Genomic DNA, 43,032 nt, shown 5'->3' on the forward strand with positions numbered 1-43,032 from the left:
CTCAGTATCGCCATCATCTACTTTGTATACTTCCACTCAGACACAACTCAACCCACTGTTCCACAGGAATCGGCTTTAGTACTTAACCTGTCTGGCCCTATCGTGGAGCAAAGTCGCTATATCAATCCGATGGATTCGGTCACGGGTTCACTGCTTGGCAAAGACCTTCCAAAAGAAAATGTCCTGTTTGATATTGTTGAAACGATTCGCTACGCCAAAGACGATGACAAGGTAACTGGTATCGTTTTAGCACTCAAAGAACTGCCAGAAACCAATCTGACCAAGCTTCGCTACATTGCTAAAGCGCTCAACGAGTTCAAAGCAACTGGCAAACCAATTTATGCGGTGGGTGACTTTTACAACCAAAGCCAATACTACCTAGCCAGCTACGCAACTAAAGTCTTCCTATCACCAGATGGTGGGGTTCTTCTTAAAGGCTACAGTGCTTACTCGCTATTCTACAAAACGTTATTAGAGAAGCTTGACGTAAATACACATGTATTCCGCGTCGGTACTTATAAGTCTGCAATCGAACCTTTCATTCGCGACGATATGTCAGACGCAGCGAAAGAGTCAGCTTCTCGTTGGTTAGGTCAACTGTGGGGAGCATACGTTGATGACGTAAGCAACAACCGCCAGATCGATGCTAAAACCTTGAACCCAAGCATGGACTCTTTCTTAAAAGACCTTGAGTCGGTTGATGGCGATATCGCAAAACTGGCAGAGAAGCTTGGTTTAGTTGACGAACTGGCAACTCGCCAACAAGTTCGTCTAGAGCTCGCAGACGTCTTCGGCAGTGACGGTCAAGACAGCTATAACGCGTTGGGGTACTACGAGTACCGTACAACCATGCTTCCTGACCTAACAAGTGAATCGCACGATGTCGCTGTAATTGTCGCTAGCGGCGCAATTATGGATGGCAAGCAGCCACGTGGCACCGTTGGTGGTGATACCACGGCCGCCCTACTTCGCCAAGCGCGCAACGACGACAAAGTAAAAGCGGTTGTACTTCGTGTAGACAGCCCAGGTGGTAGCGCATTTGCTTCAGAAGTTATCCGCAATGAAATAGAAGCGATCAAGCAAGCAGGTAAACCTGTTGTGGTTTCTATGTCTAGCCTGGCTGCTTCTGGTGGTTATTGGATCTCGATGGGCGCAGACAAGATTTTGGCTCAACCAACCACACTGACAGGCTCGATCGGTATCTTCAGTGTTATCACGACCTTTGAGAAAGGCTTGAACGATATCGGCGTTTACACCGATGGCGTTGGTACGTCGCCTTTCTCTGGTCTTGGTATTACAACTGGACTAAGCGAAGGTGCGAAAGACGCTTTCCAAATGGGCATTGAAAACGGTTACCGCCGATTCATCAGCCTAGTTGGAGAAAACCGTGGCATGGAAGTCGATGCTGTCGACAAGATTGCTCAAGGCCGAGTATGGACAGGGCAAGATGCAATCGAGAAAGGTCTAGTCGATGAAATTGGTGATTTTGATGATGCGATTACAGCTGCAGCTTCACTTGCAGAGCTTGAAACCTACAATATCTACTGGGTAGAAGAGCCTCTTTCAGCCACTGAGCTATTTATTCAAGAATTTATGAACCAAGTTCAGATGTCGATAGGCCTTGATATTCAGTCAATGATTCCAAGCAGTTTACAGCCTGTTACTCAACAGTTAGCTCAAGATAGCCAACTGTTAGGTAACTTTAACGACCCACAAGGCCGATATGCTTTTTGCTTAAACTGCCAAGTTCAATAAGATAAGCTCAACGCTTTGTTATCAAGAGGCGCCTCTGTGTGAGGCGCCTCTTTTTATTGCATGATAATTCGCTATAATCGCCCCCCCTGTTCCCTATATCACACTAAGTATTAATCGCCATGGAAAGAAAACACATCTATATCGCGTATACCGGCGGCACAATTGGCATGCAGAAGTCTTTGGACCACGGCTATGTCCCAGTCGCAGGTTTTATGGATAAGCAGCTAGCTGGCATGCCTGAATTCCATCGCCCAGAAATGCCTGAGTACACCATTCATGAATACTCTCCATTGATGGACTCTTCAGATATGACACCACTTGATTGGCAGACTATCGCTGATGATATTCGCGCGAACTACGATAAGTACGATGGTTTCGTTATCCTACACGGTACAGACACAATGGCTTACACCGCCTCTGCTCTGTCTTTCATGCTGGAAAACCTCGGCAAACCTGTGATTGTTACGGGCTCTCAGATCCCATTGGCAGAGTTACGTTCAGACGGACAAGCAAACCTGCTAAATGCTCTGCACATTGCAGCGAACTACCCGATCAACGAAGTGACACTGTTCTTCAACAACAAGTTGATGCGCGGTAACCGCAGTACAAAATCACACGCTGATGGCTTCAATGCGTTTACCTCTCCAAACCTAACTCCATTGCTAGAAGCGGGTATCAATATCCAGATCAGCAATAACGTTAAGGTAAACGAACAACCCGAAGGTGCTTTCAAGGTTCATAACATTACTCCGCAACCCATCGGTGTAATTACAATGTACCCAGGAATCTCGCATGAGGTGATTCGCAACACGCTACTACAGCCTGTAAATGCAATGATTCTGCTTACTTTTGGTGTTGGTAACGCACCGCAAAATCAAGAACTACTTCAACACTTAAAAGATGCCTCAGAACGAGGTGTGATTGTGGTGAACCTAACTCAGTGTTTGGCAGGTAAAGTCAACATGGGTGGTTACGCGACGGGTTGTGCACTAGCAGAATCGGGCGTTATCAGTGGTTACGATATGACACCAGAAGCGGCACTGGCGAAATTACATTATCTATTGAGCCAAGATTTAAGCTACGAAGAAGTGAAAGCTCAAATGCAACAAGTGTTACGCGGTGAGATGAGCTTATAAGCCTATCCTGCGATTCGTTTAGCCGAGGGCTTACCTTTAATCAAGCCCCTCACGTAAACCTGAACTAAATCGTATTATTGTTTATAAATAAACAGCTTAACTGTAAAAAAGGGGTGGCACTGTGTCACCCCTTTGTTGTAATTTAAGCCTAATGATTAGGATTAACTCTAACAATATCTTCTTGGTCGGACTTAAACTGCTTCTTTAGTTCAGACTTTGATTTAAAGCTAATTTCTCCGCCGGCTGCAATTGTCATATGTTGAGCTTCAGAGTTATGTTTCGATTGATACAACATAACCGCCTGCATACACGAGTCGCGCTGTTCTTTAGAGAGCGCCGTTCCTTCTGGCCATTTCCCCGTTTCAACTGCATAGTTTAAACGTTCGTAGACCTCGGGGGTCATTGCGCTAAGAAGTTGTTCTGCATCCATGGTAAGGCCTTAGTTTTAACAATTTTCACCAGAAAATAACCCGTATCAGAATTGAGTCAAGAACCTGACTGAAAATAAGTGTATTTGATCACAAGTGAAGGAATATGAAAATTATGAAATGGTTGGTACTAAGCCTATTGCCTTTCACTCTGGTTGGGTGTTTTGACGGGAACAAAAATACCGCTCAATTGTGCGAAAGCAACCCGTGGCTTCAGTGTGAAAAGTTAAATATGAACGACGGACAGTGCCGTGTCGCACGTACCGACCTCGTCTGGCATCGATTTGAAGCAAAAGAAAACCCCAGCGATACCAATAAGATTAAAGAATTCGAATTAGTCACTACTTACAAAAAGTGTCTAGAGCTTGCTGCACAGATCGAAACGATTGATCAATCCAAACTTCAAGAACGTCGCTTCATCTCCTTAATGAATAGTATCGAAGAGTCTGAACGTATTGTTGACGAACTCTCGCGATCAAATACCCCGGAAACGCTTTATTTTATGTGGTCACAAACTGGGGATACCAACGCAAGACGCAGTTTCCTGCAATTAGAAGGGACAGAAGCATTAAACACAGCAGAGATGCAATATGCGCTAGCCACTTTTTATACTACCCGTGACCATGAAAAGACGCTTAAGCTACTCAACAATGCGTTAACGCTTTCTAATGGTTCGAAGGTCAACACCGAGATCTTCAAATCGATGGCGAGTATCAACCACAGCCTTGGGCATATGGAAAAGGCGTACGTGTGGGCCATGGTAGCGAAAGAGTTTGATGTACCTATTGCTTCGGAAGCAGAACTTACCGTGTTGTACCGTTTCGATGAGTCAACATACGAACAACTAAATGAAGACGCGGACAATATAGTCGACGCTATTGAAGATGAGGTTTACAGCCCTTCGATTGTCCCTCGTTACTGATCGCACTGTTCTCGTTTTCTAGTCCAAACGTTCTATTCACGAGCTTTCAAAAAAACAGCTACCATCATGGTAGCTGTTTTTATTTGTACTAGAGATAACTCTGAAATACTTAACTCTTGGGTCGTTCAGTGTTAGTCGATCGGCAAATGCGACCTGTAAGGATTAAACAATAGTGACAAGTTATTTCGTACTTTTGTCATTTTTGTTGAAAATTAACGACACAGAATTAACACAGAACCGTTCACCGGTTGTCTTCGGACCATCAGGAAAAACGTGACCTAAATGGCTATCACAAGCGGTACAACGGATCTCTACACGCTTCATTCCGTGACTTAGATCTTCTATATAGCGTACTGCTTCATCATTCACTGGGGCATCAAAGCTTGGCCAACCGCACCCTGAATCATATTTGTTATCCGACAGAAACAAAGGGCTTTCACAGCATGTGCAGCTATAGACACCCGTCTTATGGTTGTGCAGTAACTTACCGCTATATGGGGCTTCGGTACCACGTTGACGACACACAGAAAATTCATCGTCCGTTAGGCGCTCACGCCAGTATTCATCAGGCTTTATCATATTTCCTCCCTTTTGAATCACGTTAATATCTCTCCACATTATCAGTTATTATATTTACTTTTTTCTATAAAGGCTTGCATATGAGTCGTTTTGTAGCACATACTTTCTCACCAGGAAACATTGTACATATACACTCATAAGTGAATCATCATTTAGAGGTATTTTACCCAACTGGAAGGGTACAGAGCCACTCGCAATGGTCAATTTTCAACCACTTACACCCAATTGTTAAGAAAAGCGTCGCTTTTTTTTGACATTAAACAAGTTAAGTCGGATTATCTATTGCAGATGTATACTGGATTCTGTAATTTTACTACCAGTTATCTTTAATCAGAAATTAAGTTGTGGAGCAACTACAATGACTATCAAAGTAGGTATTAACGGTTTTGGCCGTATCGGCCGTTTCGTATTCCGCGCAGCTCAAGAGCGTGCAGACATCGAAGTAGTAGGTATTAACGATCTAATCGACGTAGAGTACATGGCATACATGCTTAAGTACGACTCAACTCACGGCCGTTTCAACGGTACTGTTGAAGTTGAAGGCGGTAACCTAATCGTTAACGGTAAAACTGTACGTGTTACAGCTGAGCGTAACCCAGAAGACCTTAAGTGGGATGCTATCGAAGTAGACGTAGTTGCTGAAGCAACTGGTCTTTTCCTAACTGACGAGACTGCACGTAAGCACATCACTGCTGGCGCTAAGAAAGTAGTTCTTACTGGTCCTTCTAAAGATGCAACTCCAATGTTCGTAATGGGCGTTAACCAAGCATCTTACGCTGGTCAAGACATCGTTTCTAACGCTTCTTGTACTACTAACTGTCTTGCACCTATCGCTAAAGTACTTAACGATAAGTGGGGCATTGAGTCTGGTCTTATGACTACAGTTCACGCTACTACAGCAACTCAAAAAACTGTAGATGGCCCTTCTGCTAAAGACTGGCGCGGTGGCCGTGGTGCTTCTCAAAACATCATCCCATCTTCAACTGGTGCTGCTAAAGCTGTAGGCGTTGTTCTTCCAGAACTAAACGGCCTTCTAACAGGTATGGCTTTCCGTGTACCAACTGCTAACGTATCAGTAGTTGACCTAACTGTTAACCTAAAAGAAGCTGCATCTTACGAAGAAATTTGTGCTGCAATGAAAGAAGCTTCTGAAGGCGAAATGGCTGGCGTTCTTGGTTACACTGAAGACCAAGTAGTATCACAAGATTTCATCGGTGAAGTTCAAACTTCAGTATTCGATGCTAAAGCTGGTGTTGCTCTAACTGACAAATTCGTTAAAGTTGTATCTTGGTACGACAACGAAATCGGTTACTCAAACAAAGTTCTAGACCTAATCGCTCACATCTCTAAGTAATTTCTTTTTAGAAATAGCTTTAGATAAGCATTAGCGAAGACTGTTTTGAGCAGACTTTGAAAAAGGCGACCTTAGTGTCGCCTTTTTAATACCTGCTATCTTTTAAACAACTTCCGACTTCAATCCCGATCACCAAAACACTGAAATTCAATTCCAATACTGACTCTGCTTGTCACTCATAAAATCACAAGCACCCTAGCTCTAGTCAGCATTTGAATTCAATTTCCTTAGAAGGATCATGTAATGGATTTATCTACTCTACCTGCACTGGCGGTACTTTCTAACAACGTCACTATCGTTGAGCACGAAGGTGTAAAACTAGTTCGTGTTATCCACGATAAAGCAAACGCAGCGATTTCGTTGTTTGGCGGTCATGTGGTGTCATTTCAACCACAAGGTCAAGAAGACCTAATTTGGATGAGCCAACAAGCTAAATTCGACGGCAAAACGGCTCTGCGTGGTGGTATTCCAGTATGTTGGCCTTGGTTTGGTCGCATTGCAGCCCCAGCGCATGGTTTTGCACGTTCAAGCGAATGGCAATTAGTTGAGCACCGTGAAAGCGAAGCTGGCGTGATTGTTAGCTTAGGTCTGAAGCCAAGCGAAGAGACGCTAGCAGTATGGCCTCATCAGTTTGATGCACGTTTGAATGTTGAGATCGGCGAGCAGCTAAAAGTAACGCTGGACGTGAAGAACACGGATTCTCAGCCATGGACTTTCTCTGGTGCACTGCACACTTACCTAAACGTTGGCGATATTCACAACACAACCACAACGGGTATGGGTGCTGAGTACATTGATAGCCTACAAGGTGGCAAGATCTGCCAAGGTGGTGCTGAACTGGTACTGACTGACACGATTGACCGCGTTTACACGCAACCAGAAGCGCAAATCTTTGTTGCTGACAAAAAGCTGGATCGCACGCTAACGGTTGAAAACCACGGTCATAACTCCGCAGTACTGTGGAACCCGTGGGCGGAAGGGGCTGCAGGTATGGGCGACATGCAAGACGACGGTTACCTAACCATGATGTGTGTCGAGTCAACACTGCACGCACCAAGCCTAGAAGCAGGCAAAACGTTACAGCCTGGTGAAAGCCACCAGCTGATTACGATGATTGCTTCGAAATAAGCTTAAAGCTAGGCCAATTAGATTCGAAAATGCAGCCCATGAGCTGCATTTTTATTGCCCTAACCATCTCTATCTCTATCTCTATTCCCATGACCAGTTTGTAAGTTAACGCAGACAAAGCTTACCTACTCAGATTTAATACATTCCAAATTTCATTTCATATCTCATACGCCATAATTTATAAATATAACTATCAATTCATTAATTCTTATCAATTACTGCCTATGAATAAGTTCTTATGATAGGAGGCTCAATAACAAACTTATCTAAAACCACTTAACAACACCTCAATGAAGACAGGATAATGAATTCATGTTCGAGAAATACAAAAATCAAAGTGTTGGCTTCCAACTTAAGTTGGTCATTTTGCTGTGCTTACTTATCGCCTTTGGCTCTATCGCAACGCTCGTGTATCGCAATGCCTCACAAGTATTATTAGACAACACGTTAAGGGAACACCAATCCAAAGTAGAAGCGATGGCCAAAACCATATCTGGCCAATTCGATGCCTACCTGCATACCGCCAAAGTTTTAGAATCCACCTTTCGTAACGGTTACCTAGCAGGTGTTTATGTTGAGAATTACGACGTTGAGTTCAACGGTCATTCCATTCCTAACCTGACTCAATATGGTGAGAGCCTAATCAACGACACTAAACTCGTTGATAGCTTTACTCGCGACACCGGCGCTGTAGCAACCCTATTTGCCCCATTTGGCGATGACTTTATTCGCGTGTCTACTTCTCTTAAAAAACCGTCAGGGGAACGTGTTGTTGCCACAACGTTAGGCAAGGATCATCCTGGCTATAACAAACTCAAAAATGGCGAAGCTTATTACGCGCAAGTGAAGCTCTTCGGCCAACGCTACATTACCTACTACGCGCCTTTAACGAATGCACAAGGCAAAGTTAACGGTGTCTCTTTCATTGGTCTACCCGTAGAAGAGGCGACACAAAACCTGTTCGAGTCATTGCGTTCTGTCTCATGGGGCGATACTGGCTATACCATCATCGTTGACAATGAAGAAGAGCATCAAGGCCAGTACTTACTGCACCCTACTAATGCTGGAGGTGATAAATCTATTGTGGATGTTGCCGACTACGACGGTAACAAACCTTTCTATCAGCTCTTTGAGCAGCCATCCGGCTTGATTCTCTACCCTTTTGAGTATCAAGGAACAGTGGGCGAAAAATACCTCGTCTATACCGAAGTCCCGGGGTGGAATTGGAAACTACTTGGCGGCACATTTATTAATGAAGTCACTAAAGGCAGCGACGAACTGCTGAAACTTATCGCGATAATCGCGACCTTGATTGCCGCCGCTACCATCGTCGTATTAACGCTCGTATTGAACCGTACGTTGACGCCGTTAACGACTTTAAACGAATACATGATGCGCTTAGGAAAAGGCGAAGTCAGCTTACATATTCCAAACAACGGCAAACAGACTAAGAATGAAATCAGCAACCTAAATACCGGCGTTGCGAATATGGCTGCTCAATTGAATACACTCGTTGGAGAAATTCGTACGACCAGTGATCAAGTACAAAACAGCTCTAGCAGTGTGTCACAGGATGCTAGCCACAATCTGAGCCAATCTGACCGCCAGCAAGCACAGGTTGAGCAAGTCGTTACCGCTATTGAAGAGATGGCTACCTCGGCAGAATCTGTAGCGCAGCAAGTGAATAGCATTGCTGAAAATGTTCGCCTTGCAAATGAAGACAGCCAGAAAGGTTTAGAAGTCGTTGAAGGTGTGTGTATTGATGTTGCCCAGCTAAATGATCAATTAGACAAATCAGCATCGGCCATCGAGCAAGTGAGTTCTGATAGCGAAAGCATTCAAACCGTCACCAAGATGATTGATGACATCGCAGAACAAACCAACTTACTTGCGTTGAACGCTGCAATAGAAGCCGCGCGAGCGGGGGATCAGGGTCGTGGTTTTGCCGTGGTCGCTGACGAAGTAAGAACATTGGCTCATCGTACACAAACGTCAGTACAAGACGTAGTGAGCATCATCGAGAAGTTGAAATCTTCAACTAACAATGCCGTGAACCTGATGACACAAAGCCAATCGAATGCCAACCAAGTACTTGATAAAGCGCAAGAAGCAGGCACAGCCCTAGAGTCGATTGCCTCTCAAGTTGAATCTATTGCCTCTCAAGCTGAAACCATTGCTGCGACATCAGAAGAGCAAGCTCAGGTTTCTCAAGAAATAGCAGCGAACGCGCATGCGATCAGCGATTTGAACCAGCAAAGCCGTGAAACCAGCGCTAAGACTTCTCACAGTGCTGATGAACTTCAAAAACAAGCTGAGTCGTTAAAGAACCAAGTTAACTTCTTTAGCTAAAAACCGAGTTCACTGTTTCTATCAGTGACTTGCTCATAACCAATAGAGCCAACCATACGTTGGCTCTATCTCTTCACTGACAGCCTCTGTATCTTCACTAATTGCCGTAAACCAAGACAGCTGCGTTTATTCTAGCGCCCCACTATGCTTCCTGTTAAAATTTTGGACTTGAAATTTCTACCTCGAGTTCGCAATGACTTACCAATGCCCTTTGTGTCACCAACCTTTATCTCAAAACGATCGTACGTTTAAGTGTGAAAAGAACCATCAGTTCGACCTAGCGAAAGAAGGCTATGTTAATTTGATGCCAGCACACCACAAACGCTCAAAAGATCCAGGTGACAACAAAGAGATGATGCAGGCTCGTCGCCGCTTCCTTGAAGGCAACCACTACGATCCAATGCGCCAAGCCGTTGTTGGTTTATGCGCTAGCTATCTGCCAGAAACAACCCCTAGCCTATTAGATATCGGTTGTGGTGAAGGTTATTACACCAATGAAATTGCGGTAAACCTTCACGAAAAGAATGGCGCTACTTTTGGTCTCGATATCTCTAAAATTGCTATCAAATATGCCGCTAAACGCTATCCAGCGGTCGACTTCTCAGTCGCTTCGAGCCATCGCCTACCCTTTTCTGAAAACAGCTTAGACGGCATTCTACGCATTTACGCGCCTTGTAAGGCAGAAGAGCTGCAACGCACCATCAAAGACAATGGTGTGGTGATCACCGTGACCCCTGCTAGCCGACACCTTTATCAGCTGCGTGATGCGATTTATGATGGCGTTCGTTTGCACGATGAAGATCCAGAGATGATCGAAGGTTTTACTCTTGAGCACCAAGAGCAACTAAACTATATGATGGAACTATCGGGGTCAGACGCATTCGACCTGCTACAGATGACGCCGTTTGCTTGGAAAGCGAGTGAAGAATTTAAACAACAACTCACCGATTCAAAGCAATTCAACTGTGAAGCTGACTTTATGCTACGAGTGTACCGCAAACAACTTTAATTGATATTGATTATCGTTTGCATTGAAATCTCATCTTGCCTCCTTTAGTATGCGTGTTCTTCAAGGAGGCATTTCATGCAACGTATTATTCTTATTGGATTAGCTACCCTGCTCACTGCTTGTACTAATCAACCTTCAAATAGCACTTCTCAACAAGTGGCTAACACGCAAACGGAAAACGTTTCCACATTCTATGACTACCAGTTTGCTTCTCCACAAGGAGAAACGCTGTCTCTCGATGCATTACCTAAACAGCTGATTGACGCTGATGTGGTTCTTATTGGCGAATGGCACACTCACTCGGCAATCCATCGCTTCCAAACCGATTTCTTAAAAGCACGTCGCAACGCGACATCAAACATCGCGCTTTCAATGGAACAATTCACTCGAGAACATCAGGACACATTAAACCAATATCTCAATGATGAAATTGGCGAACAAATTCTTATGTCTCAAGCGGCTGCTTGGCCAAACTACGAAAGTGATTATCGCGCTTTAGTTGAGTTCGCTAAAACCAATGACGTCGATATCATCGCGGCAAACGCACCAAAACCCTTCGTACAATGCATTGGCCGTAAGGGATTAGCCTATCTAGATCAGCTAACGACGGAACAACGTCAATGGATTGCTTCAGAAGTGGATACCGGCGATAGCCCTTACAAAGAAAAGTTCATGGCTTCAATGCATCACGGCACACCAGAGCAAACAGAAAAACAATTTTCTGCTCAAGTAACGTGGGACGAAACTATGGCTGAATCGATTGTAGATTACCTAGCATCGAACCCTGAACAACAGGTGATCCATGTAGCGGGTAAATTCCACACCGAAGGTGGTTTAGGCACTGCAGCATCAATTCTACGTCGTAACCCTGATTTGAAAATTGCCATCATCAGCCCAGTTAAAGAAATCTCAGCGGATAGCAGTGACTATCAGCTAAAGGTGCTCTCTCCACCCGCTCGCTTTGTTAAAAAAGAGAACAGAATGAAGGCATACAAACACCTATCTAAGCGCGGCGCTAGCCTAGAGTGCGACTAAACCATTCTTATCCATTCTTATAAGAGAACGAAACGATGGGCTAATTCTAGATAACTAGCCCATCGACAGAGCTTCATTGGCTCCTATCATCCACTCTAACCCTATATAACATTCAAATTCCTTATCGGCACAAGATTTGCTTAATAACTAGACGGTTTGACTCAGCAGACGAAAAAACAATGTGCGAATAAAAAAACATCACCACGGTGATTAAACGCACAAGTTTTTCACACTTCTGCCGATACTATATTTAAGGATAGGTAAGGAGAGCGATATGACACCAGTAGGAACGAGTAATACTCAGCTGTATTCACCTGCGAAAATGAATGCACAAGCTAAAAGCACTGAAGCTGAAAAGCCTGCGCCGCTTAAGGTTGAGCAAAATACCGTGAAGCTTTCTGATGAAGGCAAAGCCCTATTATCTGCCCTTAAACAAATCGATAAAGAAGCTAAGAAAGTCGAAGCTGAAAACGCGACCGTTACCGATAAGGTTGAGTCATTTGCTCATGGCGCTCTAGGTATGGATCACCCAGATAAGATTGAAGAAGAAGACGATGGTTCTTATTCAGCAGGGCAATACTTATCCGCAGCGGCAACCGTTGGTGGCATTCTACTTGCCTTAATCTAACTTTCCCCTCTGTTACTGCACTTTCCTCTCTGCATTAAAGCGATTTGTCGTCACGACAACAGACCCGATTTGGTCTAAAAAACGAGTTCATTCCATAATTCCGCTCTCATTTTAATGGAATAATACTCGTGAAAAACACTTTTGAGCTTATTGATAAGCCTACTTTCTTTGGTGCGATTGCACTCCTACTCACGATAGTTTTCCCGCTCATTTTGTTCCCTGCACAGGGCGCAGACTGGATTGCGGTTGCGAAAACATTCATGACGGACCAACTTGGATTTTTATATCTTGCGCTAGGCCTCGCTGCCTGTGCATTTATGGTTTACGTTGTGTTCAGTGATATGGGACAAATTAAACTGGGCGAAGCTGATGAAGAGCCTGAATTCAAAACAGCATCATGGGCTGCAATGCTATTTTGTGGCGGTATCGGTGCAAGTATCTTGTACTGGGGCTGTATTGAGTGGGCTTACTACTACCAATCACCGCCTTTCCAACTAGAGCCGGGCAGTGAAGAAGCGGTTCGTTGGGCTGCAACTTACGGTTTGTTCCACTGGGGACCAATCGCGTGGTCTATCTACCTGATCCCTGCGATTCCTATCGCTTACTTCTTCTATGTACGTAAACAGCCAGTTCTAAAGATCTCTAGTGCGTTAATGCCTGTTCTTGGTGAACACCGCAGTAAAGGCGTACCAGGGAAAATCGTCGATATCCTATTCATTTTCGGTCTATTAGGCGGCGCTGCAACAACGTTAGGTTTAGCTGCACCTCTAATCACTGAAGGTCTGAATCACCTATTTGGTCTACCTAAAAATAACCTAACGCAAGTGATGGTGCTTTTAGTGTGTACTGCGATTTTTGCTTACTCATCTTATGCTGGATTAGAAAAAGGCATCAAGATCCTAAGTAACATCAACTTCTGGGGTGCAATGGGTCTGTTAGCTTTCGTTCTGATCGCAGGTCCAACAATCTTCATGCTAGAAACAGGCTTAGACTCTATTGGTCGTCTACTGTCTAACTTCTTCGTGATGGCAACGTGGGCTGAACCATTTGGTGGTTACGGTACCTTTGAGAACACGCACTTCCCACAAGACTGGACCATTTTCTACTGGGCATGGTGGCTAGTATTTGCACCAAGTATGGGCCTGTTTGTTGCGCGTATCTCTCGCGGAAGAACCATCAAACAAATGGTGTCAGGTTCAATTTTCTTTGGCTCTCTAGGTTGTTTCTTGTTTTTCATGATCTTAGGTAACTATGGCCTATCACTGCAACTTTCTGGTGAACTGGATGTAGTAGCGATTTTGAATGCAGAAGGCGCTACCAAAGCTATCTTCTCGATGCTTGCGCAACTGCCAATGAGTACACTAGTTATCGCGGTATTTACGCTGCTGTGTATTATTTTCACTGCAACGACATTTGACTCAATCTCATACATCCTAGCGTCTGTTGTGCAAAACAACGTGACCGAAGAGCCAATGCGTTGGAACCGTATGTTCTGGGCATTCACACTGTCGTTCTTGCCAACGATTCTGATGTTCTTGGGTGGACTAAGTACGCTACAAACGGCAGCAATAGTTGGTGGCTTACCGCTACTGGTGATCTCTGTGATGCTGATGATTTCAGCGGTTCGTGCAACGAGCCTCGACCTACGCCATCAAGACGCGTACATCGAGCCAACGATCAACATCGAAGAACTACCAGATATGGACCCTTGGTCTGCAGAAGGTATGGCGCTGGCTCAATTTGAGAAAGAAAAAGATGCTGCGCAAGAGGCCGCAGAACTTGAGCGAGTCGCTTACACAGAACTTGCCGCAGTGAAGAAAGAAATTCGCGCTTATGTGTTAGAACAAGGTTCACAAATGGAAACTCACGACTTACCAGAGAACCTACAACAAGCACTTGAGCAGGCCGAGAGTAATCTTAGTGCCGCACAAGCGAAAAAAATCGAGTTATCTGAGCAAGCTCAGAATGCTCGTATCACGTTCAACCAGGTGGTTGCAGACTTACCGCTTGCTTGACATTAGCCATGACGCAGTCCATTGATTTGGACCCTCCTAAATACGACAAAGGCTCACAGAAATGTGAGCCTTTTTTTATGCTTTTCAAAAAATTGGAGTTATTGCTCAATTTCACATTGATGAAATAAATATGAAACGACTTTGACACAAATCGATGTTCTAATCATCCCGCTTATATAAAAAGGGATAACCAATGAAGCACATTATAAAACCAATCATTGCCGCAGTGGCAACCTCAACACTTTCATTCAACGTACTTTCAGCAGAAATCAAAAACGTCATTCTGATGATTGGCGATGGAATGGGACCTCAACAAGTTGGCCTGTTAGAAACCTACGCAAACCAAGCACCAAACTCGATCTATAAAGAGAACAAAACCGCCCTTTATCAACTTGCTCAAGAAGGGGTTATTGGTTCATCCCTGACTCACCCAGAAGATGCAATTGTGGTCGATTCTGCTTGTTCAGCCACCATGCTTGCAACCGGTATCTACAGTGGTTCAGAAGTGATTGGCATTGATTCTCAGGGTAATCATGTTGAGACGGTTCTTGAGAAAGCTAAAAAGGCAGGTAAAGCAACGGGACTCGTGTCCGATACACGCTTAACTCACGCCACGCCTGCTGCATTTGCTGCTCACCAACCTCACCGTTCGCTAGAAAACCAAATTGCTAACGACATGCTAGAAACTGGTGTTGATGTAATGCTTTCGGGAGGGCTACGTCATTGGATCCCTAAATCGACCAACGACAAAGGTGAAACCTATAAGCAACTTGAAAAACTGACTCAAGGTGATGTTTACCTAAAATCAAAACGTAAAGACGACCGTAACCTTCTTGCAGAGGCAGAGAAAGACGGCTACCAACTGGCATTTAACCGCAGCATGTTAGAAGATGCTAAAAGCGATAAGCTACTTGGCCTGTTCGCCTACTCAGGCATGGATGACGGCATCGCTTACAGCAACAAGGAAAAAAGTGACGAACGAACTCAGCCAAGCCTGAAAGAGATGACACAAAAAGCGCTCAACATCCTATCCAAAGATGAAGACGGCTTTTTCCTAATGGTCGAAGGTGGCCAAATAGATTGGGCAGGCCACAGTAACGATGCTGGCACTATGCTGCATGAACTGCTCAAGTTTGATGAAGCGATCCAAACTGTGTATGAATGGGCAAAAGATCGTGAAGACACGATCGTGATTGTGACCGCAGACCACGAAACAGGATCTTTTGGCTTCAGCTACTCTTCTAACGACCTACCAAAACCACAAAAACGTTCTGGTGAAGCCTTCGCCGACCGCGACTATGCACCTAACTTCAACTTTGGCGCATTCGATATTCTTGATGGTTTATATAATCAAAAGCAAAGCTACTACGGCATGATCAGCGAATTTCAGAAGCTGGATAAAGCGCAGCAAACACCTGAAAAACTGGCTGAGATCGTCAACAAGAATAGTGAGTTCCCTATTACAGCTGAACAAGCGAAAAACGTATTAGCGAGTAAGCCGAACCCATACCGATTGGCTCAACACAAATACTTATCGGCAGAAGAAGTGCCTGCTATCAACGATTTCGATGCATTCTTCCCTTATAACGACCGCGGAAACTTGCTTGCTCGTGAACAGGCAACAAGTCAAAACATCGTTTGGGGTACAGGTACACATACTCACACACCAGTGAACGTGTTTGCTTGGGGCCCAGCAGAGAAAATACTGCCCGTTTCAAAAATCATGCACCACTCAGAACTGGGTGAGTACATTAAACAACAAGTAAACTAGCCTGAATCTTTTTTACTCGTTTTACTTAGCGCCCTACGGGGCGTTTTTTGTTTTAAGCCTTTAAGTTAAGTAATTAAGTAATTAAGTAATTAAGTAATTAAGTAATTAAGTAATTAAGTAAATTTAGGCGACGCCAAATAGCAAAACAGCCGCTCAAGAGCGGCTGTTTTTAGAATAACTAGCGATTTGGGTGATTCAAGATGTGGTCTTCCCAATCGACAACATCGATTTCGTATACCACTTTGTTACGAACACTTTCACCTGCAGCATGCATCTCTGATTTAGAACCCGTAATCAATGGGTGCCACTCAGGAATCGGCTTAGATTCAGATAGAAGACGGTAAGCACAAGTATCTGGTAGCCAGTGAAACTCATCGATTTTGTCACGAGTCAACTTCAAACACTCTTCACCTGAAGTGAATCGGTTCGGGTAATCTTTACACGAACATGTTTTGTCGTTTAACCAGCTACACGCCACATTAGTGTAGTAAACTTCATCGCTATCTTCATCCATTAGTTTATGTAGGCAACACTTACCACAACCGTCACACAGTGATTCCCACTCGTTCTCGGTCATTTGCTCTAGTGTCTTTTCTTGCCAAAATGGAATCGTCATAGGATTACTTCTTACTCTTTTACTGGGGTGCGTGTTATACCGCTAGCCGAATATAAGTTCAAGAATAAAATCAGCTAACGCTCTTTCGCTATGCGGTAGAACTTTCTAAATCCGTGAGTATTTGAATAGCTTCGCTTGTCGTAGCCCCACATACCCAGCTTTCAGCTTTAAAGTCAAAACAGACCTGAGGCCTCTCTTTTTTACCAAATAGTTTACATAGGTTATCAACAGTAAGCTGCTTACAACGCTCACCAGACTTCTTTCCATGAGGATGAAGGGGGAATGAAGATGTAATACTAGGCGCTGTACAGCAAGCACCACAATGAAGACGGCATTCCATAATTGGACCTTAAATAGAATCAAAGGAAAGAAGGTGGGCGATTCTATCCTAAAAATGAAATTAGCCAAGTGAAGTTATTTAATATGTACAAAAAAAGCACCTTATAAAAGGTGCTTCCAATTCATCAAAGACAGAATCTACTTTAAAATATCATGTGGCTTTGAAGACAAAAATTGCGGTGTCATTTCTGCTAAAGCCGCTTTATAGCGAGTCGATGACAATAAATCTCTAGCATCTTGCACTGTGAATTTAGCCTTCTGTCCTTGATCAACAATAGGCCCAAGCGCCATAATATGTTGAGCGCTTGCTTTTAGCTTAGGAGAAGTAACAGAAACTGTTTTGTTATTCCCGTCTTTAAATGATGCAATCACTTTCTTTGTATGGCCAGGATCAACTTGGTCACAGTTTGTAATTGGTGGGTGCGTCATAACGCCTGTTGATGATAAAAGTTGAACTACAGGCTTACCTTCTGCTATCGCTTTGATTTGACAATAAGTTGGGCTTTCACCTATCAAATTGTTTGTATTGTTAAACATGTACATAGTCCAGTCACCTGCACCACTACCTTGATCAGCTTTGTCGACATCAACGCGAGTCCAGCTATCTACCGCACCACTAAAGTCTTTTTTGACGACTAAATTTTGTGTGTCCGAAACGGCGTAAACTTTTTTACCTCCAATTTCGTATTGACCCACGTAATCTTGGTTAAACCAATTAAACCAACCTTTCGAATCAATATGCCTTCCACGGTAAGGGCCATCAAACTGGTGAAGACTTGAAAATTTAGTCTTCGTTATATGGACAGATTTACCGGTAGAGTCGAGATCTGTGACTTCATCTGTGATAAAAAACGGTTGTTCAGTAAAGCTAATTGATGTGTTCGGAGAAACACCTTTCGATGATGAGATATTGTAATCTCGGTAAGCGATGACATCGTAAGTATCAACATCCGTACTATTGATTTGCGCCTTACCTTTTACTACCTTAACCGCTTCACCAATCCATTTTCCACCATGTTTATTAAAATAGCCTAAACGAACTGTTTCATCACTAGAGGTTGCATCAACCTTATAAGTTAAGGTTTGAAAATAACCTTGACTGTATGAACGGAAGAATCGCAGTTCATCGCCTTTCTTCGCTAGTGCTAATGCAGCCTTTTCATACTTGTCCGCTGCACACTGTTCTCCGTTTTCCGCACTATATGCCAGAACAGTACCATTGCTATTGATGCGGCAAACATATTGACCAGATAAGGCTTTAGAGTTAATTCGGCTGAGCAAAGCAGTCGCGTCACTACTGCTTACGGAACTGTTTGTCGAGAATTCCCCCAACACCGTATTAAAAGGAACCAGTTGAGCTTGTGAAGCTGCAGGTAATTTAGCTACAGCATAATCTAGGGCTATAAAGTCTACTTTTGCTTTTTGTAAACTTCCTGCCGCATAATTTACCAATTCACGAGCTTGAAAATAACCTTCTAGATTTGGCGACGCATAAACAGAAGTACCAAGAGTGGCAAGGATAATACCTATAGATAATTTCTTCAAAACTTGACTCCTACTACTTCGCTTTAAAATTGCTTGGAGACTCAAATCCTTTACCATCAACGGATAGGAATTTGTAGCCTTTCAATGTTTGAATATCGGCATCACTTACGCCTATGTCCGTATTCAGTTTCTGAGCGCTAGAACCACCACTAGTGGCAGCGCTACCGCCACCGCTGTCACCACCTCCGCATGCAGTGAGTAATAATGTCGTTACTACTAAAATCGCTAACTTTTTCATGAATCGCAGGCTCCAATAAGAATTAATAATATCTTCAACCAGTTTTATTTATTGAACAACACAATAGATCGCACTTTAGTCAGTTTCTGGAGCTTGTCGTTAAACAGTTATGGCATTTCGTTTAAAAATCACTGCAATCTCTGTCGGCTATTTGCTACCCAAAACACTCCCTTTCTGTCGCTTATATGCCCAAGATTTCACAAACTTGCGAAATCTAAACTATCTTGTTGATACTGGTACAGATTAATAAGGATCGTTATGAATAGGTATATTGCAGAAATGTTTGGTACGTTTTGGTTGGTGTTAGGCGGTTGTGGTAGTGCCGTCTTAGCCGCGGCTTTCCCTGATGTGGGAATTGGTCTACTCGGAGTTTCCCTCGCTTTTGGTTTAACCGTTCTCACCATGGCTTTTGCTATTGGCCATATATCCGGCTGTCATCTCAACCCTGCTGTTACTATTGGACTGTGGAGCGGTGGTCGCTTTGATGCCAAAGATGTCGCACCTTATATTATTGCCCAAGTGATTGGCGGTATTATCGCAGGTGGCGTGTTATTTGTGATTGCTTCAGGCCAAGCTGGCTTTGATGCAGCTGCCTCTGGCTTTGCTTCCAATGGTTATGGTGAACACTCACCGGGCGGTTACTCACTTACCGCTGCACTCGTTTGTGAAGTGGTCATGACCATGGTGTTCCTATTCGTGATCATGGGCGCGACAGATTCGAAAGCACCTGCTGGATTTGCTCCTATCGCAATTGGTCTCTGTTTAACCTTAATCCACCTTATCAGTATCCCTGTAACGAACACCTCTGTTAACCCCGCTCGAAGTACCGGCGTGGCTGTATTTGTTGGTGATTGGGCTGTTTCTCAGTTATGGCTATTCTGGATTGCACCGATTATTGGTGCCGTGATTGGCGCAATGATATACAAAGCGGTGAGAGGTTCAGATTAAGCTCAGAGAAGTGTTTTGGAATAGAAACCTTTGAGAACCATAAAAGAAAAAGCCGCTTGGTGATGGTTCACCAAGCGGCTTTTTTAGATTTTATGACGACCGAGTAACGAGTGTGAAAGCGTGGTGCCATCCACTAGCTCGAGCTCACCACCAACAGGAACACCATGGGCGATACGGCTAGCGTTCACTTCATGGGCATTACATAGCTCAGCAATGTAATGTGCTGTCGCCTCCCCTTCTACTGTCGGGTTAGTCGCTAAAATAACTTCAGTGATATCACCACGACGTAAGCGGTAATCCAAGACATCGAGACCGATGTCACTTGGACCAATACCATCAAGTGGTGAAAGATGCCCCATAAGCACAAAGTAACGACCTGAATATTGGCCAGTTGCTTCAATGGCTGCGATGTCTGCAGGGCTCTCTACTACACAAATTTGACCGTTATCCTGACGTTTAGGATTGGTACAAATGTGGCAGGTCTCTTCTTCGGTAAAAGTACGGCACTCATTACAATGACCAATTTCAGTCATTGCTTGGCTAAGAGCTTCAGCCAACTGTAGGCCGCCTTTTCTATCGCGCTGTAACAAATGAAAGGCCATACGCTGCGCCGACTTGGGGCCAACCCCAGGTAGACAACGTAAGGCCTCCATCAAATGCTCCAGCATATGACTGGTACGCATATATAACCGTTCTGATTTTCAAGTAATGGCCAGTTCAACACAAGCTAGTACGAGAATTAACCTTTAAGAATGAGTTACTTAGAAAGGCATCTTCATACCTGGTGGAAGTTGCATTCCGCCAGTTACGCCAGCCATTTTCTCTTTTTGAGTTTCTTCAACGCGACGAGCCGCATCGTTGAAAGCAGCAGCGATAAGATCTTCAAGCATCTCTTTATCGTCTTCCATTAGGCTTTCATCGATATCAACACGGCGAACGCTGTGGCTACCAGTGATCGTTACTTTTACAAGGCCAGCACCTGACTCACCTGTAACTTCCATATTTGCGATTTCTTCTTGAAGCTTTTGCATGCGCTCTTGCATTTGCTGGGCTTGCTTCATCATGTTGCCCATACCGCCTTTACCAAACATGTTAATACTCTCTGGTCTAATTGGTTTATTAAAATTAATTAAGCTATACGTGCTTAAATGGGGGTTAAAACAGTGTGATTCAACCCCTCGGTGTTCAGTTCTCAGATTTGCTTATCTGGGATGATACGCCGGTCACTAAACGTGAAAAAGTTCTAGATAGGACGAACGCTGTCTCTGTCGAGTTCTGCAGCAAAACGTCTTTCAATAAACTGTACGTTGGCATCGTTTTCCAAAGCGGTAAACGCGTCTTTCAACTTACCTTGATACAATCTTTCTCGTAGTTCTAGTGGCGTTTCTCCACCATCGCCGATTTCAACACTCAAATGACACTCTTCTCCCAACACGGTATTGAGCGACTGTAATAGTTCGCTCTGTGCGCGATCCGTATTCAAGTGAGCTTGGCTCGCTCTTAACGTTAAAGTGATTGATGTGTCGTTTTTAGCAAACACTGAGTTCAATGCTAACTGTTCAACAAGCTTGGCTGTCTCTAGCTTTTGAATCGTGGCAGACCATTCATCTTGAGCAATCGACTCTTGAAGCAATTTATCGACCATTTCTGGTGTCTTAATATGCTCTAACGCACGCTTGATCTGAGTAGGTGTAAGCTCTTTGCTCACCTCTTTCACTACAGGTTTAGACGGTTTCCAGCGATAAGGTTCATTATCATTGGTTACCTTTTCAGTAGAAGAGGCTGATAAAGAAGCTGGCGACACCCGCTCAGAACCACCGTGTTGCTGAGCAACTCGGTCAAGAACTGAAGTTTTAGCTGGTGTCGCTTTAGCCTTTTTTGGCGTTGAGCCTTTGTTATCTGTTGCCGCGCTGCCTCTGCGTTGAGAGCGCAATTGGTGGCGTAAACCACTCACCGGTGAAGTTGCACGCGCGGGTTGCTCTTGCGAAACAGGAGGAGAAGAAGGCGCAGCGCTTGGCTGTTGAACCGGACTTTGGCCCTGATAATTCGTTTGTTGCAGCTGAGGCTGATCTGCACCGTAACTTGGACGCTCATCATAAGCAGGTGGTACATCATACTGGCTGTGTGGATAATCCTGTTCTGGATAACCTTGGTTGCCTGAGTGATCAACGTAACCTTGCGAATCTGAATATTGGCTCTGATTCTGCTGCGGTTGCTGTTGTGCCGACTGTTGCGGTATAGCTTGCTGCTGAAGCGCCTGTTGTTGCACTTGAGGCTGTGAAACCGCTGGAGACTGAACTGGCTGTCTCGGCTCTGGCACCGGTTGACTCATTGGCTGAGCAACACTCTGAACCTGGTTCTGAACCGGATTCTGAGCTGCAGGAGCTGGCGCTGGGCTTGTCGACTGAGTCGAGATTGCCGTAGCAACAGTTTGCTCAGCAGGCCTAAATGCCAACATACGCAGAACCACCATCTCAATACCAACACGAGCGGTTGGCGATAATGGCAAGTCTTGACGACCTTTTAACACTATCTGGTAGTAGAGTTGGATGTCTTGAGGGCTTAACGTTTTGCTCAGCAGTTCCAGCCTTTCAGCATCAGGCTGGGCCTTGTCTAAAGTAGACGGCAGAGCTTGATACATCGCCAAACGGTGTAATTGAGTCGCAAGTTGACTCAGCAATCCATCCCACTCAACACCATTTTCAGCAAGAGCTTGAATACAAGCCATCGCCTGCTGAGGCTGTTTACTGCTAATCGCTTCAAGTAGGTGAATCGCTTGGTCTGTATCCAGCGTTCCAAGCATATGAGCAACAGTGTCTGTTACGACATTACCGTTACCCAATGCGATAGCTTGGTCACTCAGGCTTAGCGCATCACGCATACTGCCATCAGCAGCATGAGCAATCATCCCAAGCGCACGAGGTTCAGATGTCACATTTTCTTGTTCAAGAATATGATCGAGCTGCTCGTGGATATTATCGACACTGATCGGCTTAAGATGGAACTGCAAACAACGTGAAAGAATCGTAACCGGAAGCTTTTGTGGATCGGTCGTTGCGAGCAAGAACTTCACATACTCAGGCGGCTCTTCTAAGGTCTTTAGAAGCGCGTTAAAACTGTGCCTAGACAGCATGTGTACTTCATCGATTAGGTAAACCTTGAAGCGACCACGTGCAGGCTTGTACTGAACATTGTCCAGAAGCTCGCGGGTATCTTCTACCTTAGTACGTGAGGCAGCATCGATCTCGAGCAGGTCAACAAAACGACCTTCATCGATCTCTTTACAGGTTGCACACTCACCACAAGGGGTTGAAGTAATGCCTGTTTCACAGTTGAGTCCCTTCGCAAACAAACGGCCGATGGTCGTTTTACCGACACCTCGTGTACCGCTGAATAGGTAAGCGTGATGCAACCTATTTTGGCTAAGGGCATTCTCTAATGCTGTTAAAACATGGGCTTGACCAACCACTTCTTTGAATTTGGTTGGTCGCCATTTTCGCGCTAACGCAAGATAGCTCATGAATAATTCCGAAAAGGATTAGTGACCGTCGAATTCGCAGATGCTAAACACTTCTAGACCTAAGCCTTGTAAGCGCTTATCACCACCGATTTCTGGAAGGTTAATAACAAATGCAGCGTGTTCTACCACACCACCAAGCTGACGAATCAGCTTCGTTGTCGCTTCAATCGTACCGCCTGTTGCTAACAAGTCATCAACCATCAGCACTTTATCGCCTTCAACGATAGCATCGGTATGAATTTCTAGCGTATCAGTGCCGTACTCAAGCTCATAAGATTGTGCCACAGTTTGACGAGGCAACTTGCCCGGCTTACGAACAGGGATAAAGCCGACACCTAACTCAAGAGCAAGAGGCGCACCAAATAGGAAACCACGAGCTTCAGTACCAACGATCTTAGTAAAGCCCATGCCCTTGTATGTGTCCACTAACAGGTCTATTGTCGCTTTGTACGCGGCAGGATCTTCCATCAAGCTTGTTACGTCACGGAACAAAATACCCGCTTTAGGGTAATCAGGAATGCTTTTGATGCTTGCTTTGATCAGAGAGATTTTTTCTGTGTTCATAATCTTATGCACTTCATTAGGCCGCTTTCCAAACTCTCGTTAACGAATCAAACATCAACGCTCGGAATTAAGGAAAGGTACGATTGGACTTCATTGCAACGAGAGTCATAACTCAAATTGCTGAAATAATAAACGCCCGCTATACAAGCAGGCACACTGGCTTAATGGTAGTGATTTTCTTTGCTGTCAGCAACCAACTCATGGGTTGGAAGTCGCATAAACCATGTGAGAAGAATAACAAGTACACAAATTAGGAAAGCCTTGACCCAAATGATCGGGGCAAAGTAGATCGATAACGCAAAACTTAACAAGATAAAAAACACGCCACGCGTTTTTACTTGCTTGGTAACGGCACCATGTTGATACCAATTGTTCAACAAGGGACCCAGCGTTTTATGCTCATGCATCCATTTGTGAACTTTGGGGTTGCTTCGCATGAAACATGCACTGGCAAGAAGGAGGAAAGGCGTGGTTGGCAGTACGGGTAAAGCTATCCCTAAAACTGCGAGAAATATGCAAAGGCCACCAGCAATATTGAGGCTTAAAACTCGAACGCTAATTGTGGCCTCCTTGAGTTAGCTATCACCAATCGGCGACGATAACTTAACTAGAATGTTGCGTAACCATTGAATACACGGATCAACGTAAGTGTTGCTGGTAATAATGGAATCACTAAAAATGCGGCTAAAAATCCTAAAAAGTAGAATACATTAAACGGGTCTTGAAAGTCTTTGTTATCTGCCATGATTGCTTCTTGTTTTTGTTAGTAAAGGTAAGTATCTGGCGAACCAAACCCGCTTTGCTAAATCGACATTTAACAAAAAAGGCATAGCCACACCATTTGCGCAACTATACCTTAATCAATTATTCACAAAAACCGAGGAAATATAGGGTTAATCGGTGGACCCTTGGTGTATGTCTAAACTAAAACTGGCCGATCCAAGTAGGCTCAATGATAGCTGGCAGCCCTGTTCAATCGGAAGATCCCGTGTGATGAAGTTCTTCTTACAGTTCTCACCCAAGCGTTCGCCCGCCGCAATATGTTGATTCAATTCGCCATTCGACCATTGTCCATCTAAACCCGCAGGTAAAATAGAGATAGTTCCCACAGCAAGGTCAGCAACACCAAACAAAGCATTAACCGGGGTTGAACATTTAGAGCAACGAAGCCCCTTCTCCAAAATCTCCGCAATATCTTTGAGATCAACGTTAAAATCTTTTCGATTTCTTATGTAATCGTGGAATAACGCTCTTACCAACAATGTGGTCGCTGAGCCACCGTTATCAGAAGATGACGAATCGACGAGGTAGAAAGCAAACTGCCCATTCATCATCCACGCATAATCAAACACAAGTGGCATCATATCTGTTGATTGTAGTAGGCGGTAACTGCAACGCCATGAGCCTTGTCGTGTGTCTTTGTCAGGAAGCAGCGCGTGCAATAAATCTCTTGCCGCACTAGGGTTATCTTGCAAGTGATTTAGGTGCCAATGCAGCTCTTGGTCTTCAGGGATCTCTCCGCCGTCATCAACGCAAAACCATTGGCTTGAAAAATCTCGTTGGTCTGAAATGTTATCGAACGAATCTGTTAATGTATTCGCAATCGCACTGCCTAAATGACCGTGATCCTCCAGAGGTTTGACTAAAAAGTCTTTGATACCAAATCGTAATGCTTTCGCCACATCAGACATATCATCGGTGCCAGACACAACGATCATAGGCAGTGACGGATACTCTAAACTGAGCTCTTCTACAAGCTCAATGCCATCCAGAATAGGCATTGATAAGTCACACACAATTAAATCTGGCGCCGAGTCTCTAAGCTTTTGCAGAGCGTCCAGCCCATTTTCAGCCTCAACCACTTTATAACCAATCTTGTCTAAATACGCGCTGGTTATCCGGCGAAAAATAGGATCATCATCAACCAACATAACGCATTTTTGATTGAGAACTTCCTGAGCCGAGGTCATAACTGGCTGACTGTGAGTTTTGTACATAATCTCTAACCTCACAAAACTAAGTCGAATTATTATTGTTATCTGTTCCAAGAACTAATATAAAACTTAGTAACAAATTGCTAAATACACAAATACGTACTCTTTACTGGAAATTCGTGACAAGGGTTGGAATACTGGTAAATAGTGCAACGAATTGACGTAACGCAAACATTGATCTCACTATTACGTATAAATTAGCTGAGATTGTAAACAAATGTGTCTGGATTTATGAAATTAGATGATTTAAACCTCTTTCGACTTGTCGTTGAAAATGGGAGCTACACCGCAACATCACGCAAGACTATGATTCCGGTTGCGACCATTACACGACGCATCCAAGCCTTAGAAGATTCACTAAACCTAAGACTTCTCAATAGACACGCGCGTAAACTCTCTTTAACAGAGGCAGGCGAACGTTTCTTCAACGAATGCTCTCCGTTACTGCAACGTCTATCTTCTACTGCAGAAGAACTGACTGACGTTTGTAAAGGGGCTTCCGGTAAGATTCGCATTACGGCACCCTCAAACCTGACCAAGCGCATGATGATGCCGATGTTCAGTGAATTCATGACTCAATATCCTGATATTAATATTGAGCTGATGATGAACAACCAAGCCGATCAGCTTGATCCAACTGAGTGGGACGTGATTTTCAGAGTAGGTCCACAACGTGATTCAAGCCTAATCGCTCGAAAAATCAGTGAAGTAAAAGATATTCTTATCGCAAGTCCTGACTACCTAGCGAAGAACCCGGCACCAAGTCATGCAGAAGAGCTCGCGAATCATTCGCTACTTAAAGGCTATCCGCTGATTAAGTGGCAGCTGAGTAATTCGAATGAAGAGACTGTGGTGAATAGCGAGAAAGGCCGTTTCAACGCGAATGCGCTCAATGTCGTGAGACAAGCCTGTTCAGAAGGCCTTGGTATCACCCTAATGCCCGACGTTATGATCCGCGAATACATTGAAGATGGCAGCTTAGTGCAAGTCTTAGAGGACTGGAGCGCTAACCCTCGTGATATTTACATGCTTTACAACCACAAAGACCACCTGCCAGAGAAGGTTAGATTGTTTATCGATTTTGTGATCGCATACCACATTCACTAAGATTCAATCCCCTTCCTCGCAAACAAAAAAACCAGAGTCGATGCTCTGGTTTTTTATTACTCATGTTTATGAGTACGCTAAGCGCCTTCGTTATGTAGCTCTAGATTAGCGAGATCTTGTTGGATCTCACGCTCAACCTTTGAATCGTCATTACGTAGAGAATCTAGGAAATCTAGGTACGCTTGGTCGATATCGCCCGTTACATACTCACCGTTGAATACGGATGTATCAAAACGAGAGATGTCTTGATTACCCATACCTACTGCAGAGATTAAGTCTGGTAAGGTTTGGAAAATCAAAGCATCTGCACCAATCTGCTTACAAATCGTTTCGTTATCACGACCATGAGCAATTAACTCAGTCGCGCTCGGCATATCAATGCCGTAAACGTTCGGGAAGCGAACCTCCGGAGCGGCAGAAACCATGAAGACTTTGTTTGCACCAGAATCACGAGCCATCTCAATGATCTGCTCTGATGTTGTACCACGAACAATCGAGTCATCAACCAGTAGAACGTTCTTACCTTTAAACTCAGAACGAATCGCGTTGAGTTTACGGCGAACCGACTTCTTACGTTGTTGCTGACCAGGCATGATAAACGTGCGGCCAACGTAACGGTTTTTCACGAAACCTTGACGATATGGCTTATCAATCGCTTGAGCAATTCGTAGAGCAATATCATTTGATGTTTCAGGAATTGGAATAACCACGTCAATGTCTAGGTCTGCGTACTCTTCTTTAATACGCTTACCTAACATCTCACCCATCTCAACGCGTGCGCTGTAAACCGAAATTTTATCGATGAATGAATCAGGACGAGCAAAATAAACAAACTCAAAAATACATGGGTTTAGTTGTGGGTTGTCTGCGCATTGTTTAGTGAAAAGCTCACCATCGAATGTTGCATAGATAGCTTCACCAGGAGCAACATCGCGCATAAAATCAAAACCAACAGCGTCTAACGCTACTGACTCAGACGCAACCATGTACTCTGTTTTACCGTTAATTTCACGCTTACCAAGACACAGTGGACGAATACCATGTGGGTCACGGAATGCGATCATGCCGTGGCCGATGATCATCGCTGTCACTGCGTAAGCACCACGAATAGTGCGGTGCACGTTTGCAACTGCGCGGAAAACGTCGTCTGAAGTCACGTTACCTTTTACGGTATCGATCTCATGAGCCAATACGTTTAGTAGAACTTCAGAGTCAGAGGTTGTGTTGACATGACGGCGGTCTTTTTCGAACAACTTCTCACGAACTTCACTTGCATTCGTTAGGTTGCCGTTGTGCGCCAGCGTGATGCCAAATGGAGAGTTTACGTAGAAAGGTTGAGCTTCAGAAGCACTCGAACTTCCCGCTGTAGGATAACGAACATGACCAATACCCACGTTGCCTTGGAGGCGTTGCATGTGTTTTGCTTCAAAAACATCTTTAACTAAACCGTTCGCCTTACGCAGACGGAAACGATTGCTTTCTATGGTACAAATACCAGCGGCATCTTGGCCACGATGCTGCAATACCGTTAAAGCGTCATAAATAGACTGGTTTACAGGTGTTGAACCCACGATTCCAACAATACCACACATGTCCTAATCCTCGATTTTCGACATTAACTGGCGCTAGAGCGCGCCAGATAAGAAACTAGATGTTGCTTGTAAATGCTCGAAGAACGGCGCAATGATTCGGCTAAACTCCGGAACCAATTGCGAATTCTTCCACCACTCAGAACTTGGGAATGCAGTAAACGCATCCATGAAAAACAACACTGCAGAAACAATCAAAACACCACGTAAGCCACCAAAGACGACACCGAGGATTCTGTCTGTACCCGACAGGCCTGTTTTCTGAACTAGCTGCCCGATGACATAGTTAACTAAGGCACCAACAACTAACGTTGCAACAAACAATGCTGCTATCGCAGTTCCGTTTCGAAACATCTCATCTTCAATATTGGTGAAGTACATTGCTAATTTAGCGTAGTACTGGCTAGCAATAAAAAATGCTCCAAACCAAATAACAAGTGACAACGCTTCTTTAGCGAAACCGCGAACTAAACTGATCACGGCAGAGAAGCCGATCACGCCTAAAATGACAAAATCTAACCAATTCATGAATTCTTCATCTTAAGTTGGCGCGCATTTTAACAGAAAAAATGCTGACGCAAACGTTTTCTTATGGATTTAACGGTTTAAATTTGAGCAATTGGCCTTTTGAACCCGTAATTTTTTCTAATTCCTTAATTTGTCGCTCAAGTTTGGATTTAGAAACATCCGGGCCAATAATTACTCGCGTAAATGTTTTTTCTTGCTTGGTATGAGCCTGATAACCACGCTTCTGTAAATCCTTAACAACGTTTTTTGCGTTGTCAGCATTCTTCAAAGCCATCAATTGAATAATCCAAGCACTGTCTTGGTATTCATTTTTTTCAGGTACCGGCTTAACCACCACCGCCACTTTATCCGCTTCTTTGTTACTGGAAGCCGACGCAGTTTGCGTATTTGAATTATCAGTACGACCACTTTCAACCACTTGCTCAACCGGAGAGTCCGGCAGTGCAATCTGATCTTCAACAGGATCGAGCACTTCAAACACTTCAACATTACTATCAAGCTCAGGCTTAATCGGAATGCTTGCAAACTCTTCTTTATAGTGGAGCTTCTTACCATCCAGCACATCGGGCAATACAATCACGCCAATGGCCACTAAAATGATGGTGCCGACTAATCGGCTTTGGAATTTACTTGCCATTTAGTTTCCTTTTTTCTGCCAATGCTCCAACACTTCACCCACGGTATGGAAAGAACCGACAACCAACACAACATCGTCATCTATAACAGAAGCTAAAGCCGCTTCAAACGCTACAACAGGGTTTGAATACTGCTCTACACCTTCAGGTAAGCTTTGACACAATTCAGCGGCTGTTGCGGCTCGTGGGCCTTTCAGCGAAGCTGGGTACCAATGTGTTGTTATTGGAGCTAATACTTCCAATGTCGCGGGGATATCTTTGTCATGAAGCATGGCGACTACAACGTGTAAATTTTTGCCTGCATACTTCTTCGCGACTTGCTGCGCAAAGTACTCAGCAGAATGCGGGTTGTGTGCTACATCAAGCACAATCACCGGCTGTTCGCTAATTTGCTGCATACGCCCAGGAAGCTGCGCATTCTTCATACCGTTAACAACGTTCACATCACTAATGCTTAGTTCTGAAGTACCTAATGCCATCAGTGCGGTGGCTGCGTTCGGCAGCGGTAAGCTTGGGATAGGTAGCGATTCTAACTGGAATGCGCCGCTGCGCCAGTTCCAAGTATCACCATCTACATCATAGGTGTATTGAATCCCTACTTGGTAGAACTCAGCGTTAATATCATCAGCGTGTGCCGCAACCGTAGCTGGTGGTTTGGGTTGACCACAGATAGCTGGTTTACCGCTACGATAAATGCCCGCTTTCTCAAAACCGATCACATTAATGTCATCACCTAGCCAGTCAACATGGTCGACAGCCAAACTAGTAATCACAGAAACGTCATGCTCAACGATATTGGTCGCGTCTAAACGTCCGCCTAGACCAACTTCTAACAATACAACATCAACCGCTTCGGTTTGAAAAGCACGTAACGCAGCTAAAGTGCCATATTCAAAAAAGCTAAGGCTGATTTCACCACGTTCTTTCTCAATGAAATCGAAAGACTGAACCATCTTTTGATCAGAAAGATCTTTGCCATTGATACGAACACGTTCGTTATAGCGAATTAAGTGAGGGGAGCTGTAGACACCAACAGAGTAACCAGCATCCAATAGAATAGCTTCCATGAGTGCACATGTTGAGCCCTTGCCGTTGGTTCCAGCAACAGTAATAACATGTTGAGCAGGTTTGGTGAGGTTTGCCTTAGAGGCGACAGCTTGAACTCGGTCTAAGCCAAGATCAATAGCGCTTGTGTGGATGTTTGATAAATAATCAAGCCACATCTCCAAAGAGGATGTGGCTTGAGGAATAGGTTGTTGACTCATCTAACTCATAACCATAATTAAGTAGGTTTGTTAGAAGGTACTTTACCCTTTTTCTGGCGCTTCTGGTACTTCATAAGCAGCTTCATTCGGTGAATCGTTCACAGAAACTACTAATGGTGAAGGCTGATTGGTCATTTTAGCAACAAGGCTTGCAACGCGCTGACGCATCTCACGACGGTCAACGATCATGTCGATAGCACCGTGGTCTAGTAGGAACTCACTGCGTTGGAAACCTTCAGGAAGATCTTCACGTACAGTTTGCTCGATTACACGACGTCCAGCAAAACCGATAAGCGCTTTTGGTTCACCGATATTGATATCGCCAAGCATTGCTAAACTTGCAGAAACGCCACCCATTGTTGGATCAGTCATTACTGAAACAAACGGTAGGCCTTTCGCAGATAGACGCTCTAGAGCAGCACTGGTTTTTGCCATTTGCATGAGAGACATCAATGCCTCTTGCATACGAGCACCACCACTTGCAGAGAAACAAACTAAACCACAGTTGTTCTCAATAGCTGCATCTACCGCTTTTACAAAACGAGCACCAACAACAGAACCCATTGAGCCGCCCATAAATGAGAATTCAAAAGCACACGCAACGATAGGTAAACCAAGCAGTTCGCCTTTCATTGCAACTAATGCGTCTGTTTCACCACTGTTCTTTTGAGCAACAGAGATACGTTCTTTGTAACGCTTAGAGTCTTTAAACTTCAGTTTGTCTTGTGGCTCAAGATCAGTACCTAGTTCAACACGCTCACCTTTGTCTAGGAATGTATCCAGACGGCGACGTGCTTTCATACGCATGTGATGGTCACATTTTGGACATACTTCTAGGTTACGCTCTAGTTCAGCATGGTAAAGAACCTGCTCACAAGAAGTACATTTAGTCCAAACACCCTCAGGGATTGACGCTTTACGAGATGTTACGATGTTGCTTTTTTCTAAAATCTTTTCAAGCCAACTCATGGAAGACCTTTTTGTTTCGATTCCTCCGCTTGATTGCGAAAGAAATAAATTTGGGAATTATGCCGGGAATTAAAGCACATAAAACAGCGACTGTAGATAAAAAACTGGTTGTACCTATTTTCCGTGACTATTTTACGCACGAAACCGTAATATTTTTTGAACCTAAGTCTCACATTTAGTTCAAATTATCCGGCAAAAATAGAGGGCCAATAGGCTCTCTTGGTAGTCCAAAATGTTCAGGATAATCAACATCTACTAAGTATAAGCCTTCCGCTTTCGCTGTCGCGCCTGCCACTTTTCGATCTTTAGCCTCTAAAAGCCACTGAATCCACTCTGGTTTTTGATCACCTTTACCTACCGCAATTAGGCTACCAGTAATATTCCTCACCATATGGTGAACAAACGCATTCGCTTTAATATCGATCACTATGTAATGCCCATGACGAGTCACGTTTAAGTGAATCATGTTTCTCCATGGGCTACGAGATTGACAATGTGTTGCCCTGAACGAAGTAAAGTCATTCTCACCAAGTAAGTACTGACCCGCTTCATGCATCTTTTTCTCATCAAGGTGACCATGATAATGGCTCACACCTGAATTCAAAATGCCAGGACGTAGAGCATGGTTAAAGATAATGTAGCGATAACGGCGTGCTGTTGCAGAAAAACGAGCGTGGAAATCCTCATTCACTTCTGTTGCCCAACGAACGGCAATATCTTTTGGCATGTTGGCATTTGCGCCCATTGTCCATGCAACCATTTTACGATCGACATTAGTTTCAAAGTGAACGACTTGTCCCGTACCGTGAACACCGGCATCTGTGCGACCAGCACACATAACTTCTACAGGGTGATTCGCGACAACTGAAAGAGCCTTTTCCAATTCTTCTTGGACACTTTTCACGTCTCGTTGGCGCTGCCAACCAAAGTAGTGGGTACCGTTATATTCAATACCTAAAGCAATTTTCATGTTCTTGTTCTCTTTGAAAATGGGCGAGAAGTATATACGGAAATGAGTGCTAGCCCAAATAGGATGGGGCTAAAACTTCAATAAACAATCACTACCGCCTAGACGGTGGTTTTAGCAAGCTAAATAAAATAGACGCTAACTGTATCGCCCTAAAATAAAGGGTAGCCAACGCTACCCTTTATAATTTTTTGAATTTATCGACCGTTTAACGTATCGATAAGATTCTTTGCCTCTCGACGTATATCATCACTGCCGTCAACGATAGCCTCTTCTAGAAGCTTAATTGCACCTTGTGAGTCACTCATCTCGATGTAGATTTTAGCCAAATCGAGCTTACCAGCGGCTTCTGCATTGCTGTCGACATCGTAATTACCAATGTCACCGATAACGTCTGGGAATTCATTTAGGCCAACATCTAGCTTCAACTCTTCGTCATCTGGATTAATCGCGTCTTCGCCTTCTTGCTCAACTTGAGCCATCAGCTCATCAATCGTCATGTATTGCTTATCACGACCTTTGTCTGACTCGGTTAGGTTGTCTTGTTGAGCCCAATTCTCTTGTTTGATTTTTGGTTCAGCTTGTTGATCTGCCGACGCCCAAATCTCCTGTTGATCATCAGGCACATCATTATGCATGCTCGATTGCTGCTCAGGAGCAAGGTTGAAGCCTTTCCAATCTTCACCACCGACTTCAAGCATCGCATCAATATCGAGCCCTGCACTATCAATCGATGTAGCATCCAGTGGCTTGTCGAACATGCTGTCGACAGAGTCTTGAACATCTTCAGAAAGTAATTCAGCTAATGCTGTCTCATCAAAATCCTCAAAACCTTCTAACAGATCGTCTTGAACTGTTGTAGGCACTGAGCTTAACTCAGAAGGTACTGGGCTTAATTCTGACGGAGAATCGAGTGATTCATCAGGTTGTGTGAAACTAGCCAAATCAGACTCTTCTGCACCTGGGAAGCCTTCTGCGTCTGAGAAATCTTCTGTATCCGAGAAGTCATCACCATGACTAAAACTCTGCGGGTTTGAAAATAAATCATGCAGCGCATCTTGTTCTTCACCCTGTGGGCTGAAAGAAGTCAGTGGCGTTGGTTTCTCAGCAAACGCATCGGAGATAGCTTCGTCTTCACCGTATTCCGGCAAATCAAACTCATCGAGCTCTACGCCTTGCTCTTCCGCTACAGGCTCAGCACTGCTTTGTTCGATGTCATCTAAGACTGAATCCGCTTTTGCGCTCTCTTCATCGTATTCAGGCAGGTCAAGGTCATCGAACTCAAACTTTTCGGACTCTGGAGCAAGATCTTGCTCTAACTGCGCTTCATCCGGTTCGCTAACCACTTCCGCCAACGCATCTTCTTCGCCAAACTCTGGAAGCTCTAAATCATCAAACGAGAACTCATCTTCGCCTTCTTGCCCTAGAATTTCTGCTTGTTTCGTTTCTTCAACTTTAGGAGCCGTTTCAGCTTGAGGCTCTACTTCGGCTTGCAGCTCAGGTGTTGATTCTGATTCTGGGTCTAATTGAGCATCAACAACAGGGACGTCTGACTCCGTTGTTACTTCAGCATCCGCTTCTGCCAAGGCATCTTCTTCACCAAACTCTGGAAGCTCTAAATCATCAAACGAGAACTCATCTTCGCCTTCTTGTCCTAGAGGTTCAGCTTGTCCTGTAGCTTCAACTTGCGGTGCCGATTCTGCTTGCGGTTCATGGTCTAACGGAGGTTCAGCGTCTAGTTGAGAATCAACAGTAGGAGCAACTGGTTCTGGTATTACTTCAGCTTCGGCGTCGGCTTCCGCCAACGCATCTTCTTCACCAAGCTCTGGAAGATCAAAATCATCAATCGAGAACTCGTCTTCGCCTTCTTGCTCTACCGCTTCAGCTTGTTCCGTTGCTTCTACTTGAGGTTCGGTTTCAACTTGTTGTGCAACTTCAACTTGCGGTTCATGGTCTAACTGAGACTCAACAGCAGGAACCACCGGCTCTTCCGCTACTTCATCAACTTGTGCCAATGTTTCTTGTTGAGCCGTGTCATCTTCAATCAGCCAATCATCGTCTTCTGGCACACCGAATTCATTTGGAACAATCTCTGGCATATGCGCAGCACGCTCTGGCTCTGGCTCTGGCTCTGGCTCTGGCTCTGGCTCTGGCTCTGGCAAGGATTCAACGACATCTTCAAACTGATCGCTACCTTGGATTTTCGGTTCAAAGTCAAAATCAGAGGCAACATTCGCAGGCGACTCTACATCGTCTATAGCTTCGGCTAACCAGTCTTCAACCGTCTCTTCATCATCTTCAGAGATATCATTTAAAGACGATGGCGATACTTGCTCTTCATAACTAGCAGCGATGTCTTCACGCTGTGCTTGGGCGTCGGCTTCTTTCGGCTCTGGTTCTGCTTCTTGTTGTACAGTTTCTTCTTGAACTCGCTCTTCAAAAACTGGTTTGTCAAAATCAGAATTCTCAGAGAGCAGTGAGTCGATATCCAGTTCATCATCTTCAGCCGATGATGCGGTTTCTTCAGCGGATACTATTTCTTCCGCTGACACTTCATTGCTGTCTGAAAGAGACGCTTGCTCTGGTTCAACCGTATTTTCAATTAATGACTCAACAGGCTCTTCTGCCGCTGGCAATAAATCATTGTCATCAGAAGTCATTAACTCATCAATCAATGCTTCGTCTGTTGTTTCTAGCGAGTCATCAAGTAACGCATCTGTTGCCGGCGCGACACCGAATAAATCATCGATAAAGTCATCACGATTAAAGGCTTCATCATTTTCTGGCTTAACGTCAGCACTGTCTTGAATCATTTCCGAATCTAACGATCCATCACTAACGACTTCAGCTTGTGGTGTTGCATTAATGTCCGATGCTTGCTCAGACTCAACTTCATGTGTTTCTATGGTTAACGGAGTAAGCTCGACGTCTGAATCCTTTTCGGACTCATCGCTGCCGTTGTCAAAACCAAAGGCTTCGTCTAACTCTTTATCAAACGCCTTCCCTTCAGGTTCAAGCTCGTCTTCAATGCCACTTGTCAGTAGATCATCAAATGGGTCTAAAGATTCTGAATCTTGTTCATCGGTTTCACCGACTGATAGATCATTACCTAGCAGTTCATCTAACGTCTCGTCACCTTCGACGGTAACTTGAGCATCATTGGCGTCATCGTCTAGAAAATCATCTAGTAAGTCTGTGCTCTCGGCATCGAGTTCAAAGTCATCATCAGAATCATCAATCAACTCATCCAAGGTTTCAGTACTGTCTTCCGAAATATCTAGCTCATCATCGGTCGACAAGCCTGAGAGTTCTTCGAGCTCAGATAATGAGTCAAAACCAAGAGAATCACTCTCAGACTCATCATCCGATTCATCTTCCAACATATCATCTAGGAGATCTGTTGAATTACTGAGATCAACATCATCCCCTGTCAATTGCTCATCGAGCAGGTCGACACTGCCTTGAGTTTCTTCACTTTCGGTTGGCAGATCAAACTGAGAAAGGATGTTATCGATATCATCATCAGACGCCAAAGCGCTGTTTAGATTCTCAGCAACCTCGTCATCATTATCGAGATTCATAGGCTCATTAACTTGATCGTTCTGAGCCGCAACCTGAGCGAAGATGTCATCAATATCATCTTCTACACTAGGAACCGAAGGTTGTGACGTCTGCTGCTCTGAGATCAACGAATCGATATCAAATTCATCGTTGCTCACACCCGCAGGTGCAGTATCGCTCTGTTGCTCAGAGATAAGCGCATCAATGTCAAAATCATCGGTTGCTGATGTGTCGGTATTAGAAATCGAATCACTTTGCTCTTCTGAGATTAAAGCATCAATATCGAAGCTATCATCATCTTCATCATCAAGCGCAAATAGATCGTCTAATAGAGATTGGTCTAGTTCGTTAGAGCCTAGGTCTTCAGTCTCAGAATCCTGTGATAGTAGCGATTCAATATCTTCATTCGACATTGAGTTATCATCTGAAAGATCAAAGTCGGCCTCATCAGAACCGAGTTCGCTTTCTGATGTTTTATCAAGTGCGCGCTCCATCTCTTCAAGACCAAGCGCCTTGTCATCGCCATTGACACTAATGCCGTTGCTGCTGTCTAACTCCAGATCATCGAAGTTAGTGTCTAAGTCACCATTTTCGCCAATACTCGCAAATGGGTCGTCATCGTCATCATCGAGATTAAAATCGAGATCAGAATCATCTAAACCTGCAAATACATCTTCTTCAGGCGATGCTTGGTCATCAAATAACTTATCAGCATCATCTTCATTGCCAAATTGTTCATCGTCTAAAGACAATTCATTATCAAAGTCGTCCATCTCATCGCCTAAAGCGATAGGCGCGACGCTACTTACATCTGATTGAATTGGTTGGTCTTGTGTCGGCTGATCATCATTTTTAGAACGGCGCCCCAACAAGATCACTATGATAAGACCAAGTAGCAGACCTGGAATAACCGCAAGAGCAGTAACTAACCAACCATTTGATAACAATTGATCCATGGCACTTGGAGCCATTTTTGCAATCTCAGCGTTCTTTCTACGCTCTTCATCAAGCAGCTTTTCCACTTCGCTACGAATGCGGTCTTCATCACTAAGTTCTGTTTTTAGCTCACCCACTTCCAATTGAACATTCGACAACATCAGACGAAGTTGATGGTTTTTCTCTTCAAGTGACAATAGCTCAGTTTCTGAAAGCTCTAGCTGTTTCTCTAGCTTGTTCATCTCTTGGGTTGGAGCTGATTGAGCTGGAGATGATTGAGTTGGAGACAATGGCTTTTTAGCGGCTTCAGCTGTGCTTACTTGCTTTGCAGGAGCAACATTTTTTGCATCAGAACTCGACGCTTTGGGTTTTGAAGCGACAGGCTTACTTGCAGGAGCATCGAGCTTAGCAAGGTGCGCATTCATGATGTTAACGGCTTGCTGTGTAGAACTTGCACGTGCTTGCTCTAAAGAAGGCACACGTAAATTACTGGCAGGCAGCAAGCTGTGGATATTCTGGTTTTCAAACGCTTGTGGATTTAGACGATAAATAGCCAACAAGGTTTGCTGAACTGAAACGGAATTATCAGGGCGTAACTTTGAGGCAATTGACCACAATGTTTCCGACCCCAAAGTTGGGCCGTAAAAACGAGAAGGCCCAGCACGATTCAATTGTGCTCTTTGAAGAGGTTCGGAAAACGTAGGCGCTGATTGTATCTGGCCATTAGGCCCTACAACTCGAATGGAATCTGCACGAACAACGGAAATCTGAGTCGCCATGAGAATGGCAAAAGGCATTAACCACGGCTTGAAAAATTGAAACATAAAAGGCTCAGCTAGGTGCTTAAATTCGAATAAATTGATGAACTGTTAAATATATCGGATAAACGACGTAAAGCTATAGAGATGAAAACAAAAAATGTGTTGCAGCGACAATATTCGCAGCAATTTCACACAATTTAACTAACAATATTTTCAATCGATTAAAAAAGCCCCACTAAAAGAGTGAGGCTTGTTTATCAAAGCAGTGAAGCTTAGAAGTAATCGCGAATCAGAACTTCCGCGATTTGAACTGCGTTTGTTGCTGCGCCTTTACGAACGTTATCAGCGACAACCCACATGTTCACACCGCTGTGATGGCTGATGTCGTTACGAATACGACCAACCATTACGTGGTCTTTACCACCAGCATCACGAACCTGAGTTGGAAAATCTAGAGCTTGGAAAACTTCAACGCCTTCCGTGTTCTCTAGAAGCTGAATAACTTGCTCAGCACCGATTGGCGCGCGAGTTTCAATGTGTAGAGATTCAGCGTGACCATAGAACACAGGAACACGAACACAAGTCGGGTTAACCGTGATTGATGAATCAGCAAAGATCTTTTGAGTTTCCCAAACCATTTTCATTTCTTCACGTGTGTAGCCGTTCTCTGTAAATTCATCGATTTGAGGAATACAGTTGAACGCGATCTGCTGTGAGAATGCTGAATTTTCAGCTGGCATACCGTTAAGAAGCTTAGCCGTTTGACCTGCTAGCTCATCGATACCCGGCTTACCTGCACCAGACACAGATTGGTAAGTTGAAACGTTAATACGCTCAAGGCCCACTTCATCGTGAATCGGTTTAAGTGCTACTACCATCTGAATAGTAGAACAGTTCGGGTTCGCAATGATGTTGCGGTTACGGAACTCAGCAATCGCTTCAGGGTTCACTTCAGGCACAACCAGAGGAACATCGTATTCGTAACGGAAACGTGATGTGTTATCGATAACAACCACACCTTCGTCAGCGGCGATTGGAGCCCAACGTTCTGAAAGCTCGCTACCTGCAGAGAAAAACGCAATATGTACTTGAGACCAGTCGAAGTCTTCTACATTTTGTACTTGTATTGTTTTGCCGTTAAAACGGGAAGTTTTGCCTTCACTACGTTCACTTGCTAGTAAGTGCATTTCACCGACAGGGAATTTACGCTCTTTAAGTACTTCAAGAATGGTTTCACCAACCGCACCAGTCGCACCTAAAATAGCAATATTAAATTCTTGGCTCATTGTTTCTCTCTTTTATAAAGTTGGCTTTACCATAAAACCGAGTTTAGATAACGGCGTTAAATTACAAGATTCGTCGCCCGTTAACTCGACTGCACTGTACTCTCTGCGGTCCCAATATTCTTTACGCATCTTGTCAAAAGAACCCGGCGTAGAGATATTGCGACGGAATAAGGCGTCGTCTTTGCGCACATCATAGATCAACTGAGTCAAATTGTGCAGTGTTGCTTCATCCCAAGCTCTATCTAATTTCATTTGAGGCACTGGCGCTGTCGGTAATAAGTCACTTGCATAAGCACGCTGTTCAGTACCTAAAAACTCACAATAACTGTTGAAGATCATCGTGGTACCACGCGCTTTACCCTCTAAACCGTAGCCCGCTACGTGAGGTGTTGCAAAAGCGAGCAACGGAAGAAGTTCAAAGTCGACTTCAGGTTCAAACTCAAATACATCAAGAACGGCAGTGAAACCATCGGCTTTTTGCAAGCGAGCTTTTAACGCTTGGTTATCAACAACTGGGCCACGAGCCGCATTAATCAGAATTTGGTCAGCACGTAAATTGTTCAGTACTTGCTCATTGATCAAATGATGCGTTGGGAACTCACCTGTCTTAGTGATTGGCGTATGCAGAGTGATGACGTCTGACTGCTCAAGCAGAGTATCTAGCTCAGTAAATTCGCGAGTATCACCCTCTTGCTGTTTTAGAGGATCGTTCAGCAGAACTTTAATACCAATACCTTCAAGGCACTTTGCTAAATAGCTACCCACTTGGCCACAGCCGATAATACCGACCGTTTTTTCGAATACAGAGAAACCTTGCTGCTGAGCCAACACCATCATCGCGCTGAACGCGTACTCAGCCACACCCACCTTGTTACAGCCTGGGGCTGCAGTAAAGAAAATGCCACGTTCTTTCATCAATTCTTGGTCGACATGATCCATACCTGCCGTCGCTGTGCCGACAAACTTCAGCTTGTTGGCTTTACTGATCAATGACTCGTTCACTTTGGTGACAGAGCGAATCATCAAAGCGTCTACGTCAACTAGGTCGTCAGCCGTTAATGTGCGACCAGACTTCATTGTCACTTCCCCTAGCTGGCTAAAAAGCGCTTCAGCATAAGGCATATTTTCGTCGATTAAGATTTTCATTTGGCGAGTACTTTTGTTGGGGTCTATCGACCTAAATGTGAATTGAAATGATTGTGCAAAATTCCACACACGGTGTCGAGTAGCAATTGGAATACATTATAAATAAAGAGTTGAATCGCCTAGTCGCACAAGCAAAAGCAAAAGCAAAAGCAGTAATAAGAACGACTACCTGAAATTAGAAAACTAAAGTCAGAAGACTAAAACGAAAAATGCCCGATTGAATAAACAATCGGGCAAACATCCAGAACAAAAGGATCCTATCTCGCTCTCCAGGAGACAGAGTCTTGCGTCTGTTCAACCAGTACTAACCAAAGCCAGTACTGATCAAGCTCTGGAAACCTTTCAATTTCTAAACTCAAATTTAAAAAACTATTTTCTAAAGCGAAGCTTACAAAGCTAAGGTTTAAAAACACGTTTGAAAATCTATGTTTAAAAAGCTTTGTTCTGTTGGTCATGATTACTGGGTGACCTGTGCGTGTTGAATCAGCACTCACGTCACCCATTAACGATTAACCTTTTATTAATTTAACCTTAGCTTCAATTAGCCTTGGTATTTTTTGATTACTAGCGTTGCGTTCGTACCGCCGAAACCAAAGCTGTTAGACATAACCGTTGTTAGCTCTTGTTCACGAGCTTCGGTTACGATGTCTAGGCCTTCGCCCGCTTCGTCTAGGTTTGCAACGTTAATGCTTGGTGCGATGAAGCCGTTGTCAAGCATTAGCGTTGAGTAAATTGCTTCGTGTACACCAGCCGCACCTAGAGCGTGACCTGTCATCGCTTTAGTTGCTGAGATTGCAGGGCTGTTGCCGCCAAAGACTTCTTGGATTGCGCCAAGTTCTTTAACGTCACCTACAGGAGTTGAAGTACCGTGAGTGTTCACGTAGTCAACGCCATCAATGTTTTGCATTGCCATCTTCATACAACGAACCGCGCCTTCACCAGAAGGAGCAACCATGTCGTAGCCATCTGAAGTTGCGCCGTAACCCACGATCTCACCGTAAATTTTTGCGCCACGAGCAACAGCGTGCTCAAGTTCTTCGATAACTAGCATACCGCCGCCACCAGAGATAACGAAACCGTCACGGTCAGCATCGTAAGTACGAGAAGCCAATTCTGGCGTGTCGTTGTACTTAGTAGAAAGTGCGCCCATTGCGTCGAACATCATAGTCAGAGACCAATCTAGTTCTTCACCGCCACCAGCGAATACTACGTCTTGCTTACCAAGTTGGATAAGCTCCATTGCGTGACCGATACAGTGTGCAGATGTTGCACATGCAGAACTCATAGAGTAGTTCACACCACGGATTTTGAAAGGTGTTGCTAGACAAGCAGAAACCGTAGAAGCCATTGTACGTGGAACCATGTATGGGCCAACGCGCTTCACGCCTTTTTCACGGATGATGTCTACTGCGTTTACTTGGTTTAGAGATGAAGCACCACCTGAACCCGCTACGATACCCGTGCGGTCATTAGATACTTGATCTTCAGTTAAACCAGAGTCAGCAATTGCTTGCTCCATTGAAAGATAAGCGAATGCCGCTGCATCACCCATAAAGCGCATTTTTTTGCGATCGATATGGTCAGCAGGGTTCATTTTTAGGTTACCCCAAACTTGAGAGCGCAAGCCATTTTCCTTGAACTGCTCTGAAGCGGTAATACCTGATTTACCCTCTTTCAGTGATGCTAAAACTTCTTCGACGTTGTTACCGATACTTGAAACAATACCCATACCGGTGATTACGACTCGTTTCATGTGACATTCCTATAATTCTAAATTCAGCTAGATGATAACTAAGAAGCCTAACAAAAGTGGTCAGCTTTCCTAGAAATTCGTACAATCCCTACCAACATATCGCTTCAAATCACAAAATGATAGATTTTATGACTTCAATTACTAATGCAGAGCTGGAATGGAATGAGTCTGGCACGCCAGTTTCAGACCAATTTGACGACGTTTACTTCTCTAATGTTAACGGTTTAGAAGAAACTCGCTACGTCTTTTTAAAACAAAACCACCTTCCAGAGCGTTGGGTTGAACATCAACAACGCCGTTTTGTGATTGCTGAAACCGGTTTTGGTACAGGTTTAAACTTTCTCGCAGTCTGGCAATGGTTCGATGCTTTTCTTAAAGATAACCCACAAGCTACGACCAAAGAGTTACATTTCATCAGTTTTGAAAAATATCCTTTAAATAAAGATGATCTAATCAAAGCGCACCAATCGTGGCCAGAATTAGCGGAGTATGCGACACAACTCCAAGAACACTACCCGATTGCCCTGCCCGAATGTCACCGCATTGTGTTAGGCGATGGTGCTATCACGCTTGATTTGTGGTTTGGTGATATTAAGGATTGGGCTCTTCTCCGCTTAGATGAGTCTATAAATTAACAATAAAATCAATAAAGCATT

General features: G+C 44.2%; 36 protein-coding genes and 2 pseudogenes (1 of these 38 running past the window's edge). 15 read left to right on the forward strand and 23 right to left on the reverse strand.

Features of this window, described 5'->3' with window-relative positions:
* Positions 1-1,755, forward strand: the 3' portion of a protein-coding gene (sppA, locus tag ACED25_RS01200; RefSeq protein ID WP_012603508.1) for a signal peptide peptidase SppA. The gene continues 96 nt to the left of window position 1, outside the view; only the last 1,755 of its 1,851 coding nucleotides appear in the window; the start codon falls outside the window, past its left edge; its stop codon occupies positions 1,753-1,755.
* Positions 1,756-1,874: 119 nt separating this feature from the next.
* A complete protein-coding gene (ansA, locus tag ACED25_RS01205) occupies positions 1,875-2,891 on the forward strand; it encodes an asparaginase (RefSeq protein ID WP_012603507.1) in 1,017 nt (338 codons plus the stop codon).
* A 148-nt stretch (positions 2,892-3,039) separates the two neighbouring features.
* Here the strand turns inward: ansA and ACED25_RS01210 are convergent, their stop codons facing one another.
* Complete coding sequence (locus ACED25_RS01210) at positions 3,040-3,321, reverse strand: YeaC family protein (protein ID WP_009848655.1); 282 nt, start codon at positions 3,319-3,321, stop codon at positions 3,040-3,042.
* A gap of 113 nt (positions 3,322-3,434) precedes the next feature.
* Between ACED25_RS01210 and ACED25_RS01215 the strand changes: the two genes are divergently transcribed.
* Entirely contained in the window at positions 3,435-4,241 is an 807-nt protein-coding gene (locus ACED25_RS01215) for a DUF2989 domain-containing protein (protein WP_135381306.1), read from the forward strand.
* 180 nt (positions 4,242-4,421) lie between these two features.
* Here ACED25_RS01215 and msrB read toward each other — a convergent pair whose 3' ends face one another.
* Entirely contained in the window at positions 4,422-4,859 is a 438-nt protein-coding gene (msrB, locus tag ACED25_RS01220) for a peptide-methionine (R)-S-oxide reductase MsrB (RefSeq protein ID WP_135381304.1), read from the reverse strand.
* Between the two features lie 319 nt (positions 4,860-5,178).
* On the opposite strand from msrB, the gene gap reads away from it, so the two are divergent.
* The 8 genes from gap (at position 5,179) to ACED25_RS01260 (ending at position 16,109) form a co-directional block, all read left to right on the forward strand.
* Positions 5,179-6,174, forward strand: a complete 996-nt coding sequence (gene gap / locus ACED25_RS01225) for a type I glyceraldehyde-3-phosphate dehydrogenase (RefSeq protein ID WP_009848658.1) — start codon at positions 5,179-5,181, stop codon at positions 6,172-6,174.
* 243 nt (positions 6,175-6,417) lie between these two features.
* Entirely contained in the window at positions 6,418-7,302 is an 885-nt protein-coding gene (locus ACED25_RS01230) for a D-hexose-6-phosphate mutarotase (protein WP_371694449.1), read from the forward strand.
* Between the two features lie 312 nt (positions 7,303-7,614).
* Complete coding sequence (locus ACED25_RS01235; RefSeq protein WP_009848661.1) at positions 7,615-9,651, forward strand: methyl-accepting chemotaxis protein; 2,037 nt, start codon at positions 7,615-7,617, stop codon at positions 9,649-9,651.
* Positions 9,652-9,844: 193 nt separating this feature from the next.
* The gene (rlmA, locus tag ACED25_RS01240; RefSeq protein WP_012603500.1) at positions 9,845-10,660 is read left to right on the forward strand and encodes a 23S rRNA (guanine(745)-N(1))-methyltransferase; all 816 of its coding nucleotides are present in this window, start codon (positions 9,845-9,847) and stop codon (positions 10,658-10,660) included.
* Between the two features lie 75 nt (positions 10,661-10,735).
* Positions 10,736-11,695 carry a ChaN family lipoprotein gene (locus tag ACED25_RS01245; RefSeq protein ID WP_017099469.1) on the forward strand — a complete coding sequence of 320 codons (960 nt, stop codon included), beginning with the start codon at positions 10,736-10,738 and terminating at the stop codon, positions 11,693-11,695.
* Between the two features lie 274 nt (positions 11,696-11,969).
* Entirely contained in the window at positions 11,970-12,323 is a 354-nt protein-coding gene (locus tag ACED25_RS01250) for a hypothetical protein (RefSeq protein WP_017099468.1), read from the forward strand.
* A gap of 128 nt (positions 12,324-12,451) precedes the next feature.
* On the forward strand, positions 12,452-14,338 hold the full coding sequence (locus tag ACED25_RS01255; RefSeq protein WP_017099467.1) for a BCCT family transporter: 1,887 nt from the start codon (positions 12,452-12,454) through the stop codon (positions 14,336-14,338).
* A gap of 193 nt (positions 14,339-14,531) precedes the next feature.
* Positions 14,532-16,109 (forward strand): alkaline phosphatase, encoded by a 1,578-nt coding sequence (locus ACED25_RS01260; protein WP_371694450.1) that lies wholly within the window; start codon positions 14,532-14,534, stop codon positions 16,107-16,109.
* 178 nt (positions 16,110-16,287) lie between these two features.
* On the opposite strand, the gene ACED25_RS01265 is transcribed toward ACED25_RS01260, so the two are convergent.
* The 4 genes from ACED25_RS01265 to ACED25_RS01280 form a co-directional block, all read right to left on the reverse strand.
* On the reverse strand, positions 16,288-16,725 hold the full coding sequence (locus ACED25_RS01265) for a YcgN family cysteine cluster protein (RefSeq protein ID WP_009848667.1): 438 nt from the start codon (positions 16,723-16,725) through the stop codon (positions 16,288-16,290).
* Between the two features lie 88 nt (positions 16,726-16,813).
* Entirely contained in the window at positions 16,814-17,065 is a 252-nt protein-coding gene (locus ACED25_RS01270; RefSeq protein ID WP_009848668.1) for a hypothetical protein, read from the reverse strand.
* A gap of 137 nt (positions 17,066-17,202) precedes the next feature.
* On the reverse strand, positions 17,203-18,609 hold the full coding sequence (locus ACED25_RS01275) for a hypothetical protein (RefSeq protein ID WP_017101996.1): 1,407 nt from the start codon (positions 18,607-18,609) through the stop codon (positions 17,203-17,205).
* A gap of 13 nt (positions 18,610-18,622) precedes the next feature.
* Positions 18,623-18,847, reverse strand: coding sequence for a hypothetical protein (locus ACED25_RS01280; RefSeq protein WP_009848670.1), 225 nt, complete (start codon positions 18,845-18,847; stop codon positions 18,623-18,625).
* A 258-nt stretch (positions 18,848-19,105) separates the two neighbouring features.
* Here ACED25_RS01280 and aqpZ point away from each other — a divergent pair, with 258 nt between their 5' ends.
* Positions 19,106-19,795 (forward strand): aquaporin Z, encoded by a 690-nt coding sequence (gene aqpZ, locus ACED25_RS01285; protein ID WP_017099207.1) that lies wholly within the window; start codon positions 19,106-19,108, stop codon positions 19,793-19,795.
* A gap of 83 nt (positions 19,796-19,878) precedes the next feature.
* Here the strand turns inward: aqpZ and recR are convergent, their stop codons facing one another.
* The 7 genes from recR to ACED25_RS01320 all read right to left on the reverse strand — a co-directional run bounded on the left by recR (position 19,879) and on the right by ACED25_RS01320 (position 25,876).
* The gene (recR, locus tag ACED25_RS01290) at positions 19,879-20,478 is read right to left on the reverse strand and encodes a recombination mediator RecR (RefSeq protein WP_004734155.1); all 600 of its coding nucleotides are present in this window, start codon (positions 20,476-20,478) and stop codon (positions 19,879-19,881) included.
* A 78-nt stretch (positions 20,479-20,556) separates the two neighbouring features.
* Positions 20,557-20,886 carry a YbaB/EbfC family nucleoid-associated protein gene (locus tag ACED25_RS01295; RefSeq protein ID WP_009848672.1) on the reverse strand — a complete coding sequence of 110 codons (330 nt, stop codon included), beginning with the start codon at positions 20,884-20,886 and terminating at the stop codon, positions 20,557-20,559.
* 152 nt (positions 20,887-21,038) lie between these two features.
* Positions 21,039-23,315: a DNA polymerase III subunit gamma/tau gene (gene dnaX, locus ACED25_RS01300; RefSeq protein WP_371694451.1), complete on the reverse strand. Its 2,277-nt coding sequence runs from the start codon at positions 23,313-23,315 to the stop codon at positions 21,039-21,041.
* 18 nt (positions 23,316-23,333) lie between these two features.
* On the reverse strand, positions 23,334-23,879 hold the full coding sequence (apt, locus tag ACED25_RS01305) for an adenine phosphoribosyltransferase (protein ID WP_004734171.1): 546 nt from the start codon (positions 23,877-23,879) through the stop codon (positions 23,334-23,336).
* A gap of 161 nt (positions 23,880-24,040) precedes the next feature.
* On the reverse strand, positions 24,041-24,412 hold the full coding sequence (locus tag ACED25_RS01310; protein WP_029223120.1) for a YbaN family protein: 372 nt from the start codon (positions 24,410-24,412) through the stop codon (positions 24,041-24,043).
* A 74-nt stretch (positions 24,413-24,486) separates the two neighbouring features.
* Positions 24,487-24,624, reverse strand: a complete 138-nt coding sequence (locus ACED25_RS01315; RefSeq protein WP_017099204.1) for a hypothetical protein — start codon at positions 24,622-24,624, stop codon at positions 24,487-24,489.
* Positions 24,625-24,772: 148 nt separating this feature from the next.
* The gene (locus ACED25_RS01320; RefSeq protein ID WP_371694452.1) at positions 24,773-25,876 is read right to left on the reverse strand and encodes a response regulator; all 1,104 of its coding nucleotides are present in this window, start codon (positions 25,874-25,876) and stop codon (positions 24,773-24,775) included.
* 228 nt (positions 25,877-26,104) lie between these two features.
* Here ACED25_RS01320 and ACED25_RS01325 point away from each other — a divergent pair, with 228 nt between their 5' ends.
* On the forward strand, positions 26,105-26,980 hold the full coding sequence (locus ACED25_RS01325; RefSeq protein ID WP_004734167.1) for a LysR family transcriptional regulator: 876 nt from the start codon (positions 26,105-26,107) through the stop codon (positions 26,978-26,980).
* Positions 26,981-27,057: 77 nt separating this feature from the next.
* Here the strand turns inward: ACED25_RS01325 and purF are convergent, their stop codons facing one another.
* From purF to ACED25_RS01370, 9 genes are all read right to left on the reverse strand, one after another.
* A complete protein-coding gene (gene purF / locus ACED25_RS01330) occupies positions 27,058-28,572 on the reverse strand; it encodes an amidophosphoribosyltransferase (RefSeq protein ID WP_012603488.1) in 1,515 nt (504 codons plus the stop codon).
* 33 nt (positions 28,573-28,605) lie between these two features.
* On the reverse strand, positions 28,606-29,097 hold the full coding sequence (locus ACED25_RS01335; RefSeq protein WP_009848678.1) for a CvpA family protein: 492 nt from the start codon (positions 29,095-29,097) through the stop codon (positions 28,606-28,608).
* A 61-nt stretch (positions 29,098-29,158) separates the two neighbouring features.
* Complete coding sequence (locus ACED25_RS01340) at positions 29,159-29,734, reverse strand: SPOR domain-containing protein (RefSeq protein WP_012603487.1); 576 nt, start codon at positions 29,732-29,734, stop codon at positions 29,159-29,161.
* A complete protein-coding gene (folC, locus tag ACED25_RS01345) occupies positions 29,735-30,997 on the reverse strand; it encodes a bifunctional tetrahydrofolate synthase/dihydrofolate synthase (protein WP_012603486.1) in 1,263 nt (420 codons plus the stop codon).
* A gap of 42 nt (positions 30,998-31,039) precedes the next feature.
* Positions 31,040-31,966, reverse strand: a complete 927-nt coding sequence (gene accD / locus ACED25_RS01350; protein WP_009848681.1) for an acetyl-CoA carboxylase, carboxyltransferase subunit beta — start codon at positions 31,964-31,966, stop codon at positions 31,040-31,042.
* 175 nt (positions 31,967-32,141) lie between these two features.
* Positions 32,142-32,936 carry a tRNA pseudouridine(38-40) synthase TruA gene (truA, locus tag ACED25_RS01355; protein WP_009848683.1) on the reverse strand — a complete coding sequence of 265 codons (795 nt, stop codon included), beginning with the start codon at positions 32,934-32,936 and terminating at the stop codon, positions 32,142-32,144.
* Between the two features lie 194 nt (positions 32,937-33,130).
* Positions 33,131-38,254 (reverse strand): FimV/HubP family polar landmark protein, encoded by a 5,124-nt coding sequence (locus ACED25_RS01360; protein WP_371694453.1) that lies wholly within the window; start codon positions 38,252-38,254, stop codon positions 33,131-33,133.
* A gap of 209 nt (positions 38,255-38,463) precedes the next feature.
* Positions 38,464-39,477 (reverse strand): aspartate-semialdehyde dehydrogenase, encoded by a 1,014-nt coding sequence (locus ACED25_RS01365; protein WP_122046969.1) that lies wholly within the window; start codon positions 39,475-39,477, stop codon positions 38,464-38,466.
* Between the two features lie 12 nt (positions 39,478-39,489).
* Positions 39,490-40,623, reverse strand: a complete 1,134-nt coding sequence (locus ACED25_RS01370) for a 4-phosphoerythronate dehydrogenase (RefSeq protein ID WP_102257949.1) — start codon at positions 40,621-40,623, stop codon at positions 39,490-39,492.
* Between the two features lie 86 nt (positions 40,624-40,709).
* Between ACED25_RS01370 and ACED25_RS01375 the strand changes: the two are divergent.
* A pseudogene (locus tag ACED25_RS01375) lies at positions 40,710-41,023 on the forward strand (hypothetical protein).
* 141 nt (positions 41,024-41,164) lie between these two features.
* Here the strand turns inward: ACED25_RS01375 and fabB are convergent.
* Positions 41,165-42,376 (reverse strand): beta-ketoacyl-ACP synthase I, encoded by a 1,212-nt coding sequence (fabB, locus tag ACED25_RS01380; RefSeq protein WP_371694454.1) that lies wholly within the window; start codon positions 42,374-42,376, stop codon positions 41,165-41,167.
* 56 nt (positions 42,377-42,432) lie between these two features.
* On the opposite strand from fabB, the pseudogene ACED25_RS01385 reads away from it, so the two are divergent.
* A pseudogene (locus ACED25_RS01385) lies at positions 42,433-42,975 on the forward strand (MnmC family methyltransferase); the annotation flags it as partial.
* Positions 42,976-43,032 lie beyond the last annotated feature (57 nt).

This window comes from Vibrio sp. 1F263 (assembly GCF_041439035.1).
Lineage (GTDB): Bacteria > Pseudomonadota > Gammaproteobacteria > Enterobacterales > Vibrionaceae > Vibrio > Vibrio tasmaniensis_A.

What these genes read in the sequence shown, in the direction of transcription:
- ansA (WP_012603507.1), top strand. Translation starts at nt 1,875, where the DNA reads ATGGAAAGAAAACACATCTATATCGCGTATACCGGCGGCACAATTGGC.
- ACED25_RS01210 (WP_009848655.1), bottom strand. Translation starts at nt 3,321, where the DNA reads ATGGATGCAGAACAACTTCTTAGCGCAATGACCCCCGAGGTCTACGAA.
- ACED25_RS01215 (WP_135381306.1), top strand. Translation starts at nt 3,435, where the DNA reads ATGAAATGGTTGGTACTAAGCCTATTGCCTTTCACTCTGGTTGGGTGT.
- msrB (WP_135381304.1), bottom strand. Translation starts at nt 4,859, where the DNA reads ATGTGGAGAGATATTAACGTGATTCAAAAGGGAGGAAATATGATAAAG.
- gap (WP_009848658.1), top strand. Translation starts at nt 5,179, where the DNA reads ATGACTATCAAAGTAGGTATTAACGGTTTTGGCCGTATCGGCCGTTTC.
- ACED25_RS01230 (WP_371694449.1), top strand. Translation starts at nt 6,418, where the DNA reads ATGGATTTATCTACTCTACCTGCACTGGCGGTACTTTCTAACAACGTC.
- ACED25_RS01235 (WP_009848661.1), top strand. Translation starts at nt 7,615, where the DNA reads ATGTTCGAGAAATACAAAAATCAAAGTGTTGGCTTCCAACTTAAGTTG.
- rlmA (WP_012603500.1), top strand. Translation starts at nt 9,845, where the DNA reads ATGACTTACCAATGCCCTTTGTGTCACCAACCTTTATCTCAAAACGAT.
- ACED25_RS01245 (WP_017099469.1), top strand. Translation starts at nt 10,736, where the DNA reads ATGCAACGTATTATTCTTATTGGATTAGCTACCCTGCTCACTGCTTGT.
- ACED25_RS01250 (WP_017099468.1), top strand. Translation starts at nt 11,970, where the DNA reads ATGACACCAGTAGGAACGAGTAATACTCAGCTGTATTCACCTGCGAAA.
- ACED25_RS01260 (WP_371694450.1), top strand. Translation starts at nt 14,532, where the DNA reads ATGAAGCACATTATAAAACCAATCATTGCCGCAGTGGCAACCTCAACA.
- ACED25_RS01265 (WP_009848667.1), bottom strand. Translation starts at nt 16,725, where the DNA reads ATGACGATTCCATTTTGGCAAGAAAAGACACTAGAGCAAATGACCGAG.
- ACED25_RS01270 (WP_009848668.1), bottom strand. Translation starts at nt 17,065, where the DNA reads ATGGAATGCCGTCTTCATTGTGGTGCTTGCTGTACAGCGCCTAGTATT.
- ACED25_RS01280 (WP_009848670.1), bottom strand. Translation starts at nt 18,847, where the DNA reads ATGAAAAAGTTAGCGATTTTAGTAGTAACGACATTATTACTCACTGCA.
- aqpZ (WP_017099207.1), top strand. Translation starts at nt 19,106, where the DNA reads ATGAATAGGTATATTGCAGAAATGTTTGGTACGTTTTGGTTGGTGTTA.
- recR (WP_004734155.1), bottom strand. Translation starts at nt 20,478, where the DNA reads ATGCGTACCAGTCATATGCTGGAGCATTTGATGGAGGCCTTACGTTGT.
- ACED25_RS01295 (WP_009848672.1), bottom strand. Translation starts at nt 20,886, where the DNA reads ATGTTTGGTAAAGGCGGTATGGGCAACATGATGAAGCAAGCCCAGCAA.
- dnaX (WP_371694451.1), bottom strand. Translation starts at nt 23,315, where the DNA reads ATGAGCTATCTTGCGTTAGCGCGAAAATGGCGACCAACCAAATTCAAA.
- apt (WP_004734171.1), bottom strand. Translation starts at nt 23,879, where the DNA reads ATGAACACAGAAAAAATCTCTCTGATCAAAGCAAGCATCAAAAGCATT.
- ACED25_RS01315 (WP_017099204.1), bottom strand. Translation starts at nt 24,624, where the DNA reads ATGGCAGATAACAAAGACTTTCAAGACCCGTTTAATGTATTCTACTTT.
- ACED25_RS01320 (WP_371694452.1), bottom strand. Translation starts at nt 25,876, where the DNA reads ATGTACAAAACTCACAGTCAGCCAGTTATGACCTCGGCTCAGGAAGTT.
- ACED25_RS01325 (WP_004734167.1), top strand. Translation starts at nt 26,105, where the DNA reads ATGAAATTAGATGATTTAAACCTCTTTCGACTTGTCGTTGAAAATGGG.
- purF (WP_012603488.1), bottom strand. Translation starts at nt 28,572, where the DNA reads ATGTGTGGTATTGTTGGAATCGTGGGTTCAACACCTGTAAACCAGTCT.
- ACED25_RS01335 (WP_009848678.1), bottom strand. Translation starts at nt 29,097, where the DNA reads ATGAATTGGTTAGATTTTGTCATTTTAGGCGTGATCGGCTTCTCTGCC.
- ACED25_RS01340 (WP_012603487.1), bottom strand. Translation starts at nt 29,734, where the DNA reads ATGGCAAGTAAATTCCAAAGCCGATTAGTCGGCACCATCATTTTAGTG.
- folC (WP_012603486.1), bottom strand. Translation starts at nt 30,997, where the DNA reads ATGAGTCAACAACCTATTCCTCAAGCCACATCCTCTTTGGAGATGTGG.
- accD (WP_009848681.1), bottom strand. Translation starts at nt 31,966, where the DNA reads ATGAGTTGGCTTGAAAAGATTTTAGAAAAAAGCAACATCGTAACATCT.
- truA (WP_009848683.1), bottom strand. Translation starts at nt 32,936, where the DNA reads ATGAAAATTGCTTTAGGTATTGAATATAACGGTACCCACTACTTTGGT.
- ACED25_RS01360 (WP_371694453.1), bottom strand. Translation starts at nt 38,254, where the DNA reads ATGTTTCAATTTTTCAAGCCGTGGTTAATGCCTTTTGCCATTCTCATG.
- ACED25_RS01365 (WP_122046969.1), bottom strand. Translation starts at nt 39,477, where the DNA reads ATGAGCCAAGAATTTAATATTGCTATTTTAGGTGCGACTGGTGCGGTT.
- ACED25_RS01370 (WP_102257949.1), bottom strand. Translation starts at nt 40,623, where the DNA reads ATGAAAATCTTAATCGACGAAAATATGCCTTATGCTGAAGCGCTTTTT.
- fabB (WP_371694454.1), bottom strand. Translation starts at nt 42,376, where the DNA reads ATGAAACGAGTCGTAATCACCGGTATGGGTATTGTTTCAAGTATCGGT.